40 protein-coding genes, 2 tRNA genes and 1 pseudogene are annotated in these 45,438 nt (G+C 64.9%); 15 read left to right on the plus strand and 28 right to left on the minus strand.

Annotated features, from left to right (window positions below; translation table 11 throughout):
• Positions 1 to 311 precede the first annotated feature (311 nt).
• Entirely contained in the window at positions 312 to 503 is a 192-nt protein-coding gene (locus HWX55_RS36245) for a hypothetical protein (protein WP_244140697.1), read from the plus strand.
• Between the two features lie 1,079 nt (positions 504 to 1,582).
• Here HWX55_RS36245 and HWX55_RS33105 read toward each other — a convergent pair.
• The 4 genes from HWX55_RS33105 to HWX55_RS33120 form a co-directional block, all read right to left on the minus strand.
• Positions 1,583 to 3,358 carry a YfjI family protein gene (locus HWX55_RS33105; protein ID WP_155754499.1) on the minus strand — a complete coding sequence of 592 codons (1,776 nt, stop codon included), beginning with the start codon at positions 3,356 to 3,358 and terminating at the stop codon, positions 1,583 to 1,585.
• 85 nt (positions 3,359 to 3,443) lie between these two features.
• Positions 3,444 to 4,214 carry a hypothetical protein gene (locus tag HWX55_RS33110; RefSeq protein WP_175978764.1) on the minus strand — a complete coding sequence of 257 codons (771 nt, stop codon included), beginning with the start codon at positions 4,212 to 4,214 and terminating at the stop codon, positions 3,444 to 3,446.
• A 252-nt stretch (positions 4,215 to 4,466) separates the two neighbouring features.
• A tRNA-Arg gene (locus HWX55_RS33115) sits at positions 4,467 to 4,543 on the minus strand.
• A 180-nt stretch (positions 4,544 to 4,723) separates the two neighbouring features.
• Entirely contained in the window at positions 4,724 to 5,554 is an 831-nt protein-coding gene (locus HWX55_RS33120) for an undecaprenyl-diphosphate phosphatase (RefSeq protein WP_050013665.1), read from the minus strand.
• A gap of 479 nt (positions 5,555 to 6,033) precedes the next feature.
• Here HWX55_RS33120 and HWX55_RS33125 point away from each other — a divergent pair, with 479 nt between their 5' ends.
• The 5 genes and pseudogenes from HWX55_RS33125 (at position 6,034) to HWX55_RS33145 (ending at position 10,214) form a co-directional block, all read left to right on the plus strand.
• Positions 6,034 to 6,945, plus strand: a complete 912-nt coding sequence (locus tag HWX55_RS33125) for an aldose epimerase (protein WP_175978765.1) — start codon at positions 6,034 to 6,036, stop codon at positions 6,943 to 6,945.
• A 131-nt stretch (positions 6,946 to 7,076) separates the two neighbouring features.
• Positions 7,077 to 7,778, plus strand: a complete 702-nt coding sequence (locus HWX55_RS33130; protein ID WP_012328258.1) for a peptidoglycan DD-metalloendopeptidase family protein — start codon at positions 7,077 to 7,079, stop codon at positions 7,776 to 7,778.
• A 367-nt stretch (positions 7,779 to 8,145) separates the two neighbouring features.
• Positions 8,146 to 8,418: pseudogene (locus tag HWX55_RS33135) on the plus strand (AMP-dependent synthetase); the annotation flags it as partial.
• A gap of 82 nt (positions 8,419 to 8,500) precedes the next feature.
• On the plus strand, positions 8,501 to 8,824 hold the full coding sequence (locus HWX55_RS33140; RefSeq protein WP_050013661.1) for a DUF2288 domain-containing protein: 324 nt from the start codon (positions 8,501 to 8,503) through the stop codon (positions 8,822 to 8,824).
• Positions 8,825 to 8,834: 10 nt separating this feature from the next.
• Positions 8,835 to 10,214 (plus strand): MATE family efflux transporter, encoded by a 1,380-nt coding sequence (locus HWX55_RS33145; RefSeq protein ID WP_175978766.1) that lies wholly within the window; start codon positions 8,835 to 8,837, stop codon positions 10,212 to 10,214.
• 19 nt (positions 10,215 to 10,233) lie between these two features.
• Here the strand turns inward: HWX55_RS33145 and HWX55_RS33150 are convergent, their stop codons facing one another.
• Positions 10,234 to 10,410, minus strand: a complete 177-nt coding sequence (locus HWX55_RS33150) for a hypothetical protein (protein ID WP_175978767.1) — start codon at positions 10,408 to 10,410, stop codon at positions 10,234 to 10,236.
• 136 nt (positions 10,411 to 10,546) lie between these two features.
• Here HWX55_RS33150 and HWX55_RS33155 point away from each other — a divergent pair, with 136 nt between their 5' ends.
• A complete protein-coding gene (locus HWX55_RS33155; protein ID WP_006476323.1) occupies positions 10,547 to 10,717 on the plus strand; it encodes a hypothetical protein in 171 nt (56 codons plus the stop codon).
• A 206-nt stretch (positions 10,718 to 10,923) separates the two neighbouring features.
• On the opposite strand, the gene HWX55_RS33160 is transcribed toward HWX55_RS33155, so the two are convergent.
• Together HWX55_RS33160 and sixA are read right to left on the minus strand one after the other, a co-directional pair.
• Positions 10,924 to 11,730, minus strand: a complete 807-nt coding sequence (locus HWX55_RS33160) for a GNAT family N-acyltransferase (protein ID WP_175978768.1) — start codon at positions 11,728 to 11,730, stop codon at positions 10,924 to 10,926.
• Positions 11,731 to 11,900: 170 nt separating this feature from the next.
• Entirely contained in the window at positions 11,901 to 12,365 is a 465-nt protein-coding gene (gene sixA, locus HWX55_RS33170) for a phosphohistidine phosphatase SixA (protein WP_175978769.1), read from the minus strand.
• Positions 12,366 to 12,526: 161 nt separating this feature from the next.
• Here sixA and HWX55_RS33175 point away from each other — a divergent pair.
• A tRNA-Pro gene (locus HWX55_RS33175) sits at positions 12,527 to 12,603 on the plus strand.
• 209 nt (positions 12,604 to 12,812) lie between these two features.
• Complete coding sequence (locus HWX55_RS33180) at positions 12,813 to 13,247, plus strand: hypothetical protein (protein ID WP_175978770.1); 435 nt, start codon at positions 12,813 to 12,815, stop codon at positions 13,245 to 13,247.
• A gap of 120 nt (positions 13,248 to 13,367) precedes the next feature.
• Here HWX55_RS33180 and ppx read toward each other — a convergent pair whose 3' ends face one another.
• Positions 13,368 to 14,882, minus strand: a complete 1,515-nt coding sequence (gene ppx, locus HWX55_RS33185; RefSeq protein ID WP_175978771.1) for an exopolyphosphatase — start codon at positions 14,880 to 14,882, stop codon at positions 13,368 to 13,370.
• A 293-nt stretch (positions 14,883 to 15,175) separates the two neighbouring features.
• Here ppx and ppk1 point away from each other — a divergent pair, with 293 nt between their 5' ends.
• Positions 15,176 to 17,239 carry a polyphosphate kinase 1 gene (gene ppk1 / locus HWX55_RS33190; RefSeq protein ID WP_175978772.1) on the plus strand — a complete coding sequence of 688 codons (2,064 nt, stop codon included), beginning with the start codon at positions 15,176 to 15,178 and terminating at the stop codon, positions 17,237 to 17,239.
• A gap of 91 nt (positions 17,240 to 17,330) precedes the next feature.
• On the opposite strand, the gene phoR is transcribed toward ppk1, so the two are convergent.
• From phoR to HWX55_RS33245, 11 genes are all read right to left on the minus strand, one after another.
• Positions 17,331 to 18,650 carry a phosphate regulon sensor histidine kinase PhoR gene (gene phoR, locus HWX55_RS33195; RefSeq protein ID WP_069617116.1) on the minus strand — a complete coding sequence of 440 codons (1,320 nt, stop codon included), beginning with the start codon at positions 18,648 to 18,650 and terminating at the stop codon, positions 17,331 to 17,333.
• A gap of 56 nt (positions 18,651 to 18,706) precedes the next feature.
• Complete coding sequence (gene phoB, locus HWX55_RS33200) at positions 18,707 to 19,408, minus strand: phosphate regulon transcriptional regulator PhoB (protein WP_006750313.1); 702 nt, start codon at positions 19,406 to 19,408, stop codon at positions 18,707 to 18,709.
• A 29-nt stretch (positions 19,409 to 19,437) separates the two neighbouring features.
• Positions 19,438 to 20,142 (minus strand): phosphate signaling complex protein PhoU, encoded by a 705-nt coding sequence (phoU, locus tag HWX55_RS33205; protein WP_089467139.1) that lies wholly within the window; start codon positions 20,140 to 20,142, stop codon positions 19,438 to 19,440.
• 18 nt (positions 20,143 to 20,160) lie between these two features.
• Positions 20,161 to 21,009: a phosphate ABC transporter ATP-binding protein PstB gene (gene pstB, locus HWX55_RS33210; RefSeq protein WP_050015221.1), complete on the minus strand. Its 849-nt coding sequence runs from the start codon at positions 21,007 to 21,009 to the stop codon at positions 20,161 to 20,163.
• Between the two features lie 15 nt (positions 21,010 to 21,024).
• On the minus strand, positions 21,025 to 21,918 hold the full coding sequence (gene pstA, locus HWX55_RS33215; protein ID WP_050015219.1) for a phosphate ABC transporter permease PstA: 894 nt from the start codon (positions 21,916 to 21,918) through the stop codon (positions 21,025 to 21,027).
• Entirely contained in the window at positions 21,915 to 22,901 is a 987-nt protein-coding gene (gene pstC, locus HWX55_RS33220) for a phosphate ABC transporter permease PstC (RefSeq protein ID WP_124639041.1), read from the minus strand. Before pstC ends, pstA begins: the two co-directional genes overlap by 4 nt.
• Before the next feature lie 94 nt (positions 22,902 to 22,995).
• Positions 22,996 to 24,030, minus strand: a complete 1,035-nt coding sequence (gene pstS, locus HWX55_RS33225) for a phosphate ABC transporter substrate-binding protein PstS (RefSeq protein ID WP_050015215.1) — start codon at positions 24,028 to 24,030, stop codon at positions 22,996 to 22,998.
• Positions 24,031 to 24,470: 440 nt separating this feature from the next.
• Positions 24,471 to 25,826, minus strand: coding sequence for a phosphoglucosamine mutase (glmM, locus tag HWX55_RS33230; RefSeq protein ID WP_175978773.1), 1,356 nt, complete (start codon positions 25,824 to 25,826; stop codon positions 24,471 to 24,473).
• 39 nt (positions 25,827 to 25,865) lie between these two features.
• Entirely contained in the window at positions 25,866 to 26,807 is a 942-nt protein-coding gene (folP, locus tag HWX55_RS33235; RefSeq protein WP_175978774.1) for a dihydropteroate synthase, read from the minus strand.
• Positions 26,808 to 26,835: 28 nt separating this feature from the next.
• On the minus strand, positions 26,836 to 28,731 hold the full coding sequence (gene ftsH, locus HWX55_RS33240; protein WP_050015209.1) for an ATP-dependent zinc metalloprotease FtsH: 1,896 nt from the start codon (positions 28,729 to 28,731) through the stop codon (positions 26,836 to 26,838).
• Between the two features lie 166 nt (positions 28,732 to 28,897).
• Entirely contained in the window at positions 28,898 to 29,560 is a 663-nt protein-coding gene (locus HWX55_RS33245; protein WP_006476343.1) for an RlmE family RNA methyltransferase, read from the minus strand.
• A gap of 193 nt (positions 29,561 to 29,753) precedes the next feature.
• Between HWX55_RS33245 and HWX55_RS33250 the strand changes: the two genes are divergently transcribed.
• Complete coding sequence (locus HWX55_RS33250) at positions 29,754 to 30,281, plus strand: YhbY family RNA-binding protein (protein WP_089467132.1); 528 nt, start codon at positions 29,754 to 29,756, stop codon at positions 30,279 to 30,281.
• A 68-nt stretch (positions 30,282 to 30,349) separates the two neighbouring features.
• Here the strand turns inward: HWX55_RS33250 and HWX55_RS33255 are convergent, their stop codons facing one another.
• The 8 genes from HWX55_RS33255 to gloB all read right to left on the minus strand — a co-directional run bounded on the left by HWX55_RS33255 (position 30,350) and on the right by gloB (position 40,869).
• Positions 30,350 to 30,808, minus strand: a complete 459-nt coding sequence (locus HWX55_RS33255; protein ID WP_050015203.1) for a DUF4149 domain-containing protein — start codon at positions 30,806 to 30,808, stop codon at positions 30,350 to 30,352.
• 14 nt (positions 30,809 to 30,822) lie between these two features.
• Positions 30,823 to 31,299, minus strand: a complete 477-nt coding sequence (greA, locus tag HWX55_RS33260) for a transcription elongation factor GreA (protein WP_006476345.1) — start codon at positions 31,297 to 31,299, stop codon at positions 30,823 to 30,825.
• Positions 31,300 to 31,417: 118 nt separating this feature from the next.
• Positions 31,418 to 34,672 carry a carbamoyl-phosphate synthase large subunit gene (gene carB, locus HWX55_RS33265; protein ID WP_175978775.1) on the minus strand — a complete coding sequence of 1,085 codons (3,255 nt, stop codon included), beginning with the start codon at positions 34,670 to 34,672 and terminating at the stop codon, positions 31,418 to 31,420.
• A 49-nt stretch (positions 34,673 to 34,721) separates the two neighbouring features.
• Positions 34,722 to 35,381: a leucine efflux protein LeuE gene (gene leuE, locus HWX55_RS33270; RefSeq protein ID WP_175978776.1), complete on the minus strand. Its 660-nt coding sequence runs from the start codon at positions 35,379 to 35,381 to the stop codon at positions 34,722 to 34,724.
• Positions 35,382 to 35,418: 37 nt separating this feature from the next.
• A complete protein-coding gene (gene carA / locus HWX55_RS33275) occupies positions 35,419 to 36,564 on the minus strand; it encodes a glutamine-hydrolyzing carbamoyl-phosphate synthase small subunit (protein WP_175978777.1) in 1,146 nt (381 codons plus the stop codon).
• 365 nt (positions 36,565 to 36,929) lie between these two features.
• Positions 36,930 to 38,147 carry an MFS transporter gene (locus HWX55_RS33280; RefSeq protein WP_175978778.1) on the minus strand — a complete coding sequence of 406 codons (1,218 nt, stop codon included), beginning with the start codon at positions 38,145 to 38,147 and terminating at the stop codon, positions 36,930 to 36,932.
• A gap of 159 nt (positions 38,148 to 38,306) precedes the next feature.
• On the minus strand, positions 38,307 to 39,881 hold the full coding sequence (locus HWX55_RS33285; RefSeq protein WP_175978779.1) for a transglycosylase SLT domain-containing protein: 1,575 nt from the start codon (positions 39,879 to 39,881) through the stop codon (positions 38,307 to 38,309).
• A gap of 151 nt (positions 39,882 to 40,032) precedes the next feature.
• A complete protein-coding gene (gene gloB, locus HWX55_RS33290) occupies positions 40,033 to 40,869 on the minus strand; it encodes a hydroxyacylglutathione hydrolase (RefSeq protein ID WP_175978780.1) in 837 nt (278 codons plus the stop codon).
• A gap of 18 nt (positions 40,870 to 40,887) precedes the next feature.
• Here gloB and HWX55_RS33295 point away from each other — a divergent pair, with 18 nt between their 5' ends.
• Genes HWX55_RS33295 through dnaQ form a run of 3 tightly spaced genes read left to right on the plus strand, consistent with a single transcriptional unit; the run spans position 40,888 to position 42,900 of the window.
• Positions 40,888 to 41,700, plus strand: a complete 813-nt coding sequence (locus HWX55_RS33295; RefSeq protein ID WP_050015191.1) for a class I SAM-dependent methyltransferase — start codon at positions 40,888 to 40,890, stop codon at positions 41,698 to 41,700.
• Complete coding sequence (gene rnhA, locus HWX55_RS33300) at positions 41,697 to 42,146, plus strand: ribonuclease HI (protein ID WP_175978781.1); 450 nt, start codon at positions 41,697 to 41,699, stop codon at positions 42,144 to 42,146. Before HWX55_RS33295 ends, rnhA begins: the two co-directional genes overlap by 4 nt.
• A gap of 19 nt (positions 42,147 to 42,165) precedes the next feature.
• On the plus strand, positions 42,166 to 42,900 hold the full coding sequence (dnaQ, locus tag HWX55_RS33305; protein ID WP_050015188.1) for a DNA polymerase III subunit epsilon: 735 nt from the start codon (positions 42,166 to 42,168) through the stop codon (positions 42,898 to 42,900).
• Positions 42,901 to 42,927: 27 nt separating this feature from the next.
• On the opposite strand, the gene HWX55_RS33310 is transcribed toward dnaQ, so the two are convergent.
• A complete protein-coding gene (locus HWX55_RS33310; RefSeq protein ID WP_050015244.1) occupies positions 42,928 to 43,260 on the minus strand; it encodes a YnfA family protein in 333 nt (110 codons plus the stop codon).
• Between the two features lie 539 nt (positions 43,261 to 43,799).
• Between HWX55_RS33310 and proP the strand changes: the two genes are divergently transcribed.
• On the plus strand, positions 43,800 to 45,290 hold the full coding sequence (gene proP, locus HWX55_RS33315; protein WP_175978782.1) for a glycine betaine/L-proline transporter ProP: 1,491 nt from the start codon (positions 43,800 to 43,802) through the stop codon (positions 45,288 to 45,290).
• Positions 45,291 to 45,438: the final 148 nt, after the last annotated feature.

The raw sequence follows: 45,438 nt of genomic DNA on the forward strand, positions 1-45,438 counted from the left end.
CGTCGATCACTCCGTTCCCCTGCCCGTTGCCGAGCAGGTCAGTGTTCTACGTGGGTCAATATTCGATGCAAATTACTGCGTAGGGTGGGTCAGGATTCCGTGCAAATCAACATCGAGTGGTTTAGCAACGTATCGTGCGGCGTTCTTGTGTATCGTAATGCCGCTGCTCTCCTGTATCTACGCTCATTTTAGCGACACAAATTATTCCACACCACACTGCTCATGCAGATGCTAGCGTTTACGTGACCGTCAATTGAGGCAGTTTCCTGTTACGTTACAATCAGCCTTCTCCGAACAGCTCATACGCGTCCATGCAAGTCCACGTTGCGTACGAACACAGCCTGAGCGATGCTCCTGACGACTTCATCGTACGAGTGCCGTCTCAGCTCATCGATGACGTTCCAGCAAACATTCCGCCCGTACTGCTTCCTGAGTACGTCACGAACCTGATTCTTCAACGATCACCTCAGATCGGAAAGGTTCGAAATCTTCGGCTGCTGTGAGGCTGAAGATTGCCATGATGCGCGCAGCAGAGGATGGCATTCGATTGTCCTGTCGGACATAGGGTAGATAGATCCCTTATTTTTAAAGATCAGTCTCGTGGTCGACTCGACCACTTCGAGTTGAGAACTACGCTGCGTGTCCTTAGCGCCCACAAGGCGCGTTGGACACTTCGCTATTTTAAAGTTTGATCTCGTCCCTTCGCGGGGACTCGATAAGTTGACGCTCCACGAGGAGTCCTCGTTCCGCTTAATAAAGTTAGTCGGTGACCTTTGAGGGTCACCGATAAAAGGGTAACGCTACGCTTATGCTTAACAGCATAAGCTCCGCTAATTAGCCTCGACGTTGCTTCGCTCGTCTCGGAGAACGGGGTTGGTTCAAACCATAAGCAACGCAATAAATTTTTATACAAAACCTCATGTTTGATAAACAAATTGCTTCCGTGCAAACTATCGGGCTAAAGCCCTATCGTTCGAACGAAAGCAATTTGTTGCGTACTATGTGATTTCCCCGAAGGGGAACCTGTAGTCAAGTTTGTATCATGCGCGCCGGGCGCCTGCTCATCACTGGTAGTTCAATCAAAAAATCAAAACGCCCCACCGTGCGGAATGATGCGCCGCCCAAGCATCAACGCGCTCACCACAATCTTCCATCCATTCCATCCAGGTAGCGTCGCAAGACACTGCACCGAGCGCATCGATAAAGGTGCCGTGGGCTCGTCATATGGCTGCATACGGGGTGCGTACGCCGCGCTTTTGACAATACAACCGATCGTGGTCGCGCAGCCACAAGCCACTTTTTCGCCCTATAAAAGGCGAAAAAGCGGTTGGAGCATGAACGGTTTCATCTATTTTGAGAAACGTGCGCACAGATCTTCCGGATGGCGCACGATGAAAAGGGACGAACAAGGCACTTAGATCGACAACACGAGTCACGCCTACTCACATCAGACAACGATAAGCATCGGCATTAGGTAATTTTTACCTATGCAAGGTTGGGAGAATCGATGTTGCGGGTCATTTCGACCGCTTCTTAGCACGGGAGGAGTCGTCGTGATAACGTGTGCGGCGCCACATTGAAATTAAGGACTTCGGTGTGCTTGAGCCTGCTTCAAAAATGGAAGAAATTCCTCCAAGCTACCGTCGTCCATAAGCCGGTATCCATGACCAGGAGGGGACAGATCAAGTAATACAAATTCCGTCCCTTTCGTTGAGGATCCGACTTTTTCCGATCTTCTACGAACTATGCTTCTCTCGTTCAGCCACGCGAGTACCGTATCGTAATAAGTTGGATTATTTTTCAGACCGAATCGATGACAAAACTCGCGAAGTTCGTTCGAACGAATTCTTATATTCGCATCACCAGTTGTCGCGCGTTCAGGAACTCGGCCACCATTAGCCGCCGCGACGCGATCCAGCAACTTTTTGTAGACGTACTTCGCAGCTTCCTTGATCGATTTATCAGGATTGAATATCCTTGAAAATTCGTCCAAATACCAGTTGGCAACCTTAATTGCATCAACAAGTGTTTGCTCACCTATCTCCATGGCAATATCGATTCGCATGTCATCCGAATCGGTATGAGTCACGCGCGCGCTGGCGAAGAAATGAAAAAGCGCGGCGAGTCTAGCAACATGCTCAGAATATCGATTGACAAATTCTCGTTCATAGACGTACTTACCACCGTCCGCCATTCCGCGCTCTTTTTCATCATGCTCTCTTTCCCATCGAAGCTGAGCAGCAGGCGAAAACCGCAGGCATACTCTGTTCCGAGCACGTGCCGCGATATCAAAATTCCCAGCATCGAGAAGCTCTTGTATCCGGCTATTGAACCTGTCAATCCATACGGTCGAACGCTGCTCCGTGCTGTCAATTGTGCGCGTTCCATATACCGTCTCTGGTCGAGCGATTAGCATCCGAGGAATGAATCCGATCGTCTTTGCGCGCTCGCCTTTCTTCTCGAGAAAACTGTCAAATACTGATGGTTGAATCATTAGCGACATCGTTAGACGAGGATCACTCACTGAAAATGTATCTCGCGGCGTTCGCCCGACTACATCTATTCCCTGTCCATCCCAAATTCGGTCAAGCCGCGCCATGTCGGAATCACTTCGCGCATTCAGAAAGTCAGCCGCCTCGTTGCTAACTAGTCCTGCTGCCGGCCAATTCTCACACAATCCACGCTCGATTTCACGTATCGAGATGGCGGAATAGAGCATGCGACGAAACTTCGGCTTAGGGTTTTGAAACGGCCTCGAACGCAACTCGCCAAGCTCTTCCTCGACCTGTGCGAGACGTGCCTCTACGTCCGCAGCTTTGTCTTCGGAAGTACTGCGAGTCTTTCGAATGAGAGTCATCAGCGTTCGCTGAAGCCCGCGCTCCATATCCTGCCGATTCTTTAGCTCTATTTCGTAGGCTGACTTCTGCCGCTCGTACTCTACTTTCGCTCGTCTATCGTAGGCTTCGATAGTTGGTGTAACAGCCCTGTCGGCACGCGTTTTGCGCGCACCAGAGTCAGCCACCACGAGCATGAAAAGCGAGCAAACGGATGCTTCACCGAAACCTCGATCAACCAGCACAAGATCTTGACAAGCAACCGATACAGCCGCAAGTGTCGCTTGGACCGCAATAGGGGCAGCGAGCTTGTCTCTTCGACAGATTTCTATTACGGCAGCCCGAATACTCTCCGGTAGCGCGTCCAAAGGAAAATCCGTGGCAACTTTGTAGTCAGGAAACGAAAGGGCATCATCCCCTTGATTCTCGCGTGCAGTAAGAAACGTCGACATTCTTGATATTTCCGCAGATCCGTAATCCGTCCTGTTCGCCGGGAAAATCATTTGATTGTCGCCGAGCGTCACCACATATTCCCAACATACGCATGCACTGGGCCGCTGTCACGGACTAGCGCTCTGAGTAACGATGGGGACCAACACGAAAAGGCGATTACTTGTCCGACACGGTTCCTTTCAGGATGCGGTCAACCGAGTCGAGCGGCCAAGCAAGGGACCTATTTGCCTGCTTGGCTGGCGCGACACCACGATAGTGGCCGTCTTCCGAATGGCGTTTGTAGATCGTCTGCGGCTGAACGCCGAGCGCAGCTGCAAGCTCTTCAGTAGTCAGGTGTTGACGAAGGGGATTGATTACAACCTGTGCGTCCCCGACACTAGACGCTATAGGCACTACGGCAATTGAGCCACGGCGCGCCGCTTTAATCGCACGACGATCAATCTCGTTAAGCCTCTCCAGGATCAACTCAAGCGGCTGGGCCGTCTTCGCAGCATATAGAGCCACCTCGAACGGCAAATGACCGCTCGGGTAGCCAACCATATCTTTGAATACGTCGATCCACTGGAAGCGATGGTGGACAGCAAACCGCTCTTTAATCTCGTCCTCGACGCACCAGTCGATGAACTCGATGGGTTTCATTCCGATCTCGGAATCGCGTCCGCGATCTTCGCACCAGTCTTTCCACTGCTTCAAGATTGTTCGAGCTTCGTGATACTGGCCGATCCCGAAGCCAACAATCTCGTTGCCATCCAGGCTGACACCACCACTTTTCAGAAGCTCGGCACTGTCACCTTGCGGCTGAATGCCGGATAACAGCAACGCCGCCATCACCGGCGTCCAATTCGCCATATCGAGATAGCCGCGCAGTGTCTCGTGTAGCTTCGCGCTGAATTCGATGATTTCCTGTGGCGTCTTCTGGTGCGTCACTCTTCACCCCGCTCCGTTATAGCACCGCCGGCCGATCTGGCCTGCCCGAGCGTCGTATCGTGCCACACCTGAAGCGGAACGGACACACGATGGCTGCCCTGCCCCTCGGCTTTACTGCGCGCCATCAGGAGGGCCATTCTGAAGTGGATTGAGCGCGATTTGCGTAGGCCGCGAACGCCTACACGGCGCCTACATGAACTTCTTGATAAGCGGGCATAGGATTCGAAACGCAAGCTAACCCGTTGATTGTATTGGCCCGCCCTACACGATTCGAACGTGTGACCTACGGCTTAGAAGGCCGTTGCTCTATCCAACTGAGCTAAGGGCGGTCGGGGAGAAAAGACACGGCCTTTCGCGGACCGTATTCGGCATCGGGCTTTCGAGTAACGCACGGCAGCGACCGCACCGCCAAACTCAAACCCCCGAAACAAAACGGGCCCGGCACAAAGCCGAGCCCGAAATTATACCCGATCATCGCACCAGATCACGCGAGACCGGCCCCCGCGGCATCAAACCGGCTGCGGATGCAGCATGAACCAGCCGAGGCAGAACACGCCGGCGATCACGCAATACACGCCGAACGACGCGAGCCGGCCGCGCCCTTCGAAATAGCGCATCAGGAACCGCACGCTCAGGTACGCAGCAATCGCCGTCAGCACGCCGCCGAGCAGCGCATCGGCGAGCTGGTCGCGCGCATGGAACAGCTTCGGCAATTCGAGCACGCCCGCGGCAAAGATGATCGGCGTGCCGAGCAGGAACGAGAATTCCGCCGCCTTCTCCGCCGTCAGCCCGGCCACGTTGCCGGCGATCATCGTCAGCCCGCTGCGCGAGAAGCCCGGAATCAGCGCGCCGATCTGCGCGAGGCCCACGAAGAACGCCTGCTTGAACGTCATCTTCTCGGGCGGCTGATGCGCGCGGCTGCGCTGGATGCGATCGCCGACCCACAGCAACACGCCGTTGACGATCAACGCGATCGCGACGATCCGCAGATCGTGAAACACGCGCTCGATGCGCTTCTCGAGCAGCAGCCCGACGATGCCGGTCGGGATCGTGCCGATGATCAGCGCCCACATCAGGTGCCCGTCGTCATTCTTGCGGCCGCCGAGCTGCGCGAAGAAGCCGCCGATCAGCGCGATCCAGCGTGCGCGGAAGTACCACAGCAGCGCCAGCGCGGTGCCGAGGTGGAGCGCGACGAGGAACGGCAGCAGTTGCGGCGCGTGCTTATCGATGTGCATGCCGAACAGCGCCGGCACGAGCAGCGTATGGCCGAGGCTGCTGACGGGGAAGAGTTCGGTAACGCCCTGCAGGACGCTCAGGAATACCAGAAACCAGAGGCTCACGCGTCGGTCCTTTTAGTGAAGATTAAGCGGGAAGGAAGGCGGACGACGCGATGCGCGTCCTGAAAAACGCGCCCCGATTATGCCGAGCCAGGATTACTGCGCCAAGGCATTTGGCAGGATATTGCGGCGCTGCACACAAACACTTGCAATTTGTAAGCGCGCAGAAAGCAAAAAGCCCGCCATTTGCATGGCGGGCCTGTCGACTTCGGCAGGAATTGCCGTCAGCGGCCGAGCTGATAGAAAAATAATACCGTGCTGCCGGTAAACATGCCGAACAGTGCGATTCCCATTGCCATTGCCAGATCCATGGCCCCCTCCACGAAGTGTCATGACCCGGCAACATCACCGGTTTAGAGGCATTATCCCGACGGTCGACAGTGTTAAAAACTCGCAATTTCCCGAGAAGGGTTTTCCCCGACCGGCCGCGGCCCGATAATGGAACGCCCGTTGCTCCCGTCACCCGCCCAACCCGATTCGCCATGCCGATCTTCCAGCAACACGACATTCACGAACTTCACGCCGGCCCGTCGCTCGTCCGGGTCGCCCCGCAATTCGGCGGCCGCCTGCTCTCCTGGCACGTCGAGGGCGAACCGGTGATCTTCTGGCCGGAAACCGCCGACTGGAGCAACCTCGCACGCGTGCGCGGCGGCAATCCGCTGCTGTTCCCGTTCCTCGGCCGCCACCGCGTCGACGGCGAGATCGGTCGCTGGCGCGACGCAGCCGGCGTCGTCCGCGACCTGCCGATGCACGGTTTCGCACGCGATCTGCCGTTCGACGCGCACCCGTCGGCCGACGGCGCCGCGCTGTCGATGACGCTCGACGCGAACGATGCGCTACGCGCGAGCTACCCGTTCGATTTCCGGTTCGAAACGACCTACCGGCTGGCCGACGCGCATACGCTGGACGTCGCGCTGACGACGACCAATCGCGGCGACACACCGCTGCCCTATTACGCCGGCCACCATTTCTATTTCGCGCTGCCGCACGGCGAGCGGGCCGACACCGTCCTCGAGCTGCCGCCGACGCACCGTTGCCAACAGCGCGCGGACGGCTCGATCAGCGCGCCCGAACCGGGCCAGGCCCGTTATCGCCTCGACGATCCGGACATCCTCGATCGGTTTCACTGCCTCGACGGTCAGCCGTTAGCGCCGGTGCGCATCGTGATGCCGGGCCGCCGCCGCACGATCGAGATCGCGCTGGACGTGCCGGGCTCGATCCCGTGGTACGCGGTCACGACGTGGACCGAAAAGCCGGATTCGGATTTCTATTGCGTCGAGCCGTGGCTCGGCCTGCCCGATGCGATCCACAACGGCCGCGGGCTGCGCATGCTCGCTCCGGGCGCGACCGAAACGGCCACGCTGCGGATCCGCGTCGCGCCGCTCGCCGGCTGATTCGACACGCACCGAACCGGGCGCGGCAGCCGCACCCGCGACCGAAACTGCGGTGCGCGGGTCGAACCCGTTAAAATCTGACGTTTTGTGTTGCCTGCCGCGTCACGCGCGGCGGGGTTTTGCGAGGTTCAATGTTCGGAACAACAACGAAGCGACTCTTCGCAGCCGCCTGCGCCGCCCTGCTCGTCGCGTGCGGCTCCGCGCCCGTCGGCCCCGGGTTCTATCGCGTCGAGCGTGGCGACACGCTGTACAAGATCGCGCGCGAGAACCGCACGTCGGTACAGAGCATCGTGCGCTGGAACCAGATGACGAACCCCGACGCGATCGAAGTCGGCCAGGTGCTGCGCGTCGCACCGCCGCCTGGCACGACCACCGCATCGACACCGTCGACCACCGGCACCGGCAGCGCGGGCCGCGCGCGCCCGGCCCCTTCCGCGCCGGTCGAGTCGGCCGTGAAGCCGGCCACGAGCATCGCGCTGATCTGGCCGGCGGCCGGCAACGTGGTGCGCACGTTCGACGGCTCGAAATCGAAGGGCATCGACATCGCGAATTCGCCGGGCACGCCGGTGGTCGCGGCCGCGCCGGGTGTCGTGGTCTACGCCGGTAACGGGCTGCGCGGCTACGGCAACCTGATCATCCTGAAGCACAACGCCGATTACCTGACGGCCTACGCGCACAACCGCGCGCTGCTGGTGAAGGAAGGCCAGTCGGTCACGCAAGGGCAATCGATCGCGGAGATGGGCAACAGCGACAGCGATCGCGTCGCGCTGCATTTCGAGCTGCGCTATGGCGGCCGCTCGATCGATCCGTCACGCTACCTGCCGGCGCGCTGAGCGCACGACAGACGACACGCGACGCCGGCGCGCATCGCGTGCCGTCGCGTCGGAAACGAAAAAAATCGAGTCAGCGCTTGGGCAGACGTCCGGTGAAACGGCCGGACAACGGATCGACGTGACGAGCAAACGCCACCAGCACCCCGATTCCAATCAGGCTGAACCCCGCAGCTATCAGAAGCAAATCCATGGTCACACCACTGTTTTGTCTTGATCTTATGCGTCATTGTGGAATCGTGCACTGAGCCTCGCCTATTGGACGAGTCCGAACATTCCCTATCAGGAAACACCATTGTGGATTCGTCTGCGTGAATTCCTGATGTAAGCCGTTCACCCGAGGCCACGCTCGACACCAGGAGGCCACCCGATGCTGCCCGCTGCCGACTGCTACGACCCGCTGCTCTCCCGCTTCCAGTGGGACATTCCGGCGCGCGACAACATCGGCGTGGATGTGTGCGACAAATGGGCCGACGGCAGCGGACGCGTCGCGCTGATCCACGAAACGGCGCAAGGCGACGTTTTCCGCGTCACGTTCGACGCCCTGAAGAATGCCTCTAACCGGCTCGCGAACAGCTTTGCGCGTGCCGGCCTGCGGCGCAGCGACCGGATCGGTATCTTTCGCGCGCGACGCCCGCCGACCGGGCATGGAGCGGCCCGCCCGCGGCGCGGCCCGCCCGGCCGGATGGTTTATAGTGGCGCCACGCAGTCTTTCCAAGAAACCGATGTCCTCTGATCAACACGCCGCCGCGGGCGCGTCGCACAGCCCGCTCTACGCCAAACTCCTCGGCGAGACCGCCAAGATCGACTGGTGCGATCTCGAGCGCTTCTTCGCGCAGGGCAAGCTGCTGTCGATCGCACGCGACCTCGATCTCGTCAGCGTCGCGGAAGCCGTCGCCAGCGACGACGCCGAACAGGTCACGCGCTGGCTGTCGTCCGGCCTCGTCGCGCGCATGCCGGCCGAGACCGCCGCCGACTACGCGGCGCGCAATCCTGAGCTGTGGGCGGTCGTCGTCTCGCCGTGGGTCTGCGTGCAGGAACGCGCCTGACGCGTCCGCCATGTCCGACTCCGCGTTACCGCATGGGGCCGGCGGCGCTGCGGCCGCCGTCACGCATCGACGCGTCCTCGCGCTCGCGTTTCCGATCGTCGTCGCGAACCTGACCCAACCGATCCTCGGCGCCGTCGACACGGCCGTCGCCGGCCACCTCGACGGCGCGCAATATCTCGGCGGCGTCGCGCTCGGCGGGCTGTTCTTCAATTTCGTGTTCTGGGGCTTCGGCTTCCTGCGGATGGGGACGACCGGGCTCGTCGCGCAGGCGCATGGCGCCGGCGACGCCGCCGGGATCCGCCTGAACCTGCTGCGCGCGCTGATCGTCGCGTTCGCACTCGGCGCCGCGGTGCTGGCGCTGCAGGTGCCGCTGCTGTCGTTCGCGCTGTCCGCGCTCGGCGGCAGCGATGCGGTCCGGGCGACGGCCCTCGCATACAGCCATGCACGGATCTGGAGCGCACCGTTCGCGCTCGCGAATTACGTGGTGCTCGGCTACCTGCTCGGCATGCAGCGCGTGCGGCTCGCGCTCGTCGCGCAGGTGTTCATCAACGCGGTGAACATCGCGGCCGTGCTGCTCTACGTGTACGGCTTCGGCTGGGGCATCGCGGGTATCGGCGCGGCGACCGCCACCGCGGACGCATGCGGCTTCGCGCTCGGCGCGTGGATGCTGTGGCGGCTGCGGCCGCGCGGCCTTGCACCGCTCGCGGTACGCGCGCTTGCCGACCGCGTCGCGCTCAAGCGGCTGATCGCGCTCAATCGCGACATCTTCCTGCGCACGCTGTGCCTGCTCGGCGCGTTCGGCTGGTTCGCGCATCTCGGCGCGAAACAGGGCGACGCCACGCTCGCCGCGAATGCACTGCTGCTGAATTTCCAGACCTTCATGGCGTACGGCCTCGACGGCTTCGCGCATGCGGCCGAGGCGCTCGTCGGCGCGGCGGCCGGCGCGCGCGATCGCCGCGCATTCCGGCAAGCGGTGCGCGTCACGCTGTTCTGGTCGGCACTGGGCGCGCTGCTGTTCGCGCTCGTTTACTGGGCGGCGGGCGGCTGGATCGTCGCGCGCCTGACCGATCAGGCCGAGATCCGCGCCGTCGCGCTGCGCTACCTGCCGTGGGCCGCGATCTCGCCGATCGTGTCGGTCTGGGGCTTCCTGCTCGACGGCGTGTTCATCGGCGCGACGCAGACGCAATCGCTGATGCGCGCGATGGTCGTGTCGTTGTCGATCTTCGTCGCGGCCACGCTCGCCGCCGTCGGCACGTTCGGCAATCACGGCCTCTGGTTCGCGCTGCTGCTGTTCATGGCGGCGCGCGGCGCGACGCTCGCGCGCTATTTGCCGGCGCTGTTGCGGCGCATTGGCGCCGACCCGCAGGCCGCGTCCGCGGCCCGCGCGTGACGGCGGGCCCGGCCGAGCGTTACTGCACCGGCTTCGGCGACGGCGCGTCGAGCATCGACGGCGGCGTCATGTCGGTCGGCACGCCGTGATAGTCGGCCGGATCTTGCGGCGGGTGGCCGCGGCGCGCCTGGCGAGGATCGCTGCTGCAGGCGGCAAGGAGGGATGCGGCCAGCACGGCCAGCACGAAACGGGTCATCAGGTAGAGCTCCGGAAAACGGCGCGCCCATCGCACGCCGGGACCGCGCCGAGTCTAGCGGAAATCCGGTTTCGAGGTCGCGCCGCACATGTCCTACTATGTACGCATGGCGCTGTGCCGTTGAAAGGAGGCTGCCATGTCGTCTGAAGAAATTGCGGGCCTGATCGGCCTGTTCATCGGTCTGATGGTGCTGGTCGCGCTGTCGTACTTCGAGTCGCGCGAATACAAGCGCAGCCACGAAGGCGAAGGGATGATCCACCACTGGATGGCGGAACACCACCTGCTCGACTGGCGGCGCAAGCACTGAGCGCGTCGCTGCCGTCCGGCCCCCCCTCTCGGGCCGTCGAGAACGTGCCGCTCCGCGGCACGATGACGGCTGCGTATCGCTAAAATTATCAGGGCCCGATAGGCGAACATAGGCAGGATGTACGAACGCCGTCGCGCGGCAACTGCCACGCGACGGCGTTCGCTTGCGCGCGCCGCACCTCGGGCGCACGACGCGGTTCAGACCGCTTAGCCCAGGAAGTGGCGGGCGTAGCGCGCGTTGATGTCCGACAGGCGGAACAGCGTCAGGAAATCCGCGCAGTTGAAGTCGGGATCCCAGGCCGGGGCGCCGCAAATCTTCGCACCGAGACGCAGGTAACCCTTGATCAGCGGCGGCGGCGCGACGACGGTGCCCGTCTGCAGTTCGTCGACCGGCAAGGCCGTGTGCGGGAACGCGCGATACTCGGGCGCCGTCAGCGAGCCCGCCGACAGCGACTGGTACAGGTTGGCCGCATAGTGGCCGCCGTCGGCCATCGACACGCTCGCGCAGCCGAGCATCGTTTCGTAGCCGTTCTGCATCATGTACGCGCCCAGACCGCCCCACAGCGCCATGATGACGGCGCCGCTGCGGTAGTCGCTGTGCACGCACGAGCGGCCGACCTCGACCATCTTGCCGCGCAGGTGCGTGAGGCGCGACAGGTCGAATTCGCCTTCGGCGTACAGGCGGCCGACACGCGCCGCCTGGTGCGGCGGCAGCACGCGGTACGTGCCGACGACTTTCAGCGTGTCGAGATCGCGGACCAGCAGGTGGTCGCAATACACGTCGAACGGATCGACGTCGAGACCGGACGGGCCGCTGACCTGCGCGCCCATCTCCTCGGCGAACACGTTGTAGCGCAGGCGCTGGGCTTCGCGCAATTCGTCTTCCGTACGCGCCCATGCGGCGCGCAGGCGATACTCCGATGTGACGGTTTCACTGGCGCGCGGCAGGTGGCGCCGCGACGTGTCGAGGGGCAGCGAGGCAAAAGGGAGCGTAGGCGTCGGCAGTTCTCGCATTAGGCTTTCCTGATCGTAAGGAATAGGACGACATGCCCGCCAATGTAGTAACCGGCCGTGACCGTTATGTGGCACGACCGTGTCTTTTCAATGACGTGTCGCCGAATTGACTTTAGCAGAAAGCTTGCGAAACCGTACGATCAATCCCTTCAAACCCATTCAGGCGGGCTTCACACCAGTTCGGGCGTCAGTACCGCCCGCAGCACGGCCTGCCGGCTGCCGTCGCGCGTGCGGCTCGCGAGCCACACGATTCCGCCCTTCTTGACGCTCCAGCTGTCGTCGCCGTCGCCGACGATCAATTGTGCGGCGACGCTGCCGAGCGTCGGCTGGTGGCCGACGATCACGACCGTCGGCGCGATGCCTTCCGGCCAGCCGGCCGCCGCCAGCACGTCGTCGACACTGCCGCCCGGCGCAAGCGCGTCGACCGTGCGGTACTGGTCGGTCAGCGCCTCGACGGTCTGCACGGTTCGCGCCGCCGGGCTCGCGAGGATCACGGCATTCGTCTCGAGCCGGCCGCGCAGCCATTTGGCCATCGCCTGCGCGTCCTTGCGGCCGCGCACGGTGAGCTGGCGCGCGAGATCGCTCGTCGCGTAATCTTCGGCTTCGGCGTGGCGCCACAGGATCAGGTTCATCATGATGTTCTCCTTGCTTCGGCGAGCGGCCGTGCGCGCATGCGCGCGGGCCGGCCGATCATCATGGGAATTGTCGCAAATCGTGGCGAATTCGCCGCCGCGGCATTTACCCGCATATCGTGATTGACCGAATCGGCCATTCAACGTTATCATCTTTGGCTCGTCGGAGCGTAGCGCAGCCTGGTAGCGCATCTGATTTGGGATCAGAGGGTCGTAGGTTCGAATCCTATCGCTCCGACCAAAGGAATCAAGGGGTTACATGCCAAAAGCGTGTAACCCCTTTTCCGTTTACGGGCGATTTTTACGAAGCCCTTGAATCGCCCACTCGTTTTCACGGCTCGCCGCAGTGCGGCCAAGCACGAACCAACCGCCACGCCCGCGCGCCCCCCGCCCCGCGCACGGAACTTGCTGGAACACGCGATAATACGTGTGAACAACCCGCATCCGCGCATGAAAAACAACATTCTCGAAACCGCCCTCTGCGCGTCGCTGCTCGTGCTCGCCACCGCCGGCACCGCGTCGGCGAAAGCGCTCGACGACGCGCTCGATTGCCATTCGACCGGCCACCAGTTCGTCGCGCCGCTGCTCGCGGCCGGCGACATCCAGTCGGAGCCGATGCACGTCGAGTCGAATTCGGTCAATGCGTTCCGCACGAACCGCGCGCTGACGGCGTACGGCTTCGGCGTCTACGTCGTGCTCGGCTACCAGGCGAACGACCCGATCTTCCGTCCGGGCGACGGCAAGCCGATCGGCGACTGGGCGTACGGTGTCGTCGTGCGCGGCACGAAGAGCGCGGTCGAGGAAGCCGTGCGCAAGGCCGGCAGCGACGCAACCGTCAAACAGGCGTTCCCGTTCCTGACCGCGATCGTCTGCTCGTCGGATTGAGCGGACCGTCAGCACCCGCGCTGCGCGGCCGCTGATCGCACGGGGGGCGACGCCTAGCGAGTGCCACCATCGAGATATCCGCCGGGCCCGAGCCACCCTCCCGGCCCCGCTATCGCGCCGTCACGCGCCGGTATAAACCACGCGATACGGGATACCGACCTTCTCCCACTCCGCCGCCTCCTGGCTGAGGCTGTAGTCGGTCAGCGGGTTCTGCTCGACCCACGCGCTCGGCAGACGCACCTCGTACCCGCCCTTCTTCATCTGCGAAACGGAAATATCGGGCAGCCCCGCATCGGTCCGGCGCCGGCACAGCAGCGCCGCGAGCCGCAGGCAGAACAGCAGCGGCCACTCGACCTCGCGCGCCTGCGACAGCTTGCCGAGCTTGCCCGCATGGCCGAGCACGAGCGCGGCGAGCCGCGCCTGGTCGGTGCGCGAGAAACCCGGCATATCCGCGTTGCTCGCGATATAGGCCGAATGCTTGTGATACGCGCTGTGCGAGATCGACAGGCCGATCTCGTGCAACGCGGCCGCCCAGCCGAGGAACATCCGCCCTTCCTCGCGCGCTTCCTCGTCGTCTTCCTCGAGCTCGTCGTAGAAACGCACCGCGAGCGCGCCGATCCGCTCGGCTTGCGCACGATCGACGCCGTAGCGGCGCGTGAAACCCTCGACGGTCACCGCGCGCATGTCCTCGTGCTGCGTCCGGCCGAGCAAGTCGTACAGCACGCCGAGGCGCAGCGCGCCATCGGTCGTATCGACGTAGTCGACGCCCAACTCCTCGAACACCGCCAGCATGATCGCGAGGCCGCCGGCGAGTACCGGCACGCGGTCGGGCTTCAGCGCGATCAGCTTCAGCCGGTTGACGTTCTCCGACTTGATCAGCGCACGCTTCAGGCGCTCGAGGCCGCCGCGCGAAATGCCGTGGGTGATGCCCGGATCGTTGAAGCCGTTCGCCTCGACGAGTTCCGCGAGCGCGCGCGCGGTGCCGGACGAACCGATCGCCTGGTCCCAGCCGGCCTTCTTGTATTCGCTCGAAATGATCTGGATCTCGCGCTTGGCCGCGAGTTCGGCCTGCCGCATCGTGTATTCGTCGACGTTGCCGGCCGGGAAGAAGGTGCGGCTATGGCTCACGCAACCGATATAGAGGCTCTCCATCACGATCGGCGTGTAGTGCGAGCCGATGATGAATTCGGTCGAGCCGCCGCCGATGTCGACGACGAGCCGCTTGCCGGCGCTCGCCGGCACCGAGTGCGCAGCGCCCGCATAGATGAGGCGCGCCTCTTCGCGGCCCGCGATCACTTCGATCGGGAACCCGAGCGCCGCCTCGGCCTCGCCGAGGAATTCGGGGGCGTTCTTCGCGACGCGCAGCGTGTTGGTCGCCACCGCGCGCACATGATCGGGATGGAAGTCGCGCAGGCGCTCGCCGAACCGCTTGAGCGCCTCCCAGCCACGCTCCTGCGACGCGCGATCGAGCATCTTGTCGCTCGACAGCCCCGCCGCCAGCCGAACCGGCTCGCGCAGCGCGTCGACGGGATAGATCTGGCTGCCCGCCGGCGTTTCCTCGACGCGCCCGACGATCAGCCGGAAGCTGTTCGAGCCGAGATCCACGGCAGCCAGCAAGTGGGGAGTTGTAACCATCAGAAGGGGCTCCGTGCGCGTTCTTCCGCGGCAGCCGTTCCGGCAACCGCGGGCGATCAATCAAAGGCGACATTTTAAGCGTGGAACGCTTGCCGTTGCCACGCTTCACGGGCACACGCTTCACGGGCATGCACACTGCTCCATTCCATATAGCCGAAACATTTATGCGACGAAAGGGTTCGGGCGTAGAATTTCCCGATATAAAACCATGATTGTCATCAGCACGTCATCGTACCGTGAGAGTTTCCGAGCGTCCTTTCGAATCATCGCCTGAATTACCCCCTACTCTGCCGATGTCCGTCCGTTACCCGCTTCTCAATCGTGAACTCGGCATCCTCGGTTTCAACGAGCGCGTGCTGGCCCAGGCGGCCGACCCGCAAGTCCCGTTGCTCGAGCGCCTGCGCTTCATCTGCATCACCAGCAGCAACCTCGACGAATTCTTCGAAGTCCGGATGGCCGGCCTGCAGGAGCAGATCCGCGACAACCCCGGCGCGCTGACGCCCGACGGCATGTCGTTGCAGCACGCGTACGATCTCGTCGTCGAACGCGCGCAGCGGCTCGTGCATCGACAGTACACGATGCTGCACGAAACCGTGCTGCCGGCGCTCGAACAGGAAGGCATCTACTTCCATGCGAGCGACACGTGGAACGACGAGCAGCTCGAATGGGCGCGACGCTACTTCCTCGACGAACTGCTGCCCGTGCTGACGCCGATCGGCCTCGATCCGGCCCACCCGTTCCCGCGCGTGCTGAACAAGAGCCTGAACTTCGTCGTCGAGCTCGAAGGCCGCGACGCATTCGGCCGCCAGGCCGTGATGGGCATCGTGCAGGCGCCGCGCGCGCTGCCGCGCGTCGTGCGCATGCCGCATGCGCTGTCGGGTTTCGAGCACGGCTTCGTGCTGCTGAGCTCGTTCATGCAGCGCTTCGTCGGCGAACTCTTTCCGCAACTCGTCGTGAAGAGCTGCAACCAGTTCCGCATCACGCGCAACAGCGAGCTGTTCGTCGACGAAGACGAAATCACGAACCTGCGTGTCGCGTTGCAGGGCGAATTGCCCGCGCGCCATCTCGGCAACGCGGTGCGCCTCGAAGTGTCGGCCGACACGCCGCTGCACATCGTGCGGCGCCTGCTCGAGGAAAGCGAACTCGGCGACAAGGACTGCTATCGCGTGGCCGGCTCCGTGAACCTCGTGCGCCTGATGCAGATTCCCGATCTCGTCGATCGCCCCGACCTGAAGTTCGCGCCGTTCACCGCGTCGACGCCGTCGGCAATCGTCAACGCGCCGACGATGTTCGACGCGATCGATGCCGGCGACATCCTGCTGCACCACCCGTACGAGAGCTTCCAGCCCGTGCTCGAACTGCTGCAGCAGGCCGCGAAAGACCCGAGCGTCGTCGCGATCAAGCAGACGATCTACCGCACCGGCACCGACTCGCCGCTGATGGACGCGCTGATGGAAGCCGCGCGCAACGGCAAGGAAGTGACCGTCGTCGTCGAGCTGCTCGCGCGCTTCGACGAGGAAACCAACATCAACTGGGCGTCGCAGCTCGAAGCCGTCGGCGCGCATGTCGTGTACGGCGTGGTCGGCCACAAGTGCCACGCGAAGATGATGCTGATCGTGCGGCGCGTCGTGCAGGCCGGCAAGGCTGCGCTGCGCCGCTACGTGCACCTCGGCACCGGCAACTATCATCCGCGCACGGCGCGCCTCTACACCGACTTCGGGCTGATGACGGCCGACCAGAAGATCTGCGAGGACGTGCATCACGTGTTCCAGCAACTGACCGGAATCGGCGGCGAATTGACGCTGCACGAGCTGTGGCAGTCGCCGTTCACGCTGCATCCGCGCATCATCGATTCGATCCGCGCGGAGATCGACAATGCGCAGGCCGGCAAGCGCGCGCGCATCGTCGCGAAAATGAACGCGCTGCTGGAGCCGTCGGTGATCGCCGCGCTGTACGAAGCGTCGCAGGCCGGCGTCAAGGTCGACCTGATCGTGCGCGGCGTCTGCGCGCTGAAGCCCGGCGTGCCGGGGCTGTCGGAAAACATCACGGTGCGCTCGATCGTCGGCCGCTTCCTCGAACACCACCGCATCTACTACTTCCACGCGGGAGGCGCCGAGGAGGTCTATCTGTCGAGCGCCGACTGGATGGACCGCAACCTGTTCCGCCGCGTCGAAGTCGCGTTCCCGATCCGCGAGCGCAAGCTCAAGCGGCGCGTGATCGCCGAAGGGCTGTCGGTATGCCTCGGCGACAACCAGTCGGCATGGCAGATGCACAGCGACGGTCACTATCGCCGGCGCCGCACCGGCAAGACGATCCGCAACGCACAGCTCGGGCTGCTCGCGAAGTTCTGCTCGTGAGCAGCCGGCGCGATACGAGTCGCGCCGACGCTTCGCCATGAAAAAAGCAGCCCGCGGGCTGCTTTTTTTCGACTGCCGCACCACTACACGATCATGCTTCGTAAGCGGCCGGCCGAATCGCGATCACGCGCGAGCCCGGAAACCGCGCGGTGAACGTACTGCCGCGGCCTTCCTCGCTCTGCACGTACAGATGCGCGTCGTGCCGCTGCAGCACGTGCTTGACGATCGCGAGCCCGAGGCCCGTGCCGCCGGTGTCGCGCGAACGGCTGCGATCGACACGGTAGAAGCGCTCGGTGAGCCGCGGCAAATCGGCGGCCGGAATCCCGAAGCCGCTGTCCGTGACGGAGAACACGCCCTGCGCGCCCTCGCGCCGCCACGACACGACGATCTTGCCGCCGTCCGGCGTATAGCGGATCGCATTCGTGACGAGATTCGCGAACGCGCTGAACAGCTCCGTCTGCGCGCCCGTGACGCCGAGCGTCTCGTCGATCGAGAACGCGATGTCGTGATGCCCGTTCGACAGCGTGTGCGCATCTTCCTTCAGATGGTCGAACACCGCACGCATGTCGATCGCGTGATCGACCGGCGGCTTGCTCTCGCCTTCCAGCTTCGCGAGCACCAGCAGGTCGGTCACGATGTGCCGCATCCGCGATGCCTGCTGCTCCATCATGTCGAGATAGCGCGCGCGGTCCTCCTCGTTCAGCGGCAGCTCGCGCATCGTCTCGAGGAAGCCCGACAGCACGGTGAGCGGCGTCTTCAACTCGTGCGACACGTTCGCGACGAAGTCGCGCCGCATCGCGTCGGTGCGCTCGAGCTCGGTGATGTCCTGCGTGAGCAGCAGCTTGCGGTTCTCGCCGTACGGAAACACCTGCACGGCCAGCACGTTCTGCCGCGAGTCGCCCATGCCGCGCATCAACAGCGTCTCGTCGTAATGCTGCGCATTGAGGTAGCGGACGAAATCGGGATGACGCACCAGGTTCGTGATGTGCTGGCGCAGGTCGCGCTTCGCATCGAGGCCGAAATGGACTTCGGCGATCGCGTTGCACCACTCGATCTGGTCGTGGTCGTCGAGCATCGCGACGCCGTTCGGCGACGCCTGGATCGCCTGGATGAAGCGCGAATGCTGCTGCTCGACCTGTCGCACCTGCGCATGCCACTGCTTCGCGAGCTTGTGCAGCCGATAGTAGATCTCGCCCCAGATGCCCGGCGCGCTCGGCACTTCGCCGTAGACGGGCGCATCGAGCAGGCGCCACAGACGCTGCGTATGGAAGGTGCTGAAAAAGCCCTGCGCGACCAGCATCACGACCACGAACACGAGGCCCGCGGTCGGGCCGGCAAAGACGCCGACCAACACGCCGATCAGCACGAGCAGCACGAGCGACACCAGGAAGCGCGCCCAGATGATGTTCATGATTCAGCGTCCGAAAGAAGGAACGGCAGCCGCGGCACGCGGCATGCCCGAATACGTTACGCGTGCTTGGCGAGGCGGTAGCCGCTGCCGCGCACGGTTTCGATCATCGCATCGCAGCCGGCCGGTTTCAAGGCCGCGCGCAATCGTTTGATGTGCACGTCGACGGTACGCTCCTCGACGAACACGTGGTCGCCCCACACCTGGTCGAGCAGTTGCGTGCGGCTGTGCACGCGCTCCGGATGCGTCATGAAGAAATGCAGCAGGCGGAACTCGGTCGGGCCGAGATCGAGCTTGATCTCGCTGCCGTCGCCGTGCGCGGCGACGCGATGCGTGGCCGGGTCGAGACGCAGCCCGTTGATCGACACGACGTCCTCGGTCAGCTGCGGCGCGCGGCGGCGCAGCACGGCCTTGATGCGCGCCATCAGTTCCTTCGGCGAGAACGGCTTCGTCACGTAGTCGTCCGCGCCGATTTCGAGGCCGAGCACCTTGTCCTGCTCGTCGCCGCGGGCGGTAAGCATGATGATCGGAATGTGCTTGGTCCGTTCGTTGTTGCGCAGGTCGCGCGCGAACGCGATGCCGGACTTGCCCGGCAGCATCCAGTCGAGCAGCACGAGATCGGGCAGCACGTCGCTGATCAGGTTCTGCGCCTGTTCGGCGTTGTACGCGCGGATCGGGCAGTGACCGGCGTGCTGGAGATTCACCGAGATCAGTTCGGAAATCGCGGGCTCATCTTCAACGACGAGAATGTTGCTGGGCATCGGCACCTCTGTTCTTCCTATGGAGTCGATTAACTGTTGGCTTCGCGATCGAGCGTGTCGCGCGGCTGGTGCCGCACGTCGGTGCCCTTCACGATGTAGATGATGAATTCGGCGATGTTCTTCGCGTGGTCGCCGATCCGTTCGATCGCCTTCGCGATGAACAGGTAGTCGAGGCCCACCGAGATCGTGCGCGGATCTTCCTGCATGTACGACACGAGCTTGCGCACGAACGCGCGGAATTCCATGTCGATTTCCTTGTCGTCCTTGACGATCTGCGCGGCGGCCACCGTGTCGAGGCGCGCGAACGCGTCGAGCGCGCGGCGCAGGATCGTCACGGCCATCTCGCCCGACACCTTGATCTCGGCGATGTTGACCGCACGCGCGGACGGCTCGTCGACCAGGCGGCGCACGCGCTTGGCGATCTTCTCGGCTTCGTCGCCGGCGCGCTCGAGGTTCGTAATCGTTTTCGAAATCGACATCAAAAGACGCAGGTCGCGCGCGGCAGGCTGCCTCCGCGCGATGATGTTGCCGCATTCCTGGTCGATGTCCACTTCCATCGCGTTCAGCGTTTCCTCGGCCGCGATCACCTTCTCGGCCGTATCGCGATCGAACTCGTTCAGCGCGCGCATCGCGCCGACGATCTGCGACTCCACGAGTCCGCCCATTTCCAGCACTTTCGACGACACGGCATTCAGGTCCGCGTCGAACTGGCTCGACAGATGTTTATCCGACATGGTTGTTGTTCTCCGTCATCAGCCGAAGCGGCCGGTGATGTAGTCTTCCGTTTCCTTGCGCACCGGCTTGATGAAGATCTTTTCGGTGTCGCCGAACTCGATCAGCTCGCCCAGGTACATGTAGGCCGTGTAATCCGAGCAGCGTGCGGCCTGCTGCATGTTGTGCGTGACGATCACGACCGTGTAGTCGCTCTTCAGCTCCGCGATCAGCTCTTCGATGCGGCCCGTCGAGATCGGGTCGAGCGCCGAGCACGGTTCGTCGAGCAGCAGCACTTCCGGACGGATCGCGATGCCGCGCGCGATGCACAGACGCTGCTGCTGGCCGCCCGACAGCCCGTAGCCGCTCTGGCCCAGCTTGTCCTTCACTTCGTTCCACAGCGCGGCCTTCGTGAGCGCCCACTCGACGCGATCGTCCATTTCCGAGCGCGTGAGCTTTTCGAACATCTTCACGCCGAACGCGATGTTGTCGTAGATCGACATCGGGAACGGGGTCGGCTTCTGGAACACCATGCCGATCCGCGCGCGCAGCAGCGAGATGTCGCGCTTCGTCGTCAGCAGGTTCTCGCCGTCCATCAGGATTTCGCCTTCGGCGCGCTGCTCCGGATAGAGCGCGAACATCTTGTTGAACGTGCGCAGCAGCGTCGACTTGCCGCAGCCCGACGGGCCGATGAACGCCGTCACCTTCCCTTCGGGAATGCGCAGGTTGATGTTCTTCAGCGCGTGGAACTTGTTGTAGAAGAAATTGAGGTTGTTGACCTCGATCTTCGCGTTCAGCGGCGCGAGCGGACGGCCGTGCGCCGCGTCTTGCGTGCCGGCGGGCGCAGCGGTGCGCTCGACGGGATTCAGGTGGCTTTCTGCCATATTCATCGGATTGCTCCGCCGTTACTTTTTCGAGAAGATCGAGCGCGCCAGGACGTTCAGTCCGAGCACCCCGAGCGTAATCAGGAACACGCCCGCCCATGCGAGCGACTGCCATTCCGCGAACGGGCTCATCGCGAACTTGTAGATCGTGACCGGCAGGTTCGCCATCGGCTGGCTCATGTCGACCGAGAAGAACTGGTTCGACAGCGCGGTAAACAGCAGCGGCGCCGTTTCGCCGGCGATCCGCGCGACCGCGAGCAGCACGCCCGTCACGATCCCGCCGACCGACGCGCGCAGCGTGATCTTCAGCACCATCCTCCACTTCGGCGTGCCGAGCGCGACGGCCGCTTCGCGCAGCGCGTTCGGCACGAGCTTCAGCATGTTCTCGGTCGTGCGGATCACGATCGGGATCTGCAGCAGCGCCAGCGCGATCACGCCGGCCCAACCGGAGAAACGCCCCGACTTCGCGACGACGATCGCATACACGAACAGGCCGATCACGATCGACGGCGCGGACAGCAGGATGTCGTTGATGAAGCGGATCGTGCTCGCCAGCAGGTTCTTCTGCCCGTATTCGGCGAGATAGACGCCCGCGAGGATGCCGATCGGCGTGCCGACCAGCGTGCCGAAGCCGCACAGCAGCAGGCTGCCGACGATCGCGTTCGCGAGACCGCCGCCTTCCGTGTTCGGCGCCGGCGTCGATTCGGTGAACAGTTGCAGCGACAGGCCGCCGACGCCGAGGTGCACCGTCGTGTAGAGAATCCACACGAGCCACAGCAGGCCGAAGGCCATCGCGCCGAGCGACGCGGTGAGCGCGATCGCGTTGACGACCTTGCGCTTGCGCTGCAGGCGGTTGCGCATCGCGTCGAGCGCGGCGCCGCTCGGCCCCGGGAAATTCATGATGGGCTCGCTCATTTCTTGCCCTCTCCCTTCTCGAGACGAAGCAGCAGCAGTTTGGAGATGGACAGCACGATGAACGTGATCACGAACAGGATCAGGCCGAGCTCCATCAGCGCGGACGTGTGCAGGCCCGGCTGCGCTTCCGCGAATTCGTTCGCGAGCGCCGACGTGATGCTGTTGCCCGGCGCGAACAGCGACACGCTGTCGAGCAGGTTCGTGTTGCCGATCACGAAGGTCACGGCCATCGTTTCGCCGAGCGCGCGGCCGAGGCCGAGCATCACGCCGCCGATCACGCCGGTCTTCGTATAGGGCAGCACGACCTTCCACATCACTTCCCAGGTCGTGCAGCCGATCCCGTATGCCGATTCCTTCAGCAGCACCGGCGTGACCTCGAACACGTCGCGCATCACCGACGCGATGTACGGAATGATCATGATCGCGAGAATCACGCCGGCCGCGAGGATGCCGATGCCGATCGGCGCGCCGGACGTCAGCGGGCCGAGCACCCACACGTCCTTGAGCAGCCGGCCGATCGGTTTCTGGAAATATTCGGCGAAGATCGGCGCGAACACGAGCAGCCCCCACATGCCGTACACGATCGACGGAATCGCGGCGAGCAGCTCGATCGCGATGCCGAGCGGACGGCGCAGCCACACGGGCGCGAGCTCGGTGAGGAACAGCGCGATGCCGAAACTGACCGGCACCGCGATGACGAGTGCAATGATCGACGTCACGATCGTGCCGTAGATCGGCACGAGTGCGCCGTAGATGTCCGAGTTGGGATCCCACTCGGATTGCCACAGGAAGCCGAGGCCGAACTTCTGGATGGTCGGCAGCGACGCAATGATCAGGGAAATGATGATCCCGCCGAGCAGCAGCAGGGTCACGATCGCGGCCAGCCGCGCAAGGCCGCCGAACAGGACATCCCCGAGACGGCTCGGCGCGCGCTGCTGCGCACTGTCGGGCGATCGGGAGGACGGGTATGAAATATCAGACATGGGTGCCTGCTTTTGATCGCCGGGCGCCGTAACGCCCGGCTTTACCGCACACACTGCCCGACCGGCACGGCCGGGCAGCGAACCGCTGGATGGCTTACTCGGCGGCGACCGGCTTGCCCGAAGCGTCCGTCACCTTCGTCTTCCACTGCTTGCGGATTTCCGTCTCGACCGTCGCCGGCAGCGAGATGTAGTCGAGGCTGTCGGCAGCCTTCTCGCCGTTCTTGAACGCCCAGCTGAAGAACTTCAGCGTTTCCGCGCCCTGCTCCGGCTTGTCCTGCTTCGCGTGCAGCAGCACGAACGTCGCGCCGACGACCGGCCACGCGTCCTTGCCCGGCTGGTTCGTCAGGATCTGGTAGAACGACTTCGACCAGTTCGCGCCGGCTGCAGCGGCCTTGAACGTTTCCGTCTTCGGCTCGACCACCGTGCCCGTCGAATTCTTCAGCGCAGTGTAGGTCATGTTGTTCTTCTTCGCGTACGCCCACTCGACGTAGCCGATCGCGCCCGGCAGGCGCTGCACGAAGGCCGCGACGCCGTCGTTGCCCTTGCCGCCCGTGCCCGTCGGCCAGTTGACCGTCGTGCCTTCGCCGATCTTCGACTTCCACTCGTCGTTGACCTTCGACAGGTAGTTCGTCCAGATGAAGCTCGTGCCCGAGCCGTCGGCGCGGCGGACCACGGCGATGTCCGTATCCGGCAGCTTGACCTTCGGGTTCAGCGCGGCGATCGCCGGGTCGTTCCACTTCTTGATCTTGCCGAGGTAGATGTCGCCGAGCACCGGGCCCGACAGCGTCAGTTCGCCGGCCTTCACGCCCGGCACGTTGACGACCGGCACCACGCCGCCGACCACCGTCGGGAACTGGAACAGGCCTTCCTTCGCGAGATCTTCGTCCTTCAGCGGCGCGTCCGAACCGGCAAAATCGACCGTCTTCGCGTTGATCTGCTTCAGGCCGCCCGACGAGCCGATGCCTTGGTAGTTGACCTTCGCGCCGCCGGACTGCTGGTAGTCGGCAGCCCATTTCGTATAGATCGGCATCGCGAACGTGCTGCCTGCGCCCGTGATGTCGGCAGCTTGAGCGGCGACGGCGAAAAGCGCGCCAGCCAGGCCGGCAATCGCGGTTTGCATCAATTTCATGAGACCTCCAGTGTGTGAGCGGATGACTACGGCACCGCGAAGGTTAGGGGCTGCTCATGACGGTAATGTGACAATCGATGAAACTGGCGTGACAGTAACATGACTGGTTGAAAGGGAATATCGGGTCGCGCGTCGGGGCGTGGGAGCGGCGCGGGCGGCAAGAATTGCCTGGCTCGAAGGGAGGGGATGAACGCCGTTTCAACGGCGTGCGAGCGCATCGTAGCGCGGCGTCGGACGGACGGGAAGCCCGGTCCGGCCGGAAGTCTGCTTCCGGGGTCGGATGCCGGATTCGATGGGAGGGATGCGTTTACCGAAGCTTGCTGCTATTAGGTAACGCAAACCTTTGCGTCTGACAAAAACGACGGCGCCCGAGGGCGCCGCACACACTTCGTCGGGAGCCAGCGCGCGGGCGGCCGGACCGCCGCGCGCGCCCGCCCCGGTCAGGCCGTCGCCGCGCGCACCGCGTCGGCGATCGTCTCCGCATGGCGCACCGCGTCGGCCGCCTGCTGCGCTTCGACCATCACGCGCAGCACGGGCTCCGTGCCCGACGCGCGGATCAGCACGCGGCCGCTGCCGGCAAGCTCGGCTTCGGCGGCATCGATCGCCGCACGAATCGACGCGCTGCCCTTCCAGTCGGCGCCCGGTTTCATCCGCACGTTGATCAGCTTCTGCGGGAACAGCGTGACGCCGTCGAGCACCTGCGCGAGGGTGCGGCCGCTGCGCTTGAGCGCGGCCAGCACGAGCAGCGCCGACACGATGCCGTCGCCGGTCGAGTGCCGGTCGAGCGACAGGATGTGGCCCGACCCTTCCGCGCCGAGCTGCCAGCCGTGCTCGCGCAACTGCTCGAGCACGTAGCGGTCGCCGACCGCCGCGCGGACGAACTTCACGCCCTCGCGCTGCAGCGCGACTTCGACGGCAAGGTTCGTCATCAGCGTGCCGACCGCGCCTTCGACCTTGCCGTCGGTCGCGATCCGGTCCTTCACGAGCACGTAGAGCAGCTCGTCGCCGTTGTACAGGCGGCCGGTCGCGTCCACGACCTGCAGACGATCGGCGTCGCCGTCGAGCGCGATGCCGAGATCGGCATGGTTCGCCCGCACCGCGCGCACCAGCGCGTCGGGCGCGGTCGCGCCGACGCCGTCGTTGATGTTGAAGCCGTTCGGCGCGACGCCGATCGGAATCACGTCAGCGCCGAGCTCGTGGAACACGTGCGGCGCGATCTGGTACGCGGCGCCATGCGCGCAATCGATCACGAGCTTCAGCCCGCGCAGGTCGAACGCGGCCGGGAACGTGCTCTTGCAGAACTCGATGTAGCGGCCGGCTGCGTCGTCGAGGCGGCGAGCCTTGCCGAGGCCGTCCGACGGCGCGCATTCGAGCGGCTTGTCGAGCCACGCTTCGATCGCGGCCTCGGTGTCGTCGGGCAGCTTGTTGCCGTCGGCCGAGAAAAACTTGATCCCGTTGTCGTGATACGGGTTGTGCGACGCGCTGATCACGACACCGGCCGACAGACGCAGCGCCCGCGTCAGATACGCGACGCCGGGCGTCGGCATCGGGCCGGCCAGCATCACGTCGACGCCGGCCGCCGAGAATCCGGCCTCGAGCGCGGCTTCGAGCATGTAGCCCGATACGCGTGTGTCCTTGCCGATCAACACGGTCGGACGCGAGCCTGCCGCGACGTCGGCCGAGCCGGCCAGTACCTTGCCGGCCGCATAGCCGAGGCGCAACACGAAGTCCGGCGTGATGGGCGCTTCGCCCACCGTGCCGCGAATGCCGTCCGTGCCGAAATATCGACGTCCCATGGGGTCCTTCCTCCTTCGTCTTTCGTCTTTCTGACTTGCTTATCGTTGCCGCGCGGCTGCGCGCACGGCATTCCATACTTTCAGCGCATCGACCGTCGCCGCGACGTCGTGCACGCGCACGATCGCCGCGCCCCGCTCGACCGCGCACAACGCGGCCGCCACGCTCGCCGCGACGCGCTCCATCGGCGGCTTGCCGCCGATCACCGCGCCGAGCATCGACTTGCGCGACATGCCCGCGAGAATCGGATAAGCGCGCCCGTCGGGCCGCGCGGGCGCCGTGTCCGGCAACGCGGCCAGCAGCGCATAGTTGTCGTCGACGACCGCCTTGCCGAACCCGAAACCGGGATCGACGCAGATCCGCTCCGCCGCCACCCCCGCGTCGCGCAACGCCTGCGCGCGCGCGGCGAGGAAATCGCGCACGTCGGTCACGACGTCGCCGTAGTCGGGCTCGCCGACCTGCATCGTCTGCGGCTCGCCGAGCATGTGCATCGCGCACAGACCGCTATTGCCGTCGCGCACCGCGTCGATGGCGCCCGGCTGGCGGAACCCCCAGATGTCGTTGATCAGGTCCGCGCCGGCGGCCAGCGCCGCGCGCATCACGGCCGGCTTGTACGTATCGATCGACAGCGGCACGTTCAACGGCCGCAGCGCCTCGACGAGCGGAATCACGCGCACGAGCTCCTCGTCGAGCGGCACCGGCGGCGCGCCGGGGCGCGTCGATTCGCCGCCGATGTCGATGAGGTCCGCGCCGTCGGCGATCATCCGCTCGGCCTGGCGCAGCGCATCGTCGCGCGCGAGGAAGCGGCCGCCGTCGGAGAACGAATCGGGCGTGGCGTTGAGGATGCCCATCACGAGCGGGCGTTCGAACGTCAGTTCGAAGCGGCCGCACTGGAGCGGCGCGGGAATGAACGGGGACACTGCGGAATCGGACACGAGCAACGGGCGTGGATGAATGCAAAACGGGCCGGTGTGAAGCCACACCAGCCCGTGAACGGTGCTAAAGCGGAGATTATGCCGCCGGCGTCGCCGGCGCCGGCGCGCTGCCGGGCTTGACCTCGGCACTGCCGCCGCCCGACGAATCGCCGCCGACAGCCGGCGAGCTCTTCGGCGAGCGCGGCGGACGGCCTTCCATGATGTCGTTGATCTGATCGGCGTCGATCGTCTCCCACTCCATCAGCGCGGCCGTCATCGCCTCGACCTTGTCGCGGTTCTCCTCGAGCAGGCGACGCGCGAGGTTGTACTGATCGTCCAGCACGCGACGGATTTCCGAGTCGACCTTCTGCTGCGTCGCTTCCGAGATCGTGCGCGTGAAGCCGCGGCCGAACGGCGACGCATCGTTCTCGTCGTCGACGTAGACCATCGGCCCGAGCGCGTCGGTCATGCCGAACCGCGCAACCATCGCACGCGCGGTCTGCGTGGCCTTGTTGAAGTCGTCGGATGCGCCGGTGCTGACCAGGTTCATGAACAACTCTTCGGCCACCCGGCCACCGAACAGGATCGCGAGGCGGTCGAGCAGGTAATCCTTCGAATACGTCTCGTTGTCATGCTCCGGCAGCTGCCACGTGACGCCCAGCGCGCGACCGCGCGGGATGATCGTGACCTTGTGCACCGGGTCGGCCTTCGGCAGCAGCTTCGCGATCACCGCGTGACCCGACTCGTGGTACGCGGTGGCGCGCTTCGCTTCCTCGCGGATCACCGCCGACTTGCGCTCCGGACCCATGAAGATCTTGTCCTTCGCGTCCTCGAAATCCTGCATCTCGACGATGCGCTTGCCGCGACGGGCGGCGAACAGCGCAGCTTCGTTCACGAGGTTCGCGAGATCGGCGCCCGAGAAGCCCGGCGTGCCGCGTGCGATGACCGCCGCGTCGACGTCGTTCGCGATCGGCACCTTGCGCAGGTGCACGCGCATGATCTGCTCGCGGCCGCGGATGTCCGGCAGGCCGACATAGACCTGGCGGTCGAAACGGCCCGGACGCAGCAGCGCCTTGTCGAGCACGTCGGAACGGTTGGTCGCGGCGATCACGATCACGCCCGAGTTCGCCTCGAAGCCGTCCATCTCGACCAGCATCTGGTTCAGCGTCTGTTCGCGCTCGTCGTTGCCGCCGCCCATGCCGGCGCCGCGATGACGGCCGACCGCGTCGATTTCGTCGATGAACACGATGCACGGCGCATGCTTCTTCGCCTGCTCGAACATGTCGCGCACACGGGCCGCGCCGACGCCGACGAACATTTCGACGAAGTCCGAACCCGAGATGCTGAAGAACGGCACCTTCGCTTCACCCGCGATCGCGCGGGCCAGCAGCGTCTTGCCGGTACCCGGCGGGCCGACCAGCAGCACGCCGCGCGGAATGCGGCCGCCCAGTTTCTGGAATTTCTGCGGATCGCGCAGGAAGTCGACGAGCTCGGACACTTCTTCCTTCGCTTCGTCGCAGCCCGCGACGTCGGAGAAGTTCACCGCGTTGTTGTTCTCGTCGATCAGCCGCGCACGCGATTTCCCGAACGAGAATGCGCCGCCTTTGCCGCCCCCCTGCATCTGCCTCATCATGTAGAACCAGAACACGATGATCAGGATCGTCGGCCCGAGGTAGTACAGCGCGGACATCAGCGCGTTCGGCTCGTCGTCGGCCTTGCCGCTGACCTGCACGCCGTACTTCATCAGATCGCCGACCATCCAGATGTCGCCGGGCGACACGATCTGGTATTTCTGGCCATCAGCCGGAGTGACGGTGAGGTTGCGCCCCTGAACGATGACGTTCTTGACCTTGCCGTTCTTGGCGTCGTCCATGAACTGCGAATAGGACACGCCTTCCTGGACGCGGGGCTTGTCGAACTGCTTGAACACCGTAAACAGCACCAGTGCGATCACCAGCCACACCGCTGCCTTCGAAAACATATTGTTGTTCAAAGCACCACTCCTTCACTCGTAGACGAGCGCCTACATTTTCCTTGCGGCGCCCCTCGGTCATTCTAATCCAGTCCGACCACCCCTGCCATAAGCATTGACAACCGCCGCGATAGCGCTTCGCTTGTCCGGCAAGGGCCGGAGCCCGTTTGCGGCATCGCGTTCCGCATCAGCGCGGATGCTTCAGCTGCCGACCCAAAATGAACGTTTCGGACGATTTGTCGCGGGATGCCTTGGGCTTGCGCGGCGCGACAACCTTAAACTGCTGTTTGAACTTCTCGACGATCTGGCTGTAGCCGCTGCCGTGAAAGCACTTCACGAGCAGCGCACCGTCCGGCTTCAGATGGTTCTGCGCGAATTCGAGCGCCAGATCGCAGAGATGCTCGATGCGCGCCGCGTCCGCCGAGGCCACGCCGGAGAGGTTGGGGGCCATGTCCGAAATAACAAGGTCCACCGCGCGGCCTTCGAGCACTTCCTCGAGCTGGTGGAGGACGTCGTCCTCGCGGAAGTCGCCCTGCAGGAAGTGGACGTCGGCGATCGGCTCCATCGGCAGGATGTCGAGCGCAACGATCGTGCCGTCGATGCCGCCTTCGCGCTCCGCGTCGCGCTTCTTGCCCTGCGCGAGCTTGTTGCGGGCATACTGGCTCCAGCTGCCCGGCGTGGCGCCGAGGTCGACGATCACCTGGCCCGGACGGATCAGCTTGTCCTGCTCGTCGATTTCCTTCAGCTTGTACGCGGCGCGCGCGCGATAGCCCTCCCGCTGCGCCATTTTGACGTACGGGTCGTTGATGTGGTCGTGCAGCCAGTGCTGGTTGAAGCGGTTTTTTGCCATTCGAGAGAGAGATTGCTGCCCATTGCTTCGTGAAGCCGCGCTTTTAGCGGATAATACGCGTCTTCTTCGCGCGGCTGCGGCCCCTTTTCAGGCCCAAGCCGCGATTTTACGTGGTTTCGGCGCACGGCTGACGCGGTAACGTCCCGCGATCGCTTTTCAGTCAGCGCGCCCTTATTTAGATTTCGACATTTCCATGCCCGCCCTTTCGCTTTCTCCCGCCGAGCGCTCCGCGCTGCGCTCCCAGGCCCATGCGCTCAAGCCCGTCGTGCTGATCGGCGCCGAAGGGCTGACCGACGCCGTGCTGAAGGAAATCAAGGTGCACCTCGACGCGCACCAGCTGATCAAGATCCGCGTGTTCGGCGACGAACGCGACGAACGCATCGCGATCTACGACGAGATCTGCGACCGCCTGAACGCGGCGCCGATCCAGCACATCGGCAAGCTGCTGGTGATCTGGAAGCCCGAGGCCGCGGTGGCGGCCCCGTCCCGCGGCCGGCGTGCCGGCGCGCTGCCGAGCGCGGCCGAAGCCGTCGACGACAAGAAAGGCCGTGCACCGCGCACCGTCAAGGTCGTCAAGGTGTCGCCGAACGCGAGCCCCGTGCGCCGCCCGAGGCCGGTCAAGGTCACCGTGCGCGGCAACGAACGCGTGACCGCAGGCGGCACCGTGAAGCGCGCGAAAAAGCGCCAGGCCAGCACGAAGCGGCCGTTCCAGGACAAGTAAAACGCCTGTGCGGCACGGATTCCCGTGCCGCCCTGCCCGTCGTCGCGCAACGCGCGACGGCGTGGCGCTCAGGCGTCGCGCGCCGGCAGGCGCCAGACCAGCATCAGCCCCAGCACGCTTTCGACGAGATAGAACACGCTCGACACGCCGTGCAGCATTCCGAAGCGGCTCGCATACGGCGAATTCGCGATATCGGTGCCCGCATCCATCGCGGCCACCCGCAGCGCGTTCATGAACGGCTGCAGCGCAAAATACCCGACCAGCACGCACACGACCATCGCGGCGACGATCCAGCGCACGCGGCGATATTCGGTGCTGCCGCGCCGCACCTGCTGATTCGACAATGCGAGCAGCAGCACGCCGCACACGACGCCGAGGATCGCCTCGATGCGGAACAGCTGGGCGGCGACCGAACCGGCCGTCATCCGCTCCAGCGTCTTGAACAGGACGGGCGCGACCGCATACCCGATCGTCAGCAGGCTGCCGACCCACACGGCCGACAGCAGACGGAACACGCGATGCGGCATCAGGTCGCCCCGTTTCAGATGTAGCTGACCGAGATGATTTCGTACTCGCGCACGCCGCTCGGCGCCTGCACGGCCGCGACGTCGCCTTCGGACTTGCCGATCAGCGCGCGCGCGATCGGCGAGCTGACCGAGATCAGGCCGTGATCGATATCGGCTTCGTCGTCGCCGACGATCTGGTACTTGACGGTATCGCCCGACTCGAGATCCTCGAGTTCGACCGTCGCGGCGAATACCACGCGGCCGTCGGCGTCGAGCACCGTGGGATCGATGATTTGCGCGGCGGACAGCTTGGATTCGAGTTCCGCGATGCGGCCCTCGATAAAGCCCTGCTTTTCCTTCGCGGCGTCGTATTCGGCGTTTTCGGACAGATCGCCCTGTGCGCGGGCCTCCGCGATCGCGTTGATCACGGCCGGCCGCTCGACGGACTTGAGGCGCTGCAATTCATCGCGCAGTTGCTCTGCGCCACGCTTTGTCAACGGAATGGTGCTCATAAACGGCTCAATCGCTAAAAACGGCTATAAAAAAAATCACCGCGATTAAGCGCGCTTCCGATGCACTGGAAACACCGCCTAATCGCGGCACGTGTTGCTTCGACAGGTAACTGACTGCTTAGTTTAGGCGAGCGTGAAGACCTTGTAAATCATAGACTTCCAGATCCTTCAGGTAGCGCAAGCCTTCGACGGCCGCGCGCGCGCCCGACATCGTCGTGTAGTACGTGACCTTGTGCGCCTGCGCGCTCATGCGGATCGAACGCGAATCGGCGATCGCCTGGCGCGTCTCGTCGACCGTCGTGAACACGAGAGCGATCTCGCCGTTCTTGATCATGTCGACGATGTGCGGACGGCCGTCCTTCACCTTGTTCACGACCTTCACCGGCACGCCGGCCGCTTCGATCGCGGCGGCCGTGCCCTTGGTCGCGACGATCGGGTAGCCGAGGTCGTGCAGCATGCGCGCGACTTCGACGGCCTTCGGCTTGTCGGCGTCCATCACGGTCAGCAGCACCGTGCCCGACTCCGGCAGGCGCGAACCGGCCGCGAGCTGCGACTTGAACAGCGCTTCGCCGAACGTCTGGCCGACGCCCATCACTTCGCCGGTCGAGCGCATTTCAGGCCCGAGGACCGGATCGACGGTCGGGAACTTGACGAACGGGAACACCGCTTCCTTCACGCTGAAGTACGGCGGCTCGACTTCCTTCGTCACACCCTGCTGCGCGAGCTTCTGGCCGACCATCGCGCGCGCCGCGATCTTCGCGAGCGGCAGGCTGGTCGCCTTCGACACGTACGGCACCGTGCGCGATGCGCGCGGGTTCACTTCGAGCACGTAGATGATGTCCTGCTTCGAACCATCCGCCTGCGGTACCTGCTGGATCGCGAACTGCACGTTCATCAGGCCGACCACGTTCAGCGCCTTCGCCATCGCGCCCGTCTGGCGCTTCAGCTCGGCCACGGTTTCCTTCGACAGCGAGTACGGCGGCAACGAGCATGCCGAGTCGCCCGAGTGGACGCCCGCCTGCTCGATGTGCTCCATCACGCCGCCGATGAACACGGCTTCGCCGTCGCAGATGCAGTCGACGTCGCATTCGATCGCGTCGTTCAGGAAGCGGTCGAGCAGCACCGGCGAATCGTTCGACACCTTCACGGCCTCGCGCATGTAGCGCTCGAGGTCGCGCGGCTCGTGGACGATTTCCATCGCGCGGCCGCCGAGCACGTACGACGGGCGCACGACCAGCGGATAGCCGATTTCGTCGGCCAGCGCGAGCGCTTCGTCTTCGGCGCGGGCGGTGCGGTTCGGCGGCTGGCGCAGGCCGAGGTCCTGCAGCAGCTTCTGGAAGCGTTCGCGGTCTTCGGCCGCGTCGATCATGTCCGGCGACGTGCCGACGATCGGCACGCCGTGCGCCTCGAGGTCGAGCGCGAGCTTCAGCGGCGTCTGGCCGCCGTACTGGACGATCACGCCGACCGGCTTTTCCTTGTCGACGATCTCGAGCACGTCTTCGAGCGTCAGCGGCTCGAAGTACAGGCGGTCGGACGTGTCGTAGTCGGTCGACACCGTTTCCGGGTTGCAGTTGACCATGATCGTTTCATAGCCGTCCTCGCGCATCGCGAGCGCCGCGTGCACGCAGCAGTAGTCGAACTCGATGCCCTGGCCGATCCGGTTCGGGCCGCCGCCCAGCACCATGATCTTCTTGTTCGTGGTCGGCTGCGCCTCGCACTCTTCCTCGTAGGTCGAGTACATGTACGCCGTTTTCGTCGCGAACTCGGCCGCGCACGTGTCGACGCGCTTGTAGACCGGGCGCACGTTCAGCTCGACGCGACGCTTGCGGACGTCTTCCGGCGTCGCGCCGAGCAGCTTCGCGAGGCGGCGGTCGGAGAAGCCGCTCTGCTTCAGGTAGCGCAGCTCGTCGAACGTCAGCGACGCGAGCGTGCGGCCCGACAGCGCCTTTTCCTTCAGGATGATCTGCTCGATCTGCTCGAGGAACCACGGGTCGATCGCGGTTTCCGCGAAGATTTCCTCGGCCGTCATGCCGATGCGGAACGCATCGCCGACGTACCAGATGCGGTCCGGGCCCGGCTCGTGGATCTCGATCGCGATCTCGTCGCGGTTGGTCGACTTCTCGTCGAGGCCGTCGACCCCGACTTCGAGGCCGCGCAGCGCCTTCTGGAACGATTCCTGGAACGTACGGCCGATCGCCATCACTTCGCCGACCGACTTCATCTGCGTGGTCAGGCGCGAATCGGCTTCGCGGAACTTCTCGAACGCGAATCGCGGGATCTTCGTGACGACGTAGTCGATCGTCGGCTCGAACGACGCCGGCGTCTGGCCGCCGGTGATTTCGTTCTTCAGCTCGTCGAGCGTGTAGCCGACCGCCAGCTTCGCGGCGACCTTCGCGATCGGGAAGCCGGTGGCCTTCGACGCGAGCGCCGACGAACGCGACACGCGCGGGTTCATCTCGATGACGACCATGCGGCCGTCCTTCGGGTTGATCGAGAACTGCACGTTGGAGCCGCCCGTGTCGACGCCGATCTCGCGCAGCACCGCGAGCGACGCGTTACGCAGGATCTGGTATTCCTTGTCGGTGAGCGTCTGCGCCGGCGCGACCGTGATCGAGTCGCCGGTGTGCACGCCCATCGGGTCGAGGTTTTCGATCGAGCACACGATGATGCAGTTGTCGGCGCGGTCGCGCACGACTTCCATCTCGTATTCCTTCCAGCCGAGCAGCGACTCTTCGATCAGCAGCTCGCGCGTGGGCGACAGGTCGAGACCGCGCTTGCAGATCTCTTCGAACTCTTCGCGGTTGTACGCGATGCCGCCGCCCGAGCCGCCGAGCGTGAACGACGGACGGATCACGACCGGGTAGCCGCTGCCGCCCGTCTCCGCCGTGATCTGCGCGTGCACCTGGGTCGCTTCTTCCATCGAATGCGCGATGCCCGACTTCGCGGAGCCGAGACCGATCTTGGTCATCGCTTCCTTGAACTTCTGGCGGTCTTCGGCCTTGTCGATCGCTTCCGGCGATGCGCCGATCAGCTCGACGCCGAACTTCTCGAGCACGCCGTGGTGGTGCAGGTCGAGCGCGCAGTTCAGCGCGGTCTGACCGCCCATCGTCGGCAGGATCGCGTCCGGGCGCTCCTTCTCGATGATGCGTGCGACGACTTCCCACGTGATCGGCTCGATGTAGGTCACGTCGGCCGTGTTCGGGTCGGTCATGATCGTCGCCGGGTTGCTGTTGACGAGAACGACCTTGTAGCCCTCCTCACGCAACGCCTTGCAAGCCTGCGCGCCCGAATAGTCGAACTCGCACGCCTGGCCGATGATAATCGGGCCGGCGCCGATGATGAGGATGCTCTTGATGTCTGTGCGTTTTGGCATGGCTTGTGAATTCAATAAGTAATCGTTGTCGTGGGTCGGCCGGCGGCGCTCAGCTCAGGGTCGCGAGCGCCAGCTTCACCGAGAAACCGATGAACAGGCCGCCCACGCTGCTCGCCGCGCCTGCCGCGAGCTTGCGGCGGCGGCGGAAGTGCTCGGCGAGCCGCGCGCCCGCGAAGATCAGCGTGCTCAGGTACAGGACGCTCGCGCATTGCGCGATCGCCCCGAGCACGACGAACGACAGCGCGGGATGCGGGAATGCCGGGTCGACGAACTGGATGAAGAACGAGATGAAGAACAGGATGGCCTTCGGATTCAGCAGGCTCACGATCAGCGCTTTCCGGAACGGACGTTCGCCGTCGACCGCCTGCGGCGCCTCGACCGGCGCGTCGCCGCGCGCGCGCAGCTTGCTCCACGCGCTGCGCAGCATCCCGGCGCCGATGTACAGCAGGTACGCGGCGCCGCCGTACTTGACGACGGAGAACAGCAGCGGGTTCGCCTTCAGCAGCGACGCGACGCCCGCGGCCGACAGCACCATCAGCACGGTATCGCCGACGAACACGCCGCAGGCCGCGCGATAGCCGGCCTTCACGCCGCGCTGCGCGGCAAGCGACAGCACGTACATCGAGTTCGGCCCCGGCAGCAGGATGATGAAGATCACGCCGAACACGTAGGTCCAGATATCCGTGATGCCGAGTGCGTGGCCGAACATGATGCGAATCTCCCGTTCTTCGGTTGCGTCGATGACGTTAGGCGGTGCGCTGCTTCGCCGCGTCCATCAGCGCGGTGAAACGGTCGAACAGGTAGCCGATGTCGTGCGGGCCGGGCGACGCTTCCGGGTGGCCCTGGAAGCAGAACGCCGGCTTGTCGGTCAGCTCGAAGCCCTGCAGCGTGCCGTCGAACAGCGACACGTGCGTCACGCGCGCGTTGGCCGGCAGCGAATCGGCGTCGACCGCGAAGCCGTGGTTCTGCGACGTGATCACGACACGGCCGTCGCCGAGATCCTTCACCGGATGGTTCGCGCCGTGGTGGCCCGTCTTCATCTTCAGCGTCTTCGCGCCGACCGCGAGGCCCATGATCTGGTGGCCGAGGCAGATGCCGAAGGTCGGCACGCCGCGCTCGATGAATGCCTGGGTGGCCGCGATCGCGTAATCGCACGGCTCCGGATCGCCCGGGCCGTTCGACAGGAAGACGCCGTCCGGATTCAGCGCGAGCGCATCTTCCGCACTGGCTTGAGCCGGCAGCACCGTCACGTGGCAACCGCGCTCCGCGAGCATGCGCAGGATGTTGTACTTGACGCCGAAGTCGTACGCGACGACCCGGTACTTCGGCGATTCCTGCATGCCGTAGCCGCCTTCGAGACGCCATTCCGTCTGCTTCCACTCGAACGGCTTGGTGGTCGACACGACCTTCGCGAGATCCATGCCGGCAAGGCCCTCGAACGAGCGCGCGAGCTCGATCGCCTTCGCTTCGTCGTCGGAGCCCGTCAGGATGCAGCCGCTCTGCGCGCCCTTGTCGCGCAGGATGCGGGTCAGCTTGCGGGTATCGATGCCGGCGATCGCGACGACGCCTTCGTCGCGCAGGTAGTCGCCGAGCGTGCGGTCCATGCGGAAGTTCGATGCGAGCGTCGGCAGATCGCGGATGATCAGGCCGGCGGCATGGACTTTCGTGGCTTCGACGTCTTCGGCGTTGACGCCGACGTTGCCAATATGCGGATAGGTGAGCGTGACGATCTGGCGCGAGTAGCTCGGATCAGTCAGGATTTCCTGATAGCCGGTGATCGCGGTATTGAACACGACTTCGCCGATCGTATGGCCTTCGGCCCCGATCGAATAACCACGAAAGACCGTGCCGTCGGCGAGTGCAAGCAAGGCGGGAGAAAAAGACGGCAACACGGGAGGCTCCTTGGGGAACACCCTGCTGCCGACCTGTTTACCCTGCCGCGCAAGCGCCGCGCTGCGTGGGCGCGCGCGGTCGCTAGCTGGACGCGGCCTGCGTTGTCGAGACGCGAACCCGGCGCGTGGCGCACGAGGCTTCGCGGCATCGCCCGGCAGGCGGCGTGCGGCGGATGAACGGGATGAATGAGGTAGGCGCTAGGGTGCGAGGTTGATCAGCACAAACTTTCAAATTATAGCCTGAAAATGGGCCTATCTTCAATGGATATGGCCGTCCAATCGTGTGTGCGCCGCGTCCGGCGGCGCAGCGCACCGTGCTGCGGCCCCGTTTCCGCGGCCGCCCTACCCGCCAGCGTACCGCCGGATCAGTGCGCTTGACCAGCCCCGCGGGCGGGCCACACGTACCACACCGCGCTCGCGAGCTGCAGCGCGAGCAGCACGCCCCACGCGGTGAAGTGCGCGGCCGCCGGATAACGACCATCGACCGCCGGCCAGTGCGACAGCACCGCGCCGACGCCGATCTGGAACGCAAAGATCAGCAGGAAGATCACGAGCGTAAGCGTCGTGTTCGCGCGGCCGATCAGATGGGCGGGAAAATGTCCGGCCATCACCGCGTAGGTCAGGATACCCACGCCGCCAAACATTCCGTACGCGGCCCACAGCATGGAGGGCGACAACGGCACGCGCGCGACGATCGCGAGCTGCGTCGCGACGAACAGCGCCATGCCGATGCCGCAGGTGGCGTAAACCGACACGCCGCGCCGCGCGAGCACGCGCGCCGCCGCGCCAAAGCCAACGCAGCCGGCCATCATCGCGAAGCCGAGCACCGACACGAGGCGTGCGGCATGCGGCGCGTCGAACCCGCCGACATCGCGCAGATACGGCCCGACCCACAACGATTGCATCGCGTAGAACACGCCCTGCGTGACGACGGAGAACGACGCAATCTTCCAGAACGCGCGGCTCGTCAGGATGTGCCACGTGCCCTTGAACTGGCTGACGAGCCCGCCCTGGTGGCGCGCCTGCTGCGCGTCGGGCGCGCCGAAGCCGATCGACGCCGCGACGATCACCGTCAGCACCGCGAGGCCGAAACAGATCGCGCGCCAGCTCGCCCAGCCGAGCAGCCAGGTCAGCGGCGAGCCGACCATCACGCCGCCGAGGCCGCCCACGGCCATCACGAGGCCATTGACGAGCGGCAGCCGGCCGACCGGGAAATGCTGCGCGAGCGCCTTGAACGCCGCGCCGAGACACACCGACACGCCGACACCGATCAACAGCCGGCCGACCATCATCATGCCGATGCCGTGCGCCGCGCCGAACACGGCCGCGCCGGCCGCCGCGAACAGCAGCATGCTGGCCGTCACGCGGCGCGGGCCGAAGTGGTCAAGCATCACGCCGGCCGGAATCTGCGCGCCCGCGAAGCCGAGGAAATACAGGCTGGTGAGCAGGCCGAGATCGGCGGCCGACAGCCCGAGCTCGTGCGTGACGAACGGCGCGAAGCCCAGATTGACGCCGCGAAACACGTACGACACGAAATACCCGACCGAAAACAGCGCGAGCACCCTCACCTGCACCGACGACATCGCTTCTCCTTGTTGAATGAAGACGCGCGACGCAGCGCCGACGCGCCGCGCACAAACGAAAACGCCGTCACCTCGGTGACGGCGTTTCGTCGAATTCGTCGGATGATAGCGCAATCGTGCGGGCCTCACCGGCCGCTGCGCCGCGCGCGACGGCCGCGCTTACTTCTTCTTGCCCTTGTGCGCGGCGGTCTTGGCCGGCGCGGCTTTCGCGGGAGCAGCCTTCGCCGACTTCGCCGACGACTTGGCGACGCTGCGCTTGCCACCATGCGACTTGCCGCCCACCGCGAGGCTCGCGCGCTCGATGTGCGCACCGGCGGCTGACGTCGCGATCCGCTCCGGACCGGGTTCCGCCGGCACCGAACGGCCGACCGGCACGTGCAGCACGAGCGCCTGGCCCGGCATCACGAGATCGCGGTGCGTACGGTTCCACGCCTTCAACTGGCCGACCGACACGCCGTAGCGGCCGGCGAGCGCCGCCATCGACTGCTTGCGACGCACGCGAATCAGCATCTTGCGCGTATCGGGAACGTCCGGCTCCATCGCGAGCGCGCCGTTTTCGGCGACGTCGGCGCTGATGTCCTCGTCGTCGTCATCGCCGCGCGGCACGACGATCGTCGAGCCCGGCTTCAGGCGCATGCCGGCCGGAATCTTGTTGACCGACATCAGCGTATCGGCGTCGACGCCGATCTTCTCGGCGATCGCGGCCGGGCGCGCACGCTCGCTGACCGTGTACGTGGTCCACGACGACAGCTGGCCGTTGTAGGCTTTCAGGCTTTTCTCGAACGCGGACGCGTTGTCGAACGGCAGCAGGATCTGCGGCTCGGTTGCGCCGAGGATCACGGGCTTCGAGAACGACGGGTTCAGCGAGCGGAATTCGTCGAGCGGCAGGTTCGCGAGCTTCGCGGCCACCGCCACGTCGATGTCGCGCGACGTCGTGACCGTCACGAAATACGGGTGGTTCGGGATATCGGGCAGCGCGAGGCCGTACTGCTGCGGGCTCGCGATGATGTTCTTCACCGCCTGCAGCTTCGGCACGTAGTTGCGCGTCTCGTTCGGCATCCGCAGGCTCTGGTAGTCGGTCGGCAGCCCGGCCGCCTGATTGCGCGCGATCGCGCGCTGCACGTTGCCTTCACCCCAGTTGTACGCGGCCAGCGCCAGGTACCAGTCGCCGAACATGTCGTGCAGGCGGGACAGGTAGTCGAGCGCGGCGCTCGTCGACGCGAGCACGTCGCGGCGCTCGTCCTGCCACATGTTGCGCTTCAGGTTGTACGTGCGGCCGGTGCCGGGCATGAACTGCCACATGCCGGCCGCCTTCGCGACCGACAGCGCCTGCGGGTTGTACGCGGACTCGATGAACGGCAGCAGCGCGAGCTCGGTCGGCATGTGACGCGCCTCGAGCTCCTCGACGATGTGGTACAGGTACTTCTGCGAGCGCTCGGTCATGCGCTGCACGTAATCGGGACGCTGCGTATACCAGGTCGTCTGCATGTCGACCAGATCGCTCTGCAGGTCGGGCATCTGGAAGCCGCGGCGGATGCGCGCCCAGAGATCGGAGTCTGCCGTGGTCAGGTCGCCGACGGATTGCTTGTCGACGTCGACCGTTTCTTTGGCGGTGGCTGATTTACGGAGGTAGTTGGACGTCGCCTGCGGATCGGCGGCGGTGTTGGCGACAGGGGGCTGGCTCGCACAAGCGGCGAGTAGCAGCACCACCATCGCACTCAATATAAGTCGCATGAAAATCTCTGCTTCCGACGGCTGGAAATTGCAGGCGATACTACGGAAGTGCGTGCTTCACGTCAATAAAAACACCGAAAACTCAGCGAAATCCTACATTTGGAGCAATTTTTACAGACACCGCTTGAGCTTTGGAGTCCTCCGAAAAACGTTACCGGAACCGGTTTTTCCATTCGCGCATCAGCGTGAACGCGGCCAGACGATCCGTCACCGTTTCGTGCAGCTCGGCCTCGAGCGTCGCGTGGATCGCTGCGCTGTCGGCCCGCATGAACGGGTTGACCGCGCGCTCGTGCGCGATCGTTGTGGGCAGCGTCGGCACGCCGCGCGCACGCAACGCCTGCGCGTCGTCGCGCCACGCGGCGAGCGCCGCATTGCCGGGCTCGCACGCGAGCGCGAAGCGGATGTTCGACAGCGTGTATTCGTGTGCGCAATGCACGCGCGTGTCGCCCGGCAGCGCCGCGAGCGCGTCGAGCGACGCGAGCATCTGCGCGGGCGTGCCTTCGAACAGGCGGCCGCAGCCGCACGAGAACAGCGTGTCGCCGCAGAACACGTGCGGCTCCGCGTTGCCCTGCCCGGCCGTGCCTTGACCGGCCGTGCCTTGGCCGGCCGCCTGAAAATACGCAATGTGGCCGCGCGTATGACCCGGCACGTCGAGCACGTCGAACGCGACGGCCGGCGCGTCGAGCGTCACGCGATCGCCGCCCGCCAGCGGCCGCGTGACCACGCCGATCGCTTCGGCGGCGGGACCGTAAACAGGGAGCGGAGCATCGTCCGGTTGGCTATTACGCAGCGCCTCGACACCGCCGACGTGGTCGGCGTGGTGGTGCGTGAGTAAAATAGCGGTCAACCGCCATCCACGTTCGGCAAGAACCCGGCGTACGGGCGCGGCTTCACCCGGATCGACGGCGATCGCATCGCGGCCGTCCGAGACGAGCCAGATATAGTTGTCTTCGAATGCCGGAACCGGCACGTATTCCAGCTCGTTCATGGGCGCGCAATCATCGTTATGTCCGATCCACAAATTATAGACTGGCCCGCCTGGACCGACTCGCCGCCCGGCCGCTACGTGCTGGGCTGGGAACAGGCGCAGCTCGACCGGATCGTGTCCGACGTCTTCGGCTTCCACGCCCTGCAGCTTGGCCTGCCGCAGCTCGACGCGCTGCGCGAGAACCGCATGCCGTATCGCGGCCTCGTGCTCGACCCGGCGAGCGGCGCGAGTGCGCCGTATCAGTATCCGTGGGCGCGCGAAGCGCACACGGCGGGCCATGCGCCCGCCGATCGCAGCACGACCTGGTGCGACCTGCTCGACCTGCCGTTCGAATCGCAGAGCGTCGACCTGATCGTGATGCCGCACACGCTCGAATTCACGTCCGACCCGCACCGCCTGCTGCGCGAGGCCGAGCGCGTGCTGATGCCGGAAGGCCAGCTCGTGATCACCGGCTTCAACTCGCTGAGCCTGTGGGGCATGCGGCAGTCGTTCGGGCGCATGGCGAACCGCCCGTTCGTGCCGGCCACGCGCGACCAGATCGCGTTCATCCGGCTGAAGGACTGGATCAAGCTGCTCGGTTTCGACCTCGAACGCGGCCGCTTCGGCTGCTACCGGCCGCCGCTCGCCACCGACCAGTGGCTGGCCCGCTACGGCTTCATGGAGGCCGCCGGCGACCGCTGGTGGCCGATCTTCGGCGCCGTCTACATGGTGACGGCCGTCAAGCGCGTGCGCGGCATGCGCCTCGTCGGCCCGATCAAGATGAAGAAGCCCGTGCTCGCACCGGGCCTGACGCCGGCGGCCTCCCCGACCACTCACCAAGAACGTTCATGACAATCGACACCATCGACATCTATACCGACGGCGCCTGCAAGGGCAACCCCGGCCCCGGCGGCTGGGGCGCGCTGCTGCGCTACGGCGACAAGGAAAAGGAACTGTTCGGCGGCGAGCCGAACACGACCAACAACCGCATGGAGCTGATGGGCGTGATCGCCGCGCTCGAAGCGCTGAAGCGGCCGTGCCGCGTGATCGTGCATACCGACTCGCAATACGTGCAGAAAGGCATCAGCGAGTGGATCCACGGGTGGAAGAAGAAAGGCTGGGTCACCGCGGCGAAGACGCCGGTGAAGAATGCCGACCTGTGGAAGCGGCTCGACGCGCTCGTCGTGCAGCACGAGATCGAATGGCGCTGGGTCAAGGGCCATGCGGGCCATCCCGAAAACGAGCGCGCGGACGCGCTCGCGAACCGCGGCGTCGAATCGCTGGCCACCCTTTCCTGATTTTCTTGCTTTTCCCGACATGCGCCAGATCATTCTCGATACCGAAACCACCGGCCTGAACGCCCGCACGGGCGACCGTCTCATCGAAATCGGCTGCGTCGAGCTGCTGAACCGGCGGCTCACCGGCAACAACCTGCACTTCTACGTGAACCCCGAACGCGACAGCGATCCGGGCGCACTGGCGGTGCACGGCCTCACGACCGAATTCCTGAGCGACAAGCCGAAATTCGCGGAAGTCGCCCACCAGATCCTCGACTTCGTGAAGGACGCCGAGCTGATCATCCACAACGCGCCGTTCGACCTCGGCTTCCTCGACGCCGAATTCGCACGGCTCGGCCTGCCGCCGTTCACCGAGCATTGCGGCGGCGTGATCGACACGCTGGTGCAGGCCAAGCAGATGTTCCCCGGCAAGCGCAACTCGCTCGACGCCCTGTGCGACCGTTTCGGCATCAGCAACGCGCACCGCACGCTGCACGGCGCACTGCTCGACTCGGAGCTGCTCGCCGAGGTGTATCTCGCGATGACGCGCGGCCAGGACAGCCTCGTGATCGACATGCTCGACGACGCGGGCGTCGGCGGCGGTGCGGCGAACGGCCAGCGCGTGTCGCTCGCCGCACTCGACCTCGCCGTTGTGGTCGCGAGCGACGACGAGCTGGCCGCGCACCAGGCTCAGCTCGACGAGCTCGACAAGTCGGTCAAGGGCACCTGCGTGTGGCGCCAGTCCGCCGAGACAGATACCGCCGAAGCGGCGTAATACCCGCGGCCCGCGTCGCGGCCGCGCTCATGCGCGCGGCTGCAGCGCGATGACGGCCATCCCGCCGAGCGCGAGCACCGCGCCGGCCACGTCCCAGCGGGTCAGCGCGACGCCGTCGATCACCCGCAGCCAGATCAGCGCCACCGCGATGTACACGCCGCCGTACGCGGCATACGTGCGCCCCGCCGCGCTCGGGTGCAACGTCAGCAGCCACGCGAACAGCGCGAGCGATAGCGCGGCCGGCACCAGCAGCCAGGCCGGGCGCCCGGCCTTCAGCACGAGCCACGGCAGATAGCAGCCGACGATTTCCGCCAGCGCGGTAGCGGCGAACAGCGCCGCGATCCTGATCAGTTCGGTCATCCGGTTCCTCGCGAATTCAGCCCCGTCGCGGCGGACGGCTCGGCCGCGCCGCGCGCCGCCGATCATACCCGAGCGGGCCGCGCCGGATGCCCCGCCAGGCGGGCGATTCCGGGCAATTTGCAGGATCGTCCGTCATCGTGCTATCATGTCGCCTGTTTCAACATTCAATCTCTGTCTTTTCGATTTTGAGAGAAGTCCGTCCGCACGCTGCGGGCCGGTGCCTCGATCGAAATTGCATCCACAGGAAAGCCCGCCCGACAGGCCCGCTTTTCTCGTTTCGTTGCCCCTCCGGGGCGTTGCCGGCACGCCGGACCTCTCGTCCGCACCGGCATCTGCCGCTCGCATCACGCGGCCCATTCTTCATGAGCGCACTGTCGCGACGGCCCCTCGGGCCCGCGTCGAAGCAACCCCTTGGCCCTTTGCTGCCCCCTGCGCAGTAAGTGCTTAAAGGTCTGCCCCGACGCGCAGCACACGACACCGCGCTCGCCGGCAAACCGTGTCGGACGGCCCTGCCCGTTCCGGCGCTGTCAAAGGAGTGCATGACCTTGACCGCAACACACGTCAGCCCGACCGCTGTCTCTTCCACCGCTTCGCCGTCCGGCGAAGCCCCGCTCGCCGCGGACGACATCACCGTCGTCGACCAGAGCCTGCTCAAGCGCGCCGTCAGCGCGATGGCCATCGGCAATGCGATGGAATGGTTCGATTTCGGCGTCTACAGCTATATCGCCGTCACGCTCGGCAAGGTGTTCTTCCCGTCCAGCAGCCCGTCCGCGCAGCTGCTCGCGACCTTCGGCACGTTCGCGGCCGCGTTCCTCGTGCGTCCGCTCGGCGGCATGGTGTTCGGCCCGCTCGGCGACCGCATCGGGCGTCAGCGCGTGCTCGCCGCCACGATGATCATGATGGCCGTCGGCACCTTCGCGATCGGGCTGATCCCGAGCTATGGGTCGATCGGCATCATGGCGCCGATCCTGCTGCTCGTCGCCCGCCTCGTGCAGGGCTTCTCGACCGGCGGCGAATACGGCGGCGCGGCGACCTTCATCGCCGAATTCTCGACCGACAAGCGTCGTGGCTTCATGGGCAGCTTCCTCGAGTTCGGCACGCTGATCGGCTATGTGCTGGGCGCGGGCGTCGTCGCGCTGCTCACCGCGTCGCTGTCGCAGGAAGCGCTGCTGTCGTGGGGCTGGCGCGTGCCGTTCCTGATCGCCGGCCCGCTCGGCCTGATCGGGCTGTACATCCGGATGAAGCTCGAGGAAACGCCCGCGTTCAAGCGCCAGGCCGAAGCGCGCGAAGCGCAGGACAAGGCCGTGCCGAAGACGCGCTTCCGCGAGACGCTGCTGCGCAACTGGCGTGCACTGCTGCTGTGCGTCGGCCTCGTGCTGATCTTCAACGTGACCGACTACATGGTGCTGTCGTACCTGCCGAGCTTCATGTCGTCGACGCTGCACTTCGACGAATCGCACAGCCTCGTGCTGGTGCTGCTCGTGATGGTGCTGATGATGCCGATGACGCTGTACGCCGGCCGCCTGTCCGACAAGGTCGGCCGCAAGCCCGTGATGCTCGCCGGCTGCGTGGGCCTGCTGGTGCTGTCGATCCCGTCGCTGATGCTGATCCACACGGGCACCACGGCATCGGTGTTCGGCGGCCTGCTGATCCTCGGCGTGCTGCTGTCGTGCTTCACCGGCGTGATGCCGTCGGCGCTGCCCGCGCTGTTCCCGACCGAGATCCGTTACGGCGCGCTCGCGATCGGCTTCAACGTGTCGGTGTCGCTGTTCGGCGGCACGACGCCGCTGGTGACCGCGTGGCTCGTCGACGTGACGCACAACCTGATGATGCCCGCGTACTACATGATGGGCGCCGCGCTGATCGGCATCGTGTCGGTCGTCGCGCTCGCCGAAACCGCGCGCCAGCCGCTGAAGGGCTCGCCGCCGGCCGTCGCGACGCGCCGCGAAGCGCACCAGCTCGCGCGCCAGTTGCGCGACGAGGACGACGAATCCGAAATCTACGGCGTCGCGACACCCGCCCGCGCGTAAGCGTCGCATCGAGTAGGGTGAGGGGTTACCCCCTCAGCCCTCTCACACCACCGTACGTGCGGGTCCGCATACGGCGGTTCAGTTAATGCTCTGGAGGCGATCCACCGTGCGGCGGATCGAGATCAGTCCCCGTGCATCGAAGTAGGCA

Origin of the sequence: Burkholderia sp. BCC1047, from assembly GCF_902833155.1 — a bacterium.
Lineage (GTDB): Bacteria > Pseudomonadota > Gammaproteobacteria > Burkholderiales > Burkholderiaceae > Burkholderia > Burkholderia sola.

What these genes read in the sequence shown, in the direction of transcription:
- greA (WP_006476345.1), bottom strand. Translation starts at nt 31,299, where the DNA reads ATGAGCACCATTCCGTTGACAAAGCGTGGCGCAGAGCAACTGCGCGAT.
- HWX55_RS33245 (WP_006476343.1), bottom strand. Translation starts at nt 29,560, where the DNA reads ATGGCAAAAAACCGCTTCAACCAGCACTGGCTGCACGACCACATCAAC.
- carB (WP_175978775.1), bottom strand. Translation starts at nt 34,672, where the DNA reads ATGCCAAAACGCACAGACATCAAGAGCATCCTCATCATCGGCGCCGGC.
- HWX55_RS33140 (WP_050013661.1), top strand. Translation starts at nt 8,501, where the DNA reads ATGTCCTCTGATCAACACGCCGCCGCGGGCGCGTCGCACAGCCCGCTC.
- sixA (WP_175978769.1), bottom strand. Translation starts at nt 12,365, where the DNA reads ATGATGAACCTGATCCTGTGGCGCCACGCCGAAGCCGAAGATTACGCG.
- HWX55_RS33180 (WP_175978770.1), top strand. Translation starts at nt 12,813, where the DNA reads ATGAAAAACAACATTCTCGAAACCGCCCTCTGCGCGTCGCTGCTCGTG.
- HWX55_RS33160 (WP_175978768.1), bottom strand. Translation starts at nt 11,730, where the DNA reads ATGCGAGAACTGCCGACGCCTACGCTCCCTTTTGCCTCGCTGCCCCTC.
- gloB (WP_175978780.1), bottom strand. Translation starts at nt 40,869, where the DNA reads ATGAACGAGCTGGAATACGTGCCGGTTCCGGCATTCGAAGACAACTAT.
- ppk1 (WP_175978772.1), top strand. Translation starts at nt 15,176, where the DNA reads ATGTCCGTCCGTTACCCGCTTCTCAATCGTGAACTCGGCATCCTCGGT.
- pstS (WP_050015215.1), bottom strand. Translation starts at nt 24,030, where the DNA reads ATGAAATTGATGCAAACCGCGATTGCCGGCCTGGCTGGCGCGCTTTTC.
- leuE (WP_175978776.1), bottom strand. Translation starts at nt 35,381, where the DNA reads ATGTTCGGCCACGCACTCGGCATCACGGATATCTGGACCTACGTGTTC.
- HWX55_RS33125 (WP_175978765.1), top strand. Translation starts at nt 6,034, where the DNA reads ATGCCGATCTTCCAGCAACACGACATTCACGAACTTCACGCCGGCCCG.
- phoR (WP_069617116.1), bottom strand. Translation starts at nt 18,650, where the DNA reads ATGAACATCATCTGGGCGCGCTTCCTGGTGTCGCTCGTGCTGCTCGTG.
- HWX55_RS33250 (WP_089467132.1), top strand. Translation starts at nt 29,754, where the DNA reads ATGCCCGCCCTTTCGCTTTCTCCCGCCGAGCGCTCCGCGCTGCGCTCC.
- proP (WP_175978782.1), top strand. Translation starts at nt 43,800, where the DNA reads ATGACCTTGACCGCAACACACGTCAGCCCGACCGCTGTCTCTTCCACC.
- HWX55_RS33280 (WP_175978778.1), bottom strand. Translation starts at nt 38,147, where the DNA reads ATGTCGTCGGTGCAGGTGAGGGTGCTCGCGCTGTTTTCGGTCGGGTAT.
- HWX55_RS33145 (WP_175978766.1), top strand. Translation starts at nt 8,835, where the DNA reads ATGTCCGACTCCGCGTTACCGCATGGGGCCGGCGGCGCTGCGGCCGCC.
- HWX55_RS33310 (WP_050015244.1), bottom strand. Translation starts at nt 43,260, where the DNA reads ATGACCGAACTGATCAGGATCGCGGCGCTGTTCGCCGCTACCGCGCTG.
- pstA (WP_050015219.1), bottom strand. Translation starts at nt 21,918, where the DNA reads ATGAGCGAGCCCATCATGAATTTCCCGGGGCCGAGCGGCGCCGCGCTC.
- HWX55_RS33150 (WP_175978767.1), bottom strand. Translation starts at nt 10,410, where the DNA reads ATGACCCGTTTCGTGCTGGCCGTGCTGGCCGCATCCCTCCTTGCCGCC.
- HWX55_RS36245 (WP_244140697.1), top strand. Translation starts at nt 312, where the DNA reads ATGCAAGTCCACGTTGCGTACGAACACAGCCTGAGCGATGCTCCTGAC.
- HWX55_RS33295 (WP_050015191.1), top strand. Translation starts at nt 40,888, where the DNA reads ATGTCCGATCCACAAATTATAGACTGGCCCGCCTGGACCGACTCGCCG.
- pstC (WP_124639041.1), bottom strand. Translation starts at nt 22,901, where the DNA reads ATGTCTGATATTTCATACCCGTCCTCCCGATCGCCCGACAGTGCGCAG.
- pstB (WP_050015221.1), bottom strand. Translation starts at nt 21,009, where the DNA reads ATGAATATGGCAGAAAGCCACCTGAATCCCGTCGAGCGCACCGCTGCG.
- ppx (WP_175978771.1), bottom strand. Translation starts at nt 14,882, where the DNA reads ATGGTTACAACTCCCCACTTGCTGGCTGCCGTGGATCTCGGCTCGAAC.
- HWX55_RS33130 (WP_012328258.1), top strand. Translation starts at nt 7,077, where the DNA reads ATGTTCGGAACAACAACGAAGCGACTCTTCGCAGCCGCCTGCGCCGCC.
- HWX55_RS33285 (WP_175978779.1), bottom strand. Translation starts at nt 39,881, where the DNA reads ATGCGACTTATATTGAGTGCGATGGTGGTGCTGCTACTCGCCGCTTGT.
- glmM (WP_175978773.1), bottom strand. Translation starts at nt 25,826, where the DNA reads ATGGGACGTCGATATTTCGGCACGGACGGCATTCGCGGCACGGTGGGC.
- HWX55_RS33255 (WP_050015203.1), bottom strand. Translation starts at nt 30,808, where the DNA reads ATGCCGCATCGCGTGTTCCGTCTGCTGTCGGCCGTGTGGGTCGGCAGC.
- phoU (WP_089467139.1), bottom strand. Translation starts at nt 20,142, where the DNA reads ATGTCGGATAAACATCTGTCGAGCCAGTTCGACGCGGACCTGAATGCC.
- rnhA (WP_175978781.1), top strand. Translation starts at nt 41,697, where the DNA reads ATGACAATCGACACCATCGACATCTATACCGACGGCGCCTGCAAGGGC.
- dnaQ (WP_050015188.1), top strand. Translation starts at nt 42,166, where the DNA reads ATGCGCCAGATCATTCTCGATACCGAAACCACCGGCCTGAACGCCCGC.
- phoB (WP_006750313.1), bottom strand. Translation starts at nt 19,408, where the DNA reads ATGCCCAGCAACATTCTCGTCGTTGAAGATGAGCCCGCGATTTCCGAA.
- HWX55_RS33155 (WP_006476323.1), top strand. Translation starts at nt 10,547, where the DNA reads ATGTCGTCTGAAGAAATTGCGGGCCTGATCGGCCTGTTCATCGGTCTG.